This is a genomic window from Planctomycetota bacterium (assembly GCA_035384565.1).
GTDB lineage: Bacteria > Planctomycetota > PUPC01 > DSUN01 > DSUN01 > DAOOIT01.
In genome coordinates, this window is the sequence record DAOOIT010000044.1 from 1 (window position 1) to 55672 (window position 55672).

At 69.3% G+C, this 55672-nt stretch carries 41 protein-coding genes and 2 rRNA genes; 16 read left to right on the forward strand and 27 right to left on the reverse strand.

What is annotated here, in order from left to right; genetic code table 11:
- Positions 1-375 precede the first annotated feature (375 nt).
- Positions 376-945, forward strand: coding sequence for a hypothetical protein (locus tag PLE19_15985; protein ID HPD16454.1), 570 nt, complete (start codon positions 376-378; stop codon positions 943-945).
- Positions 946-959: 14 nt separating this feature from the next.
- Positions 960-1448 (forward strand): ferritin family protein, encoded by a 489-nt coding sequence (locus PLE19_15990; protein HPD16455.1) that lies wholly within the window; start codon positions 960-962, stop codon positions 1446-1448.
- Positions 1449-1457: 9 nt separating this feature from the next.
- Here PLE19_15990 and PLE19_15995 read toward each other — a convergent pair whose 3' ends face one another.
- From PLE19_15995 to PLE19_16020, 6 genes are all read right to left on the reverse strand, one after another.
- Positions 1458-2102: an ABC-type transport auxiliary lipoprotein family protein gene (locus PLE19_15995; protein ID HPD16456.1), complete on the reverse strand. Its 645-nt coding sequence runs from the start codon at positions 2100-2102 to the stop codon at positions 1458-1460.
- 29 nt (positions 2103-2131) lie between these two features.
- Complete coding sequence (locus tag PLE19_16000; protein ID HPD16457.1) at positions 2132-3223, reverse strand: MlaD family protein; 1092 nt, start codon at positions 3221-3223, stop codon at positions 2132-2134.
- A gap of 12 nt (positions 3224-3235) precedes the next feature.
- Positions 3236-3997, reverse strand: a complete 762-nt coding sequence (locus PLE19_16005) for an ATP-binding cassette domain-containing protein (protein ID HPD16458.1) — start codon at positions 3995-3997, stop codon at positions 3236-3238.
- A 6-nt stretch (positions 3998-4003) separates the two neighbouring features.
- Complete coding sequence (locus tag PLE19_16010; protein HPD16459.1) at positions 4004-5116, reverse strand: ABC transporter permease; 1113 nt, start codon at positions 5114-5116, stop codon at positions 4004-4006.
- Between the two features lie 63 nt (positions 5117-5179).
- Entirely contained in the window at positions 5180-5989 is an 810-nt protein-coding gene (locus PLE19_16015) for a ThuA domain-containing protein (GenBank protein HPD16460.1), read from the reverse strand.
- Between the two features lie 14 nt (positions 5990-6003).
- A complete protein-coding gene (locus PLE19_16020; GenBank protein HPD16461.1) occupies positions 6004-8412 on the reverse strand; it encodes a glycoside hydrolase family 38 C-terminal domain-containing protein in 2409 nt (802 codons plus the stop codon).
- A gap of 216 nt (positions 8413-8628) precedes the next feature.
- On the opposite strand from PLE19_16020, the gene PLE19_16025 reads away from it, so the two are divergent.
- Both PLE19_16025 and PLE19_16030 read left to right on the forward strand, forming a co-directional pair.
- Positions 8629-9744 (forward strand): patatin-like phospholipase family protein, encoded by a 1116-nt coding sequence (locus PLE19_16025; protein ID HPD16462.1) that lies wholly within the window; start codon positions 8629-8631, stop codon positions 9742-9744.
- A 16-nt stretch (positions 9745-9760) separates the two neighbouring features.
- A complete protein-coding gene (locus PLE19_16030) occupies positions 9761-10360 on the forward strand; it encodes a thermonuclease family protein (GenBank protein ID HPD16463.1) in 600 nt (199 codons plus the stop codon).
- 232 nt (positions 10361-10592) lie between these two features.
- Here PLE19_16030 and PLE19_16035 read toward each other — a convergent pair whose 3' ends face one another.
- The 7 genes from PLE19_16035 to PLE19_16065 all read right to left on the reverse strand — a co-directional run bounded on the left by PLE19_16035 (position 10593) and on the right by PLE19_16065 (position 20168).
- Positions 10593-11750, reverse strand: a complete 1158-nt coding sequence (locus PLE19_16035) for a UxaA family hydrolase (protein ID HPD16464.1) — start codon at positions 11748-11750, stop codon at positions 10593-10595.
- A gap of 160 nt (positions 11751-11910) precedes the next feature.
- Positions 11911-12195 (reverse strand): UxaA family hydrolase, encoded by a 285-nt coding sequence (locus PLE19_16040; protein HPD16465.1) that lies wholly within the window; start codon positions 12193-12195, stop codon positions 11911-11913.
- A gap of 79 nt (positions 12196-12274) precedes the next feature.
- Positions 12275-13444 carry a cysteine desulfurase NifS gene (gene nifS / locus PLE19_16045; protein ID HPD16466.1) on the reverse strand — a complete coding sequence of 390 codons (1170 nt, stop codon included), beginning with the start codon at positions 13442-13444 and terminating at the stop codon, positions 12275-12277.
- A complete protein-coding gene (gene nifU / locus PLE19_16050) occupies positions 13441-14289 on the reverse strand; it encodes a Fe-S cluster assembly protein NifU (protein HPD16467.1) in 849 nt (282 codons plus the stop codon). The genes nifS and nifU overlap by 4 nt, the downstream gene beginning before the upstream one ends.
- Before the next feature lie 85 nt (positions 14290-14374).
- Positions 14375-17635: a hypothetical protein gene (locus PLE19_16055; GenBank protein ID HPD16468.1), complete on the reverse strand. Its 3261-nt coding sequence runs from the start codon at positions 17633-17635 to the stop codon at positions 14375-14377.
- A 30-nt stretch (positions 17636-17665) separates the two neighbouring features.
- Positions 17666-18859 (reverse strand): serine hydrolase domain-containing protein, encoded by a 1194-nt coding sequence (locus PLE19_16060; protein ID HPD16469.1) that lies wholly within the window; start codon positions 18857-18859, stop codon positions 17666-17668.
- 238 nt (positions 18860-19097) lie between these two features.
- Entirely contained in the window at positions 19098-20168 is a 1071-nt protein-coding gene (locus tag PLE19_16065) for a uroporphyrinogen decarboxylase family protein (protein ID HPD16470.1), read from the reverse strand.
- A 1359-nt stretch (positions 20169-21527) separates the two neighbouring features.
- Between PLE19_16065 and PLE19_16070 the strand changes: the two genes are divergently transcribed.
- The gene (locus tag PLE19_16070; GenBank protein ID HPD16471.1) at positions 21528-22652 is read left to right on the forward strand and encodes a uroporphyrinogen decarboxylase family protein; all 1125 of its coding nucleotides are present in this window, start codon (positions 21528-21530) and stop codon (positions 22650-22652) included.
- Here the strand turns inward: PLE19_16070 and PLE19_16075 are convergent.
- On the reverse strand, positions 22582-24309 hold the full coding sequence (locus tag PLE19_16075) for an FAD-dependent oxidoreductase (GenBank protein HPD16472.1): 1728 nt from the start codon (positions 24307-24309) through the stop codon (positions 22582-22584). The two genes, PLE19_16070 and PLE19_16075, sit on opposite strands and share 71 nt — an antisense overlap.
- 885 nt (positions 24310-25194) lie before the next feature.
- Between PLE19_16075 and PLE19_16080 the strand changes: the two genes are divergently transcribed.
- From PLE19_16080 to PLE19_16095, 4 genes are all read left to right on the forward strand, one after another.
- Positions 25195-26670 carry an ATP-binding protein gene (locus PLE19_16080; protein ID HPD16473.1) on the forward strand — a complete coding sequence of 492 codons (1476 nt, stop codon included), beginning with the start codon at positions 25195-25197 and terminating at the stop codon, positions 26668-26670.
- Positions 26671-26733: 63 nt separating this feature from the next.
- Positions 26734-28167 carry a sigma-54 dependent transcriptional regulator gene (locus tag PLE19_16085; protein HPD16474.1) on the forward strand — a complete coding sequence of 478 codons (1434 nt, stop codon included), beginning with the start codon at positions 26734-26736 and terminating at the stop codon, positions 28165-28167.
- Positions 28168-28268: 101 nt separating this feature from the next.
- Complete coding sequence (locus tag PLE19_16090) at positions 28269-29474, forward strand: MltA domain-containing protein (GenBank protein ID HPD16475.1); 1206 nt, start codon at positions 28269-28271, stop codon at positions 29472-29474.
- A 1-nt stretch (position 29475) separates the two neighbouring features.
- A complete protein-coding gene (locus PLE19_16095) occupies positions 29476-29946 on the forward strand; it encodes a hypothetical protein (GenBank protein ID HPD16476.1) in 471 nt (156 codons plus the stop codon).
- A 111-nt stretch (positions 29947-30057) separates the two neighbouring features.
- On the opposite strand, the gene ppk1 is transcribed toward PLE19_16095, so the two are convergent.
- The 5 genes from ppk1 to PLE19_16120 form a co-directional block, all read right to left on the reverse strand.
- Entirely contained in the window at positions 30058-32178 is a 2121-nt protein-coding gene (gene ppk1, locus PLE19_16100; GenBank protein ID HPD16477.1) for a polyphosphate kinase 1, read from the reverse strand.
- 3 nt (positions 32179-32181) lie between these two features.
- Entirely contained in the window at positions 32182-33807 is a 1626-nt protein-coding gene (locus PLE19_16105) for a Ppx/GppA phosphatase family protein (GenBank protein HPD16478.1), read from the reverse strand.
- A gap of 90 nt (positions 33808-33897) precedes the next feature.
- Positions 33898-34395 carry a hypothetical protein gene (locus PLE19_16110; protein ID HPD16479.1) on the reverse strand — a complete coding sequence of 166 codons (498 nt, stop codon included), beginning with the start codon at positions 34393-34395 and terminating at the stop codon, positions 33898-33900.
- A gap of 271 nt (positions 34396-34666) precedes the next feature.
- Complete coding sequence (locus PLE19_16115; GenBank protein HPD16480.1) at positions 34667-36436, reverse strand: aldehyde ferredoxin oxidoreductase N-terminal domain-containing protein; 1770 nt, start codon at positions 36434-36436, stop codon at positions 34667-34669.
- Entirely contained in the window at positions 36426-36848 is a 423-nt protein-coding gene (locus PLE19_16120) for a 4Fe-4S dicluster domain-containing protein (GenBank protein HPD16481.1), read from the reverse strand. The genes PLE19_16115 and PLE19_16120 overlap by 11 nt, the downstream gene beginning before the upstream one ends.
- Positions 36849-37398: 550 nt before the next feature.
- Here PLE19_16120 and PLE19_16125 point away from each other — a divergent pair.
- The 3 genes from PLE19_16125 (at position 37399) to PLE19_16135 (ending at position 41830) form a co-directional block, all read left to right on the forward strand.
- Positions 37399-40489 (forward strand): 23S ribosomal RNA (locus PLE19_16125).
- A gap of 104 nt (positions 40490-40593) precedes the next feature.
- Positions 40594-40705 (forward strand): 5S ribosomal RNA (gene rrf / locus PLE19_16130).
- A 204-nt stretch (positions 40706-40909) separates the two neighbouring features.
- Complete coding sequence (locus tag PLE19_16135) at positions 40910-41830, forward strand: hypothetical protein (GenBank protein ID HPD16482.1); 921 nt, start codon at positions 40910-40912, stop codon at positions 41828-41830.
- Positions 41831-41922: 92 nt separating this feature from the next.
- Here the strand turns inward: PLE19_16135 and PLE19_16140 are convergent, their stop codons facing one another.
- The 8 genes from PLE19_16140 to PLE19_16175 form a co-directional block, all read right to left on the reverse strand.
- Positions 41923-42810: a hypothetical protein gene (locus PLE19_16140; GenBank protein ID HPD16483.1), complete on the reverse strand. Its 888-nt coding sequence runs from the start codon at positions 42808-42810 to the stop codon at positions 41923-41925.
- Complete coding sequence (locus tag PLE19_16145; GenBank protein HPD16484.1) at positions 42807-43112, reverse strand: DUF2089 family protein; 306 nt, start codon at positions 43110-43112, stop codon at positions 42807-42809. The genes PLE19_16140 and PLE19_16145 overlap by 4 nt, the downstream gene beginning before the upstream one ends.
- Positions 43113-43342: 230 nt before the next feature.
- Positions 43343-44200, reverse strand: coding sequence for a YdjY domain-containing protein (locus tag PLE19_16150; protein ID HPD16485.1), 858 nt, complete (start codon positions 44198-44200; stop codon positions 43343-43345).
- A gap of 16 nt (positions 44201-44216) precedes the next feature.
- Positions 44217-44441, reverse strand: a complete 225-nt coding sequence (locus PLE19_16155; protein HPD16486.1) for a DUF3343 domain-containing protein — start codon at positions 44439-44441, stop codon at positions 44217-44219.
- 3 nt (positions 44442-44444) lie between these two features.
- Positions 44445-44663, reverse strand: coding sequence for a sulfurtransferase TusA family protein (locus PLE19_16160; GenBank protein HPD16487.1), 219 nt, complete (start codon positions 44661-44663; stop codon positions 44445-44447).
- A 12-nt stretch (positions 44664-44675) separates the two neighbouring features.
- Positions 44676-45809 (reverse strand): YedE family putative selenium transporter, encoded by a 1134-nt coding sequence (gene yedE, locus PLE19_16165; GenBank protein HPD16488.1) that lies wholly within the window; start codon positions 45807-45809, stop codon positions 44676-44678.
- A gap of 10 nt (positions 45810-45819) precedes the next feature.
- Positions 45820-47250, reverse strand: a complete 1431-nt coding sequence (locus PLE19_16170) for an alginate export family protein (GenBank protein ID HPD16489.1) — start codon at positions 47248-47250, stop codon at positions 45820-45822.
- Between the two features lie 728 nt (positions 47251-47978).
- Complete coding sequence (locus PLE19_16175; GenBank protein ID HPD16490.1) at positions 47979-49052, reverse strand: uroporphyrinogen decarboxylase family protein; 1074 nt, start codon at positions 49050-49052, stop codon at positions 47979-47981.
- 106 nt (positions 49053-49158) lie between these two features.
- Here PLE19_16175 and PLE19_16180 point away from each other — a divergent pair, with 106 nt between their 5' ends.
- The 4 genes from PLE19_16180 (at position 49159) to PLE19_16195 (ending at position 55625) form a co-directional block, all read left to right on the forward strand.
- On the forward strand, positions 49159-51693 hold the full coding sequence (locus PLE19_16180; GenBank protein HPD16491.1) for a glycoside hydrolase family 127 protein: 2535 nt from the start codon (positions 49159-49161) through the stop codon (positions 51691-51693).
- A 12-nt stretch (positions 51694-51705) separates the two neighbouring features.
- Positions 51706-54633: a glycoside hydrolase family 127 protein gene (locus tag PLE19_16185; GenBank protein HPD16492.1), complete on the forward strand. Its 2928-nt coding sequence runs from the start codon at positions 51706-51708 to the stop codon at positions 54631-54633.
- A 348-nt stretch (positions 54634-54981) separates the two neighbouring features.
- Complete coding sequence (locus PLE19_16190) at positions 54982-55218, forward strand: hypothetical protein (GenBank protein HPD16493.1); 237 nt, start codon at positions 54982-54984, stop codon at positions 55216-55218.
- Entirely contained in the window at positions 55215-55625 is a 411-nt protein-coding gene (locus PLE19_16195; GenBank protein ID HPD16494.1) for a PIN domain-containing protein, read from the forward strand. Before PLE19_16190 ends, PLE19_16195 begins: the two co-directional genes overlap by 4 nt.
- The last annotated feature ends 47 nt before the right edge of the window (positions 55626-55672 follow it).

The following is a 55672-nucleotide window of genomic DNA, read 5'->3' on the forward strand; positions in this document are numbered from 1 at the left end:
GAGCCCTTCAGGCTCCAGAGACAATCACCCTGCCTACGATTCCGGCCCGCACCCGTGCGGTCGAGCCGGAGGCCGCCGCGGCGCCGAAGCCGGGCGACTAGAGGGCAGAATCTTGCTTGATTACCTGTGACTGAGACCCGCCGTCTTGGGCTGGTGCGCGGTGTCCAGGGTCCTGCGTGCAGGTACGCACGCCCTATCACTGGACGGCAAGGGTTATCACGACGAGATCCGCGGCCTCCGGGGATCGGCGTCGGGCCGTCCTTGCATTCCGCCGCGCCTGGCCGTAGAATGAACTTGGGGGGCGAGAAGGGGGGGCCAATACCCTGTCCCTGAGATCGAGCAGCGGGCGATGGGGCAGGCCGCAGGGGGCGCGCGATGCCGTTTGTGCTCTACGAACGCCGCGAGCAGCCGGGCGGGGCGGCGGCTTTCGTGCAACTGCGCGAGCTGTCGCTGGCGGGGACGAGCGGCGGGCTCGTCCACGCGTTCGTGGCGCGGTTCGCGCCCCAGGCCAGGACCTTCGCGTGGCACGCGACGGCAACTGATCTGATCGCCGAGGCGGGCGCCAGCCCCAAAGGCCACGCGATCATCGCCGACCTGAAGTCCGCGCGCGGCAACCTGTCGCTCTTCGAGTTGACGGACCTCTGGGGCTTCAGCTACGCGGAGTGGACGCCGCTGGCGCTGCGCCTGGAGGTGCTGGCGGCCGACCGCACGGTGCCCGACCCGAGCCGCACGAAGCAGCGCTTCACCGACGAGGGGTGCAGCCGCCAGGCCGTGCACCAGTTCCTGTATCTCCAGGGCGGGCTGCGCGGCGGGGCGTGGACGTGGGGACCCGTGGGCTCGGTGAACGGCGTGCTGCTGTGGCCCGACGCCTTCGAGTACTTTCTGGCCAGGATCGGCGAACGCGGCCGGCCGGCCCCCGGCGGGCCTGCGCCCGCGGAGCCCTGAGAGAGGAGCCTGTGGTGAGCCAGTCGTGGAAGTCGGTGGACGAGGCGCTGGACTACGCGATGGCGGCGGAGCTGAAGGCGGCGGCGCTCTACCGCGCGCTGGAGCAGCAGGCGCCGTCGGCGAAGCTCAAGGCGCTGTTCGCCAGGTTCGCGAGCGAGGAGGACGGCCACTACAGGAAGCTCGCGCGGCTGCGCCAGGGGGCGGCGGCCGCGCTGGGGCCGGGCGGCCCCCTCGCCGTGCCGCGGCCGGCCTCGGCGACGCTGGAGGCCCGCGGCATCACCGACATCGCCTCGGCCTATCGCTACGCCATCCGCGCCGAAAAGGGCGCCGCGCGCCTCTACGCCACCCTGGCCGACCTGGCGACGTCCCCCCGCGTGCGCCAGACCTTCGAGCTGCTGATGCAGGAGGAACTCAAGCACAGGGCCTGGCTGGAGGCCGACCTGGCGAAGCGCGAGGGCGGCGGGTTCCTCAGGAGACTCTTCCGACGTGCGACGGGTGGCTGACCCGCACGGTCACTTGGACGCTTTGTGCGCGGCCAGGGCGCGGCCCACGGCCTCGGCGGCCTGGGCCGCCACGTCGGCGGCGGCCGCATTCATGGCCTCGACGAACGCCTCGGTGGTGCGGGCCCTGGCCTCGTGACGGGCCACGAGGCGGGTGGCGAGCAACAGGCTGCCGTCCTCGGCGTGCTTGAGCACGAGTTCCACCTCGCACACCGCGGCCCAGGCGCCCTCGCCGCGCACCTCGTCGCAGCGGAGCAGGCGGCCGTCGAGCACGAAGTCGCTCCGGCGCACCAGGCGGTCGTCCACCACGGCGGCGGCGAGGCCGGCCGCCTCCAGCGCGCGGCGGAGCACGGCGGTGAGCATCTCGGCGGGCGGCTCGGCCCAGCGGTGGTACTCGTGGTATTCGACGTCGGCGGCGCCGCGGCGCGACACGATGCGCTCGCGGTAGCGCGAGGCGGCGCCCAGCGCGCGCACGGCGAGCACGCCGCGGGCCGCGCCGCCGGCGCCGGGCGCGGGCGCGAGGGGAGGCGGGTCAAGGCTGTAGTAGTGGATGGGCGCGAGCGGCCGCGGCCACAAGGCGCAGCCGGCCGGCAGCACCGCACAAAGGCTCGCGAGCAACGACAGGGCGGCGACCCGCCCCCGGGCAGTTCTCCTCATCGGTTCTTCCCCTCTGCTGCGTGTCATGGTCACGGCTCGCCTCGCCTGCCCCGCAGGATGGCCGACGGGTCGCGCTCGAGGGTCTCGAGCAGTTCGCGGGCCGCGCGGAGCACGCCGTCGAGCTCCTCGAGGGAGCGCGAGAGGTCGCGCTCGACGTTGGCGAGCGAGCGGCGGACGTCGTCGCGGCCGGCCGCGACGAGTCTAGCGGCGGCGCCCACGTCGGCGGCGCCCTTGCCCACATTCTCGGCGGCCTCGCGGAGGCTCTTGTTCGTGCCCGCCAGGTCGAGGCCCTCGAGCTGGCCCTCGACCTTGGCCAGCGCGTCGCCGAGGCGGCGGACCGCGTCGGCCAGGGGCTTGCGGTTCTCGTCGAGGGCCGCCTGCGCCGTGTCGAGGAGTTTCTGGGCGCGGGTGCCCGTGGCGTCGGCGGCCTTCTGGAGCTCCTTGGCGGCATCGGCCACAGCGCCGGCGGTCTTCTCGAACTCGGCCTGGGCCGAGCGGATGGCCTTGTCGAGCGAGGCGGCGAGGGTGGAGGTCTGCGCCCGCAGTTCCTCAATGGCCTTGTGGGCCGAGGCGAGGGCCTCCTCGGCGCGGCGGAAGAGGGTGGGGATGTCATCGGGCTTGACCTTCGAGAGGGCCTCGTCGAGGCGCTCGATGAGCTTCGTGGCGCGCTGGAGCGTGAGCGGCACCGTGTCGGCGAAGGTCTCCTCCAGGCCGGCCATGAGCGAGGGCTGGACGGGGATGAACGAGCCCGGCTCGAGCGCCGGGGCCTCGCGGTCGGTGCCGCCTGAGAGGTCCACCACGTAGGGGCCGAAGATCGAGAGCAGGCTGTAGCGGGCCCGGATACCCTGGCGCACGGTGACCTTGGTGGGGTCAATGCCGAGGGTGACGCCGACCTTGTTCTCCGGGGTCACGCGCAGGTCGATCACCTTGCCCACGGTGACGCCGCGGTAGCTGACGCGCGAGCCCTCGGTGAGGCCGGGGATGCTCTCCTCGAACTCCACGTGGTAGCGGTCGAGCCGCTGGCGCTGGAGGCCGGTGAGGGTCACGGTCACGATGGCGAAGAGCGCCAGCGCGCCGAGGAGGAAGATGCCGACTTCGGTCTTCTGTCGCTTGGTAGCCACGGGACGGGTTCCTCAACGGGGAGCGGCGTGCGGCGGGGCCGCATCGGCCCCTGGGTGGAAGAAGCGGGCGACCTCGGGGTCGGGCGATTCGTCCACGGCGGCGAGCGGCCCGAGGAAACGTTGCGTGCCGCCCGCGAGCATGAGCACGCGGTCGGCGATGGTGCGGATGGACTCGAGGCTGTGCGTCACGGCCACCACCGTGATGCCCAGCACGCGGCGCAGGCGCAGGATGAGCTGGTCGAGGCCGGCGGCCGTCACGGGGTCGAGGCCGGCCGACGGCTCGTCGAAGAAGACCAATTCGGGGTCGAGCGCCAGGGCGCGGGCCAGGGCCACGCGCTTGCGCATGCCGCCCGAGAGGTCGGCCGGCATCTTGCCCCCCGCGTGGGTCAGGCCCACCAGGCTCAGCTTCATCGCCACGAGCGCCGGGATCAGGTCGCGGCTCAGGCCCCGCTCGCGCATCGGCAGCGCCACGTTCTCCGCCGCCGAGATGGAGGCGAACAGGGCGTCCGACTGGAACGACACGCCGAAGCGGGCGCGGAAGCGGTCCAGCTCGTCCTCCTCCATCCGCGCGATGTCCTGGCCCCACAGGCGCACGGTGCCGCTGGCGGGCCGGAGCAGGCCGATGAGGTGGCGGAGCAGCGTGGTCTTGCCGCAGCCGCTCACGCCCACGATGGCCAGGATCTCGCCGGGCGGCACAGTGAAGCTCACGCCGTCGAGCACGCGCGTCGAGCCGTACTCGGCCACGAGGTTCTCGACTTCGATCACCGGGTCCATGCCGCCTCACACGAAGAAGAAGAACGTGGCGAAGGCCATGTCGGCCACGATGATCAGAAAGATGTCAATCACCACCGACCGCGTGGTGGCGAGGCCGATGCCGCGCGCGCCGCCCTCGACGCGCAGCCCGTTGTGGCAGGCCACCAGGGCGATGATGACGGCGAAGATGCCGCTCTTGAAGAGGCCCTGGAGGATGTCGCCCAGCGCCGCCGCGGCCACGAGCTCGTTCCACCAGGCCACGGGGCTCTCGCCCAGGATGCTGATGCCCACGAACGAGCCGCCCGCGTTGCCCGCGGCCATCGCCAGCACGGTGAGCGCCGGCACGGCGAGCAGCAGTGCCCACAGCTTCGGCACGAGGAGGAAGCGCGCGACGTTCAGCCCCATCGAGCGCAAGGCGTCAATCTCCTCGCGCACCCGCATCGTGGCCAGCTCGGCCGTGATGGCGGCGCCGGAGCGCGCCGACACGATGATGGCGGTGAGGAACGCCCCCAGCTCGCGCGCGAAGGCCACCACCACCAGATCGGCCACGTAGATCGTCGCCCCGAACTGCTTGAGCTGCGCGGCCGAGAGCAGCGCGATGATCACGCCGAGCAGGAAGTTCAGCAGCGCCACGATGCCGAGGGCCCGCACGCCCATCTCGTGCAGTTCGTCGAGCAGCGCGCCCCAGCGCAGGCCCTTGCCGCGAAGCGGGGCCAGCACGGCCCAGTAGAGCAGGTCCACCGCCAGCGCGACCGCGGCGCGCAACTCGTCCCGCGCAGCGAAGGCTCGCCCCCCGAGCCGTTCCAGGAGGCCCTCCGACGGCGGCGGGCTCGGGGGCGTTTCCTCGAGCGCCGGCCTGACCAGCTCCAGCAGCTCGGCGGCGCGGCCCCGCGCGCCTTCGAGCTTCAGCTCGGCCCCGCGCTCGCGGGCCGTGCGCGCCGCGAGCTGAAGGAAGGCAGCACCCTGCGTGTCCATCCGCTCCACGCCGCGGAGGTCCACCCGCACGCTCGAGGCGCCCGCGGCCAGGCGCGCTCGGGCGGCCTCGAGCAGGGCACGGCCCGCCTCCTGCGACAGCCGGGCCGGCGCGACGAGAGGCCCTTCGTCCCGCTCAGGGGTGGGCGTGGCACTTCGGGGTTGCATGTCGCCCTCGCGATCCGGGCGCCCCGGCGCCGCAGTCCGCAATCCCAAATCCCCAATCCGCCATCACTTCTTCGGCCTGCCGTCGGTGCCCAAAGGCGCGTCGCCCGGCAGATCGCCCATGGCCCACAGCAGCCCGTTGACCAGGTGCTTCTGGAAGCGTTCGTCGGCCCACACGTTCTTGCCGTGCCCCAATGCCGTGTAGAAGACCTTGCCTTTGCCATACGGGTGGCACCAGGCGATGCCGAAGTCCTTGTCCTCGCGCAGGCCCGGCTTCGTCACGTCCACCGAGGCGTTGTCGAGGCTCATCAGCACGTGGGTCTTCTCGCGCGACCACGGGTTGAACATGTAGATTTCGTCCTGCACCTCGAAGGCCTCGCCCAGATTGGCCGAGGCGGGGTGCTTGGGGTCCTCGACGATCACCCGCACCTTCTGGCTCCAGGGGTGGCTCACGAAGACGCCGTTGACCATCTCGTTGTACTCGGGCCACTTGGTGGCCGGGCACATGTAGCTGGCCGAGTGGATGCCCACGAAGCCTTTGCCGCCCTTGACGAACTCGATCAGCGCCTTCTTGTTCTCGTCGGTCAGCGGCGGCGTCACCTTGGTCAGCTCGCCGCCGCCGTAGCTCACCATCGCGTCGAACCTGCCGAGGTACTCGGGCGTCCACTTCGAGCAGTCGGTGCACTCCTCGACGTCGAACGCGTCGTTCTTGGCCCCCCAGTCCTTGAGCACCTGGAGCACGGCGGCGATGCCTTCGCCGTGTCGGAAGCCCTCGGTCTGGGAGAAGTAGACGATGTGGCGCTTGGCTCCGGCCTCCGCCACGACACCAGCCGCCACCACGAACACCGCCAGCCAACCCATGCATCTTGCCCGCATGCCGCACCTCCTTGTCACACGTCGCGCTCCAACATGTTGACTTCGACGGCGCTCCGGTCGTCGAGGTCGAAACGCAGGGTCTTGATCTCGAATGGTCTCAGGCGGCCCGTCCAGGCGGCCTGGGCGAAATGCACGTCCACGCGGGCCGGGGTTTCGCGGCCGGCGGTCTCAACGAAGCGCACGATCAGGCCGTCGCCCTCCTCGGCCTTCTTGAGCACGGTGAGCAGCAGGTTGTCGGGCTTCACCTCGACGGCCGAGCCGTAGCTCGACACCATGCCGTCCTGCACGTCCTCGAAGCGGTAGAAGACCGGCACGTTGAGGGCCTGGGCCTCGCGGGCCACGCCGGCGTCCTGCCACGAGCCGGCGTGCGGCACGAGGCGGTAGCGGAAGATGTGCTCGCCCTGGTCGGTGTACTGGTATTCCACGCCCGGCTCGGGCTTGCGCGGGTCGTGGAAGGCATAGATGGGGCTGCGCAGCAGGCTCAAGCGTATCTCGGCGCCCAGCACGTCGGCACCGTAGATGCCGTCGTTGAGGACGGCCAGCCCCGCCGGCTGGCTGCCGACGGTGCCCGACAGGTCGAGCCAGCGCTGGATCGGCTCCTCTTCGCCGTTTGCCGTGCGCGCGATGCTGCCATAGGGCACCTCGGCCGTGACGGCCGGCCGCTCGATGGCCGTGGGGAACGCGAGCTTGAGCATCTTGTGGCGCTCGTGCCAGTCCACGACCAGGCACACGTCCACCTTCGCCGCCCCATCGTAGAGGTAGAAGGTCTGCTCGGCGGTGGAGCGGCCCCAGCGATAGCGCACGCGGAGCGCGCCGCGCACCGGGCCGGCCTCGAGGAGCTCGGGCGGCCCAGCGGGCTCGAAGCGCCCGACCTCGTCGCGGAAGCTCGCCACGTCGTGGCTCCACGTGTCGCTCAGATCGCGCAGCACCACGAGCGCGCCGCCGGGGCCAGCGAGCAGGTTGGCGCCCTCAGGCTTTCGGTGCAGCACGCTGAGCGCGCCGGTCTCAGGGCTGATCTCGAGGCGCAGGTGTTGGTTTTCCATGGAGACCGGCGTCACCACCAGGCCCGAACCGTCGGTCTTCGGGGCGTGCTCGGTGCTCAGGTGGTAGCAGGCGAAGCCGAGCGAGCGCAGGCGCGTGCGGAACACCAGATGGCCCTCCACCCGCTGCACGGGCACCTCGTTGAACTGCTCGTCGAAGACGGCGATCTGCGGCGCGTCGTCCTGCGGGTGAAGCTCGATCACGTCGTCGCGGTCAAAGCCCAGGGGGTTGAAAAACACGACGGGCGAGGCCCCGCGCGTGGTGTCCACGTTCCGGCCCCAGAGGGCGAGCGAGTCGGTGATCACCTTCAGCGCGGTCTCGCGCACGGCGTCGAGCAGGGGCCAGGCGTCGTCGTAGGCTTCGGGGATGCTCGTGCCGGCCAGCACGTCGTGAAACTGGTGGAAGAGCACGGTCTCCCAGGCCTTGCGCAGGGCGGCCTGCTGCGGCTCGGCGCCGAAGGCCGCCGCGGCGATGGCTGCGAAGCGCTCGGCGGCCAGAAGCAGTTCCTCGCATTCGTGGTTGGCCCGCTTGATCGCGGCCACCACGCTGTAGCAGCCGCGTGCGTGGTGCTGGAGCTCGTCGGCCACGACGGGCAGGCGGTCCCGCTCGCCCGCCACGGCGTCGAAGAAGCGCTGCGGCGTGCTGAAGACGGCGTTGGGCGCGGCCGGGTCGGCCTGGGCGGCCAGGATGCTCGCGATATTGGCCTTGGTCGGCCCGCCGCCGTGGTCGCCCACGCCGTAGAAGCACATCACGTGACGGAGGCCCAGCGGCGCCTGCTCGGCCGCGGTGCGGATGCGCGCGGCAATCTCGTCGGGGCCGCAGCAGTAGTGGTGCGGCGGGCGGCACGTGACGACCTGCGAGCCGTCGGGCGCCTGCCACAGGAACAGGCCGGCCGGCAGCGTCTTCTCGTGCGGCCCGGGGCGGAAGAAGACGTAGCTGTCGAGGCCGCACTTCCTGAGGATCTGCGGCAGCGTGCCCGCGTGGCCGAACGAATCCACGTTGTAGCCCACCCGCACGTCCACCCCGAACTTCGCCTGGAAGTAGCGTTTGGCGTAGAGGGCCTGGCGCACGAACGACTCGCCGCAGGGGAGGTTGCAGTCGGGCTGCTCCCACCAGCCGCCCACGACGCACCAGCGCCCCTCGGCCACGCGCTGGCGGATGCGCTCGAAGAGCGCCGGCTCGTGCTCCTCGAGCCACTGATACGTCGCCGCCGACGAGCGGCAGAAGACGAAGCCGGGCGTCTCCTCCATCCGGTCGAGCGCCGCGGCGCACGTGCGGCGCACCTCGTCGAAACCTTCCGCGGCGCGCCACAGCCACACGGGGTCAATGTGCGCGTTCCCAATCATGTGAACGGTGATGCTCTTCAGCGACCCTTCGGCCATGTGCAGGCGACCTCTCCGGCGGGCCTGGGGTGTGGTCCGATGTTGAACGGCAGTATAGCACGAAGCCGGCCGAGGCGCAATCGCCCGGGAGTCCGGCCAGCCTCCCGCGCCGATTGACTCCCCCGCCTTGCGCGGCTATGGTGGACGGCGTTGCCGCAAGGGCACAGCGGCCCGGCGCGGCTCTCGACCCTCTCCGCGGTTGCGGAGCGCGTGCTCATGACCACCCACTCCTCGCGCGAGCCGGGCACGGGCCTGGCGCTCTCGGGCGGAGGGTTCCGCGCCACGCTGTTCCACCTGGGCAGCCTCTGGCGCCTCAACGAGTTCGGCCTCCTGCGCCGCCTGAGCGTCGTCACCAGCGTCTCGGGCGGCTCGATCACCGCGGGCGTCCTCGCCCACCGATGGAGCCGGCTGGCGTTCGACGCCGACGGCGTGGCCACGAACTTCCGCGAGGAGATCGCGGCGCCCTTGCGCGCGTTCTGCACGCGCCACGTGGACCTGGCGGCGGGCCTCGCCGGCATGCTGCCGGGGGTGAGCGGCGCCGACGTCGCGGCCAGCCGCTATCGCCAACACCTCTTCGGCAAGGCCACGCTCCAGGACCTCCCCGACGCCGGCCCCCGCGCGCCGCGCTTCATCTTCTACGCCACGAGCCTCCAGACCGGCGCCAGCGTGCGGATGGGCAAGGAGTATCTGGCCGACTACAAGGTCGGAATGCTTCCAGCCCCCGACATCGGGCTGGCCGACGCCGTGGCCGCCTCGAGCGCCTTCCCGCCCGTGCTCTCGCCCATGATCATCAAGACGAGTCCCGAACAGTGGGTGGACCTGGAGGGAACGCGGGCCTTCGGCGACGCGGCCTTTCGTTCGCGCCTCGTGCTCACCGACGGCGGCGTCTACGACAACCTGGGCCTGGAGGCGATCTGGGACCGCTACGAGACCGTGCTGGTGAGCGACGCCGGCGCCCCGCTGACCCTCGAGGCCCGGCCCTCCGCCGTGTGGGCCTGGCTCACGGCGCGCGTGCAGAATCTCCTCTCGGAGCAGGCCCGGGCGATTCGCAAGCGCCACCTCATCACCGCCTTCCGCCGCCAGGTGTGCCGCGGCACCTACTGGGGCATCAGCACACACATCAACGACTATCAGTTGCCCACGGCGATGACGCGCGACACCGCCTTCACGGCGTCGCTGAAGTCGCTCCGCACACGCCTCAACCCCTTCAGCCCGCTCGAGCAGGGCTGCCTGATCAACTGGGGCTACGCGCTCACCGACGCCGCAATGCGCCGCCACGTGCTCCCCGGCGGCGACCCCGGCCAGTGGCCCGACCCCAACTACCCGCTCTAGCCCGCGGAGGTGGAGTATGGCGCGACGACGCAGCCGCAGAATCCCGGCCCGCGGTCCGGTGGCGCTCCTCGCGGCGCTCGTCGCCGCCGCCGCGGCCTACTGGACCACGCGCCAGCCCCCCACGGGCGTGCCCGCCCAGGGCATGGTGAGCAAGGTCTCCGATGGCGACACCTTGCACGTGCGCGCCGACGGCGCCGACCACACCCTGCGCCTCATCGGCGTGGACACGCCAGAGCTCCACGAGTCCGACAAGCTCGACCGCGACGCGCGACGCACGGGGCAGGACCGGCGCACCATCCAGGCCCTCGGCCAGCGCGCGCAAGCCTTCACCCGCCGCCTGTGCGAGGGCAAGATGTGCCGGCTGGAGTTCGACCCCGCCAACGCCGCGAGCGGCCACCGCGACAAGTACGGCCGCCTCCTCGCCTACCTCTTCGTGCCCGGCGAGGACGGCCGCGAGGTGTTCGTCAACGCCGAGATCATCCGCCAGGGCTATGGCGCGGCCATGACCGGCTATGCGTTCGACGCGGCGCGCAAGGCGGAGTTCCTGCGCCTCCAGCGCGACGCGCGCTCCGCCAAACGCGGCCTCTGGGGCGAATGGAAAGAACGCGGGCAGTGAAAATGTAGGGGAGGAAGCCCTGCTTCGCAAGAAGGCTTCCTCCCCCATGCCTCCTCCTTCCCAGGAACTCTTGACTCAGGCGGCGGCATTCGAGCCGTGCCGCGGCCAGCGTCGCACCCTGACACGGGCCAGCGGCCTTGTCGTCAGGCAGGCTCGAATGCCGCCGCCCAGTTTGAGAGTTCTTGAGGGGGTATGGGGGAACTTCTTGCCAAGAGGTTCCCCCAGATGCTTGTCACAGCGTGGGGGCGGTGCGGCGGATGCCGAACTCGCGGTGGCCGAGAACCTCGGAGCGGGTGAGGCGGCCGTTCACCACGTCGAGCATCAACGCCCAGAGGCGGTTGGCGGCTTCGGCGATGGTCTCGCGCCCCTCGGCGATGGGGCCGGCATCGAAGTCCATGTTGTCGCTCATCCACTGGGCCAGGGGCGTGTTGGTGGCAATTTTGAGGACGGGCGCCACGGCGCAGCCGAGCGGCGTGCCGCGGCCCGTGGTGAAGAGCACCAGCGTCGCGCCGCCGGCCACCATGCCCGCCACCGACTCGATGTCGTTCCCCGGCGTGTCCATAAGCACCAGGCCGCGGCTGGTGGGGGCGACGGCGTAGTCGAGCACCTCCTCGATGGGGCTGTGGCCACCCTTGTGCACGCAGCCGAGGGATTTCTCCTCAATGGTGGTGATGCCGCCCTCGATGTTGCCGGGCGAGGGGTTCGAGCCGGTGAGGTCGGCGCCGTAGAAGCGGCAGACCTTTTCGCAGTCGAGCACCATCTTGCGGGCGTCTTCGCCAATCTCGGGGATGGCTCCGCGTTGGGCCAGCAGGTGCTCGGCGCCGATGAACTCGGTGGTTTCGGAAACCATCACTGTGGCGCCGGCCGCCACCGCGCGGTCGGCGATCTCGCCCACCAGCGGGTTGGCCGTGAGGCCCGAGAAGGCGTCGGACGCGCCGCACTCCATGGCGAGCACCAGGCGGTCGAGCGGGCAGGGCTGGCGCACCTGCCGCAGCACCTCGGCGGCGAGAGCGCGGAGCCGTTCGCGTCCGCGGGCGATGGCGGCTGTGGTGCCGCCCTCCTTCTGGATGCCCACGACTTCGGCCGGTTTGCCCGCCTTGCGGATCTCGTCGGCGAAGGCCTCGGCCGCCCATTGCTCGCAGCCGAGCGCCACCACGAGCACCCCGCCCACGTTGGGGTTGGCCCCCGTGCCGGCCAGGGTGCGGAACGTGGCGGCCGCGTCGTCGCCGATCTGCGCGCAGCCGTGCTGATGGCTGATCGCCACGGCCTCGGGCACGGCCTCGGCGATCCTGGCCGCCACGTGGCACGAGCAGCCCACCGTGGGCAACACGAGCAGATGGTTTCTCACGCCCACGGCGCCATTGGGGCGCGGGTAAGCCTGAATGGTGATTCCGGATTTCGGATTGCGGATTGCGGAACTCCGTTTCTGAGCAGCACCCTCTGATTCCTGGCCGCTGCGGGTGGGGCCTCCGTGCCCCGCGGGGCAGAGACGCCCCGCCCACAAGCCGGCCGCCACACGCTGCTGGCGCCCCGACCCGGGAGCCGTGCTCTCAGCCCTCGCCCCTCACCGCTCTCTGGCTCTCGACGTTGTGCACGTGCACGTGTTCGCCGGGGGCGATGGGCCTGGTGGCCCGGCCGATCGGCTGGCCGTACTTGAGCACCGGCTCGTCCTTCGCGATGGCGCGGACGGCGAACTTGTGGCCGCGGGGGATGTCGGCGGCCAGCGTCACGCTCGCCACCTCGAGGGCCACGGTCGTGCCGGCCGCCAGCGGCACGAGCGCCGTGGCCACGCTGTCGCGCAGGTCGAGCTGGATGGCCGTGCGAGGAGCTGGCATAGCGTCCTTTCTTCCCGCCCACAGGGCGCCCGATATGCGCATTGCGGCCCGCCGTTGCCGAGTTCGTGAACCGGGCAGGTCAGGCCTTGTCGCGAGGCACGAAGGGCGACAGCGCGCGGAGCCGGTGCACGATGCGCGGCGTGTGCTCGACGACGAAGTCGATCTCTTCCTGGGTGTTGTAGCGGCTGAGGCTGAAGCGGATGGAGCCGTGGGCGGCGGTGAACGGCACGCCCATGGCGCGCAGCACGTGGCTGGGCTCCAGCGAGCCCGAGGTGCAGGCCGAGCCCGACGACGCGCACACGCCCAGGGCATCGAGGTCCATCAGGATCGACTCGCCCTCGATGAACTCGAAGCTGATGTTGGCGGTGTTGGGCAGGCGGCGGTCGCGGCGGCCGTTCACGTGGGCGTCGGGACAGGTGGCCAGGATGCCCTCTTCGAGGCGGTCGCGGAGCGCGCGCACGCGGGTGACCTCTTCCTTCATGTGCTTCGCGGCGAGTTCGGCGGCGGCGCCGAGGCCGACGATGTAGGGCACGTTCTCGGTGCCGGCCCGGCGGCCGCCTTCCTGGTGCCCGCCGAGCATGAAGGGCGCGAGCCGCGTGCCCTTGCGCACGTAGAGCACGCCCACGCCCTTGGGCGCGTGCAGCTTGTGCCCGCTGAGGGCCAACAGGTCCACCGGCGCCTGCGACAGGTCAATCGGCAGCTTGCCGACGACCTGCACGGCGTCGGTGTGGAAGGTGACCCCTTTGCGGCGGCAGATCTCGCCGATGGCGCCGATGGGAAAGATCACACCCGTCTCGTTGTTCGCCCACATCACCGACACGAGGGCCGTGTCGTCGGTGATGCAGTCGTCGAGCATCTGGAGGTCGAGCAGCCCCTCGCGGTCCACGGGCAGCTCGGTGACGCGATAGCCGTTGGTGCCCAGGTAGCGGCAGGTGGAGAGCACGGCGGGGTGCTCGACGCGGGTGGTGACGACGTGCCGCTTGCGGCCGGCCAGAGCCTCGAGGGTGCCGCGGAGCGCCGCATTATCGCTCTCGGTGCCGCAACTCGTGAAGACGATCTCGGACGGGTCGGCGCCCAGCAGCGCGGCCATCTGCTCGCGCGCGCGCTCCACGTGCTTGCGCACCTGCCCGCCGAAGCTATGCATCGAGGAGGCATTGCCGTACAGCTCGCCGAAGAAAGGCTGCATCGCCTCCACCACCTCGGGCGCGACGCGGGTCGTGGCGTTGTTGTCCAGATAGATGGTCTTCACGGCTTGTCCTCCACCACGACGAGGTCGGGCGAGACGAACTCGCGGAGCTTGGCCCCCACGAAGCCGTCGAGGGTGAACTCGGCGGCGCGGCACATGGCGCAGTGGCCGCGCAGCGCCACGATCACGCGGTTGCCGTCCACGTCAATCAGCTCGATGTCGCCGCCATCTTCCTGGAGCCTCGGGCGCACTTCGCGCTCGAGCACCTCCTGCACGAGCTGAATCTTGCGCATCATCGTGAGGCGCGGGCGGGGTGGCTCGGGGGCCTCGAGCTTCACGGGCTCGCCATGCACACGGGCGAGGATCGCCTTGATCTCGTCCTGGCAGCCGCCGCAACCGCCGCCGGCCTTGCAGTAGTTCGTCACCTCCTCGACCGAGTGGAGGTTGTTCTCGCGGATGACCCGCTCGATCTCGGTCTCGGTGACGCCGAAGCAGGTGCACACCACGCGCCCTTCGAGCACGTGAGCCGTCTTCTTGCCGCCGCTGCGGTAGTACTCGATGGCCGCCTCGAGCGCCTCGCGGCCCATCACCGAGCAGTGCATCTTCTGCTCGGGCAGGCCGCCCAGCACGTCGGCGATATCCTGGTTCGTCACCTTGGCCGCCTCGTCGAGCGTCATGCCCTTGATCATCTCGGTGAGCACCGACGAGGAGGCGATGGCGCTGGCGCAGCCGAAGGTCTGGAACTTCGCGTCGGCGATCCGCCCGTCGGGGCCGAGCTTGAAGGTCAGCTTCAGCGCATCGCCGCAGGCCAGCGAGCCCACCTCGCCGATGCCGTCCGCGTCCTCGATGACGCCCACGTTCCGCGGGTTGCGGAAGTGGTCCATTACTTTGGACGTGTAGTCCCACATGGCATGGTCCCCTTTCTGACCTACACGTATTGTCCCGCGGGCTGCGTGCCGTGTCAAGCCCGCGCCCGGGGCAGAGAGGGGGGCCTCAGTACTGCACTTCGACGTGGACGGTTCCCCCGACGCCATGCAGGCGGATGAGTTCCTTCCCGGCGTCGAAGTCGTTCCACGCCTGCGTGTTGACCGTGGCGCCCCTGATCGGAGCGGCGGCGGGGTGGCGGAGCCGCAGCAACAGGGCCTTCGGCGCCCTCCGCGCGGGGCACTCGATGGTGGCCGTGATCCGGCCGTGGTCGGCGTCCGAGATGATCTCGCAGGCGACGGCGCCGAAGTGGGTGGGCATGTTTCGCAGGGCAATGCGCTTGCCCTGGGCCAGCCAGGCCCGCGGCGTCGCGCGAGCCAGCCACAGCGCGTCGCCTTCCTCCATCACGAGCATGTTCCGCAGCCGGTCCAGGAACGCCGCTTCCTCGAACGACTTGTCTTCGGGCCCTCGCGTGGTGTGTTCGTTGAAGGTGTAGGGGCCAACCACGATGTCCACGGCGTACTGGTTGTAGAACGAGCGGAGGAAGTTGGGCGCGTCGTCCCACTGGAGGTGCACGTTGGCGGTGCGCTCGATACCGCATTGGTAGTACCAGCCGGCGTGGCTGAACCAGTGCTTCTCGGGGTCGTAGCCGGGCGTGCGCATGGGCAAGCGGTGGTGTTCGAGCAGCAGGCGATCCTCGAGCACGTCCACAAGCCCCTGGGCACGCGGGTCGGAGGCGGGCAGCAGGCCCGAGAGATTGATGAGATGCACGCCGCCGCGGATGGCATCGGGGTAGAGCCCGGGCGTGTGTTCGGCGGGGCCGAAGGAGGTGGGGATGCAGCGGCTCGCGGGCCCGCGCATGTACGGCGTGGGCGGCAGGAACGAGCGATAGGTGCCGTCGCGCACCCGCACCACGGGCGAGAGCGTGAACGACTTGTCCACCGCGGCCAGGATGTCTCTGGCATAGGCATCGGCCTCGGCGGCGTACTTGCTGCCCAGCTCGGGGTCCAGGTCGGCGATGGCCTCGGCGTAGCGGCGAAGGCCGAACCAGTAGTTGGCGTTGGATTCGTACCACGGCCGCCAGTTTGTGCTGTCCCAGATGTTGTGAGGGGGCAGCAGGCCGTGGATCCAGAGCCGGTCGCGCCCGGGCACGTCCTTCAGGTAGGCGTGACGCTGGCGGATCATCCAGTCGGCGTTGGCCTGGAGCTTCGGGGCCGCGCGGGCGAACCAGTCCCTGTCGCCCGTGAGCCGGTAGTGCTCGACCATTTGCCACTGCATCACGCCGGGGCCGCCGCCATGCTGCCAGTCCCACTCCACGCCGCTCATCGCCCCGACGGTGTCGGCGAAGAGGCCGTCCATCTTCGTGGGCTGCTTCTCGTCGCGCTCGAGCCATCGGGCCAGGCCGTCGCGGGCCGCCTGGTGCATGCCCTGAAGGTCGAGAGCCCGGAGGATCAGGAACGTTTCGTGGGCGAGGGCGTCGTAGGGGAAGTCGCGATGGATGTAGCGCCCATGAGCGTCCTTCTTCAGCACGCGCAGCAGGTGCCAGGCGCCGCAGCGCCAGGCGTCGGTCAGGCGTGTGTCCGGCACGTCAATCTGCGCGGGCGGCTCGAAGTCGGGCTTGGGGTACGGTGGCCAGTTTCCCCCAGGGTGCAGGGCTTGCATGGCGCCTTCCCATGTTTGCTCGGCGTGTTCGCGCACGCGCTGGCGGATGGTCTGGGGGCCCCGCGCGGCCAGCTCCTTCTCGAATTCGCGCGCGCTCGCGGCCTTCGATGCGAAGACCGCGGCGGCAGCCTCCGTCTGAGGAACCTGTTCCGGGGAGTAGAAGTGCCACACGGCCGCGTGGCCGAGCGAGTCGGGGTGCGGATTGGCGGCTTGGACGCTGTCTACGAGGTCCTTCGTCAGATCCCACACTCGAGCCTTGCCGCCGGCCTCGGCGATAGCCAGCTCGACGACCGTGGTGTCGAACGAGTGGTCGCCCTTGGGGCCGATGACCAGCGAGACCAGGTCGCCCGGCTCGACAGAAAGGCCGGGGGCCTCCCCTGCGGCGACCGCCTGGGTGCCGCCGCGCTCGGTGGCCCCTGTGGCCAGGGTTCGCGCCCCGGCCCTCGCCTCGAGCGTGAGCCACCATTCGATCCCGTTGCCGCCCTTCGTATCGGCCCCCGCCACCTTGCCTTTCACGCTCACGCTGCCCTTGATCGGACTTCGCCACGCCACAGCGACCGGCCGCGTGGGGCCGGGGTGCATCGCCACGCAACGGGCGGGCAGGGTGAACGTGCCCGCCGTCACGGGCGTCTCCCCCGGGTTGCCGCCGAACCAGGGGGTGGCGTTGCTGCCCCAGCCTCGGATGGCCGGACTGCCCGCGATGGCATCCACCTTCTCTGTCAGCAGGCCGGCGGGCGCAGCGGCCCCCGTCGTCGGTGTGGCGGCAACTGCCTTGTGCCGGGCCGTGGCGCGTACGAAGAAGCCGTGCTCAGGCGCCAGAATAGGGCCCGACTCCAGGTCGGCGGGCAAGAACGAGAAGCCGCCCGCGCCGGCGCGCACGGTGACAATGGTGCGATTGGCATCCTCCAGCCGCGCGTGCTGCCGCCACACCGGGGTATTCAGCGTCGAGCCCAGGTAGAGCACAGAGACGGCGAAGCCGTGCCGCGGGCCGCCGGCCGGCAGCCCGCCGTCGGCAAGCGGCCGCGTTCTGCCCAGGATGCCGTTGTAGACCTCCACCGTCCCTTCGGATGGCGGCTTCTCTCGACCGGCCTGGAAGCCCCACTCGATCTCCAGGTCAACGAGCTTCCACGTCTGGGGCGTGAGGACACGAACCGCCGGGGTCGCGTAGCCCTCCGGCGGCGCTTCGGCGCCGTCGCGCAGCGCGACGACGAGGTTGTCCATCGCGCCGTCCTGCCGCGCGGCATCCACTGTGTAGACCCACGTTCGGCCGTCGGCGGATGCCTCAGGGTTCGCGACCGTGCGCATCTCGCCGCCGCGGCGCGACCACCAACTGGAGCTGTCGCCGTGCGGCAGCCAGCGCAGGGCGACAGCGCCGGGCGAGGGAATCCGCTTGGCGTCGGCCGGCCAGAGCAGTTCGACCCGGCTCACGGGGCGCGGCTCTTCCCACAACAGGCCGCACAGGACGCCCGCCTTCTTGTGCGGGAGGGCCGAGAAGAGAATCTCCGTCTCCGGCGGGTTCTCCGCGGGAGCGCGATCCTGGCGGTACAGGTACGCGCTCGGGGCAATATCCGCGGGCTGTCCCACCATCGGGGCCAGGTCGCTCGCTCCGCCGCGTGCCGTTTGTGCCATGGCGATCCCCCACAGGATGCACAGGAGCCGTGAGGCCACGGTCGTCTTCCTCGGAATGCTGGGCGCGGGTCAGGGCTTTCTGCCAGCGGGCCTGCTGGCGGCGAACGCCTCAAGTGCCGCCTTCTTGAAGGCGTCCTGGGCTTTCGCACCCTCGCCGGGGAAAGCGGCGTGTTGCACGAGCCACACGAAGACCTGGCCGCGCGCCGTGTCGGCCCATGAGTTGGTCGAGAACGCCCCGCCGTGGCCGAAGAAGTGGTCGCCGACGGCGATGCCGAACCCGTAGCTCTCCTGAAGCCCGGGCGGCGTCTGGCGGCTGGTCATCTGTCTCACGGCGGCCTCCGAGAGAACGCGCCGCCCGTCGAGCTGGCCGCCGTTGAGGAGCATCTGGTAGAAACGCGCCAGGTCGTGCGCAGTCGCGAACAGGCCGCCGGCTGGCATCGGGAAACGCTCGACGCGGTCGGTGAGCGGGTAGTGGAGTTGCCCGATGGTCGTCTCCTCCAGGCCCTGGTTGTTGGGGCCCGGCTTGTAGGGTCTGGCGATGCGCGCCGCCTGCTCGGCGGTGGGCCAGAAGGTGGCATCGGCCATGCCCAGCGGCTTGAAGAGGCGCTCGTCGAGGAATCGCTCGTAGGGCACTCCCGCCACGACCTCGAGGAGGCGGGCCGCCGTGTTGATGCCGGCGTTGCTGTACTGGTACCTGGTGCCGGGCTCGAACTCCAGCGGCGTCATCGCGTAGCTGCGCGCGCGGGCCCGCAGGGGGAACAGATCGAGCGTGGGCTCCTCCAGGGCGGACTTGAAGGGCAGGCCGCTGGTGTGGGTGAGCAGGTTCCTCACCGTGATGGGGTGCTTCGGCCTCTTGAGGAGAACGTGGTCGTCGTCCCTCTCGGCGATGAGCATCTGCCCTCGGAACTCGGGAAGGTACTTCTCGACGGCATCGTCCACGTTCACCTTCCCCTCGTCCACCAGGATCATCAGCGCGGCGCCCGTGATCGGCTTGGTCTGCGAGGCGACCCAGAACAGGGAGTCCGTTCGCATCGGCTTCTTTGCCGCGATATCCGCCCAACCCACCGCCTCGACGGCGACAACCTTGCGCCCGTCGGCGACGAGCATCACGGCGCCCGCGAGCTCCTGGCGGTCCACGAACGGCTGGACCTGCCCGGCAAGCCCCGTGGGCGTGCCGGCAGACCCGGCCTCTCCCCAGGCCGGACTCGTCAGGCCCAAGACCAGAACGAACCCGAGGATCGCCAAGAACACCAGGACATGCATCGCCACGTGGTCACTCCAACACCCGGGCAGGAGAAGAACAGGAGCTCTGGACGCCTCGGACGGAGGCGTCGCTGCATTCGAGAGCCCTTTGCACAGGCGGCGGCATGATAGGCGCCCGCGACTCGCGTGTCAAGGCCACCCCGTGGGGCCTTGCGGCGCGGACGGGGCCATCGGCACGTGGTTCCGCCCACCTGCGGCCCGGTTCTCCCGGACCGTCGCCTGCCTGGAAGCGAGGCCCTCAGGAGAAGGAGCCGAACTCGCGGCAGGCGGCGAAGAGTGCGTCTATATTGGCGAGGGGCACTTCAGGCTCGAGAACGTGGGTGGGGCTGATGATGAGGCCGCCGCGGCGGCCGTACTTGCGAATGACCTCGCGCACCCGCGCCCGCACCTGCTCGGGCGTGCCCCAGGGCATGGTGCTTTGGGTGCCGATGGTGCCGTCGAAGGTGAGGCGGTCGCCGAAGCGCTTGTGGAGGGCATCCACGTCGAGGCACTCGGGCTGGAGCGGGTTGAGGATGTCGAGCCCGGCCTCGACCAGCTCGGGCACGATGGCCGCGATGTTGCCGTCGCTGTGGTACCAGATTCTCGTGGTCGGGCGGATCTCCTTGATGGTGCGCCAGACCTCGGCCCAGCGGGAGTGGATGAGGCGGCGCCAGGTGTCGGGTGCGAAGATGAGGGCCTTCTGGCTCGCCACGTCGTCGCCGGTCGTGATCAGGTCGGCGCCTGCGCGGGCGAACGCAATGGCGCGGAGCATGTTCTGCTGGTAGAGGCGTTGAAGGAGGCACTCGGCCCAGGCGGGGCGCTCGATGGTGTCGAGGAGGAACTGCTCGTAGCCGCGGATCTGCCACGCGGTCTCGTACATGTGGCCGACCCAGCCGACGGCCACCTTGCCTGCTGCGTGGGCGGCGGCCACCGCGGCGGCCAGATGATCGGTGCCCCACCCGCTCACGTCCTCAAGGGGATAGTCTTCGATGTCCTTGAGGCTCTTGGCGTGGCGGAGGGGGGAGATGTAGCCCCAGAAGTGGTAGAAGCCGGAGGGCACCATGGCCACGCCGTGGCCGTCGAAGGTCGTGCCCGCGGGCAGGGTCTCGCCGTGCCAGTAGCGCGAGAAGTCGAGCGGGGGCAGCCCTTCGGGCCGCTTGAGGCTCAGGCCGGCCGAGCGGTAGAAGCCGTAGTGGCCGGCGATGTCGTTGGTGCCGATGTGCTCGACGAGGCGCTTGCGCAGATCGTCCGTGAAGCCGGCGTGGTAGAGGATGCGGCTTGGCCGCCGGTGCTCGGTCGTCGCCAGGAAGTCGGCCCAGTCACTTGACATCTTAGGTCCTCAGTGGTTCTCGATCGCCGCGTTCTAGCTGTCTGCGGGGCTTGGACTGCTATGATCATACGTTTCCGACCAGAGGGTGCAAGAGGGGGTGAAGCCGACACATCCCCGGTTTCGATCTTCGAGCTATCCTGAGCCCCAACGGGGCGGGATGAGATAGCCCAGGGCGAAGCCCTGGGAATCCGTGGCCTCCAAGGTAGCCTGTAAGGGCGAGATAAGGGGCACGCGCAAGGCTCTCTCGCCCCTTCAGGGCTGGCCCCGGAGCGGTTCAGCTCCCAGGGCTTCGCCCTGGGCTATCCCATCCCGCCCTTGCAGGGCTACAGACCGCCAATCGCGGAAGCCGTGGGCGTGTCAGGGGGTGAAGAGACCGACGGCGCCTGGGATGCCTTCTGGAAACGCTGCCCACTCACTTCGTTGTCGCAGGAGATTCCACGCACTCCAGAGGAATTGCATAGTTGAACAAGTATGCAATCCTCTAGCCTGCGTCTGCCCCCTTTGCGCCGCTGGGACTCAACCAAGCTATCATCACCTCATGCTGAGCCTCTCGAGACACCTTTCTTGGCGATGAGTTCCCGCAACACGGCACTCTCCATCACGTTGGCGCCTTCGAACGGCTCCTTAGCTTCGCTCCCCGCGCGCCGCAGACGCGGCGCAGACGGGCCGCTCCGCTCTGGAAAGCAAGGAGACTCTCGGAAGCGGGGCCGGCGGGTAGGAGAGGCCGCTTGGCGGCGCCCAAGACCTGCCGCGGTGTGGGAGAATGCTTGCATACTTGAACAACTATGAAAGTCTCTCCCGCCACTAGGTATCGCCCCCCAGTCTCCTCGTGCGCTGAACCGCTCGGGCGCGGGCGAGGCGGCTGCGAGATGAACTCTGGCCTTCGCCAGCGGCACAGACTCCGTCTGGAACCGATCCGCGAGCCCTCTCCCGAACGTGCCAACACGTTCGGGAGGGCAAGACCCCCAGCACGGGAACCTCCCGCGGGTTGCGAACCCGCGGGAGGTTGGCAAGACCCCCAGCGCTCGCTTTTCCTGTTACCCTCCCGAAGGGATTGGAACCTTCGGGAGGGAGGCCCCTGGAGCACACAGAGGCCGGAAGGAGGCATGGCAACGACTCGGCGCAACCCTTTGTGGGCGGTCTAAGAATCGCACCAGAGAGGATGCCACATTCAAGAAAGGCCATGAATTGCCATACGGCGGGGCTGGGTTGGGGGGCAGTTTTCGGAAGCCGCGCGCAAGTGACTTACTCTCAGCAACTTCAGACATCGCAACCGCCCCGGCGCGGGCCCTCCCCACTTGCGGCCCTGGCCCTTTGGAGCTATCCTGTGCCCTCACGCAGCAAGGAGTTGGTCTGCCCATGCCCAGCTACCAGGATCTCGCGACCCTCGCGCGCGACCCGCAACCGCGCGTCCTGCCCGCCGTCTGGGACTTCTTTCCCTGCCACGCGGGCGCCGTGGGCGGTGTGCCCGACTTCCTGCGCTACTACTTCGATGCCGACGAGAAGCTGCGGCTCCAGCTCCGCCTCAAGGAGCTGCTGCCCGAGGCGCTGATTCTGCCAGGCGTGTTCGCCGACTTCGGCGTCATCGTGGAGGTCTCCGCCTTCGGCGGGCGCATCCAGTGGTTCGAACAGGGCGCGCCATTCCTGAGCGAGGTGATTCGCGACGCCCGGGAGATTGACACGCTGAGGCCCCCGCGGCCCGGCCTCGACGGCCTGATGCCGCTCGTGCTCGCGCAGCGCGAGGCCATGCGCCGCAAGCTCAAGGCCCAGGGCGTCGAGATGGAACGCTGGGCGATGACGATGGGCCCGGCCGAGGTGGCCGGCCTGCTGATGGGCTACGAGCGTTTCTACCTGACGATGTACGATGACCCGCGCCGCCTCCACGCCCTGCTGCGCCTCGTCACCGACTTCCTCATCGCCTGGCTGCGGAAGCAGCACGAGGCCTTCGGCGGCATCGAGGCGCTGTGCGTGGCCGACCACGTGCCCAACCAGGTGCCGCCCGACGCGCTCCGCGAGTTCATCCTGCCCTGCGAGCAGGCCCTCTTCGCCGAGTTCCCGCGCGCCGTGCGTATCTACCACAACGAGGGCCGCCACGCCGATGCGCACATCGGCATGGTGCTGGACTTCGGCGCCGACGTGTGGCACTTCGGCAGCGATGTGCACGCCCTGCCCGACCTGCTGGCCAAGGTGGGCGACCGAATGGTGCTCTTCGGCGGCCTGAACCCCCACGGAGCGCTCCGCAAGGGAACGCCCGATGCCGTGCGCGCCGAGACTCGCGCCGCGCTCGCCGCCGCGTCGGGGCGCCGCCTGCTGCTGTCGTCGGGCACAGGCACCACGCCCGACACCCCGCTCGAGAACCTGAGGGCGATGGCGGAGGCGGCCTCGCCGCGCCCCTCGCGCGGAGCGCCGCGGCTCAGGCCTTCTGGGCGATCTTCTCGTAGGGCCACGCCGCCACGCCGCCCTCCATCACCGCGACCTTCGTGAAGCCGGCCGCGCGCAGCATCCGCTCGGCCGAGTAGGCCCGCAGCGACACGGCGCAGAAGGCCACGATCTCCCGGCCGCGGGGCAACTCGCCCAGCTTGTCGCGCAGGGCCCCAAGCGGAATGTGCATGGCGCCCGGAAGGCGCACCTTGTCGAACTCCGGCGGCGTGCGCACGTCCAGGAACAGGAAGTCTTCGCCCGCGTCGAGTTTCGCTTTCACGGCCATCGGCGACAGGCCGTGCATCAGCCCGTCGAGCTTGTTCCGCAGGGCGTTTGCGGCGGCGATGATATTGTCGAGCGGGGCCGAGTAGGGCGGCGCGTAACAGAGGTCCAGGTTCGCCACCTGGTCCACGGTCATTCCGGCGACGAGGGCCGTGGCCGCCACGTCAATGCGTTTGGCGGCTTCGCCGGCGCCCACGGCCTGGGCGCCGAGGAGCTTGCGGGTGCGCCGGTCGGCGATGAGCTTGAGCACGACGAGCTTCGCTCCCGGGTAGTGGTGCACCCGGTCGGGGGCGGGCACGAGGCAGGTCTCGGCGTCGAAGCCGAGCTCGCGGGCCTGCCGCTCGCCGAGGCCGGTGCGCGCGGCGGTGAAGTCGAACGCCTTGCAGACGGCCGAGCCGACGATGCCGGGAAACTGGTCGGGCCGCCCCGCGATGGCGTTGGCCGCCACGCGGCCCTTCTTGTTCGCGCTCGCGCCGTTCGAGAGGAACATGGGCCGGCCCGAGATCAGGTGGCGGTCCTCCGTGCAGTCGCCGACGGCGTAGATGCTGGGGTCGGCCGTCCGCATCGCGGCGTCCACGACGATGCCGCCGGTGGGGCCGGTCTGGAGGCCGGCCTCGCGTGCGAGGTCGCTGTTCGGCCGCACGCCCACGGCCGCAATCACGGCGTCGGCGAGGATTCGCTCGTCGCCGACGACCACCGCCTCGGCCCGCTCGCGCCCCTCGATGGCCTTCGCCGTGGCGCCGGTGAGCACGCGCACGCCCTTGGCCGCCAGGTGCTGCTCGACCAGGCGCGCCAGCTCCCAGTCGAGCATGGGCAGAATCTGCGGCAGCATCTCGATGATGGTGGCGCGGCAGCCGCACTGCGCCGCGGCCTCGGCCGCCTCGACCCCGATCAGCCCGCCGCCGATGATCACCGCGTGGCGATGCGGAGCGGGGTGCTCGAAGTAGTGCGGTTCGCCCTCGCGGGCCTCGCCTCGGCCGCCGGCCAGGGCCGTCTTGATCCCCTCGGCGTCCTCGATGCGGTGCAGTGTGAACACGTTCGGCAGCTCCACGCCCGGCAGCTTCGGCAGCAGCGGCTTCGCGCCCGTGGCCAGCACCAGCACATCGTAGTCCAGCCAGCGCGTGCCCTCGGCGTCGCGAATCTCCACGCGCTTCGCCGCGCGGTCCACCCGCGTGGCCTCGGTGTGGGTGAGGACGCGCACGTTGAGGAGCTTGTGGAAGTAGGCCGGGTCGCGGGCTGCGCCGGCCGGCGTGGCGGTGAGTTCCTTCTGCTCTCGTACCACGCCGCCGACGTAGTAGGGCAGGCTGCATCCCGCGTAGGAGATGAAATGGCCCTTCTCGACGATCGTGATGTCCGCCTCGGGGTCGAGCCTTCGCAGGCGTGCAGCGGTCTTCGGCCCCGCCGCCACGCCGCCGATGATGACGACCTTGCGCTTCATCCCGGCACCTCCTGAGAGCGCTCATGCCCATGCCCCGCGTGGGGGCCGCGTCGCCTGCCTCCCTTATACTGCAACCGCCGCCGCGCATCAAGCCGCCGGCGTCCCTTGTCAAGCCACTCATGGCTCTTGCCCTGGGGGCTCTCGCCGAGCCATTCGTCTCCTTACCCTGCGACACAGGGTCATTCCTCTCTTGCAGGGCCTCTCGGGGAGAGAGAAGGCCCTTCGGGGTTTGGCGATCCTGCCTCGACTGGCCTGGGGCAGGGCGTGGGCGCGCCTGCTCCTGGCGGACCTGGCGGTTCCTGGGGAGGGCTGTGCCGAGTGGCTGGCGGGCGCAGCCTGCCCATGCTGTATCAACCCTGTGAGGGGGGGAAGTGATACAGCATGGGTAGATGGGCGAGAATGGGCGATTCTCGCGGCTCCGGCCATACTCGCTCATCTGCGGGATGAGCAGGTATGGGGGCAGGAGCGGCCGGAGTGCGTAAGGCGTTGCGGCATATAGGGTTATGGCGAGGCATCCACGGCGCCGCAGCCCCCATCCCACGCTCCCCAACGGCCGCCACGTCAGGATCGCCAGACCCTGATGGGCTAGAGAGACGCCGTGCCGGCGGCAGCCGGCTCACCAAGTCCAGAAACACCTCAGCAGGTGCGAGAGCGTATCTTCTCCATTTCCCATGGTTTGCTCCCGATGACCGCACCGAATTCGAAGGGGGCGGGTCTTTCCGCAGGGCCTGGGGCTCCGGCGCCCGCTTCGGCAGGATTCCAGATGGCTTGATTCGAGTGCTTGACAGCGCTCCGGGGCCGGGATAAACTCACGAGAACTTGTGCCCCGAGGGAACCCCGCCCCGCGAGTGGGACGAGCGTATGCCTGAAGCCGAGGAATGCACCGTGCGAGCGGCGAGCGCCGCGGCCGAAGGCGCACGGCTCCCGAGCCGGCTGCGCTCGCGCCTGACGATCGCCCTGCCGCTGGCGGCGGGCTTCGTGGTGCTGCTGAGCAGCTTTGTGCTCCTCTGGGTCTGCTACCCCCTGCTCTTCGAGAGCGCGCGCCCCACCACGGTGCGCGGCCTGGAGCGGCGCGTGACCTGGGTGTTCACCGTGGGCGGTGCCTTTGCGCTGCTGGGGCTCGCGGTGGCGATCGTGTTGGCCGAATGGCTCGCCCGGCCCCTGCGCAGCCTGGTGTCGCGAATGGAGTCGGTGCGCCGCGTGGCAGGGGCGCTGACTCCCGAGACGCAGGCCCCACCAGGCCACGATCTGCTCCGGAGCACGCTGAAGGACGTGGTGAGCTCGATGGCGACGCTGGTGCGCGACAGCTACACCCTGCGCAGCCTCGAGGGCGCAGTGATGACGCTGGACCAGGAGGGCGTGGTGACGAGCTTCAGCCCCGTGGCCGAGCGGGTGCTGGGCTGCCCGGCGGCCGACGCCATCGGGCGCCGGCTCGGCCAGGTGCTGCCCCAGGAGCCCACGAACGCGGCGTTCATCGGCTCGGTGAGCGGGGCCCTGGCGGGCGCCGCCAGCGTCTCGTCGGCGGAGGCGACGGTGCGCACGCGCGACGGCCGCCTCGCGCGCCTGGGCTACACCCTGTCGCCCCTGCGCAATGAGGCCGGCGCGCTGCTCGGCACCGTGGTGACCTTCAAGGACCTGGCCGAGCGCAAGATGGCCGAGCAGGTGATGCGTCAGGCCGAGAACCTGGCCCTGCTGGGAACGATGGCCTTCCGCCTCGCCCACGAGATCGGCAATCCGCTCGCCGCCATGTCGGGCCTCGTCGAGCTCATCCGCGACCAGTCGCCGCCCGACTCGCCCCACCGCGAGCACTGCCGCATGATGCTCGAGTCGATCGAGCGCCTCAAGCGCATCTGCAAGGAACTGCTCACGATCGGCCAACCCGAGCCCCGCAAGGTGGAGCCTGTGGACGTGAACGGCCTGGTGCGCCGCACGGTGGAACTGTGCCGGCACGACCCCGAGACGAAAGGGGTCGAGGTGCGAGCCGACTACGCCCCCGGCTTGCCCCTCGTGCAGGGGGACCGCGAGCGGCTGGCCGAAGTGGTGCTGAACATCCTGCGCAACGCCTACCAGGCGACCCGCTCCGGCGGCGACATCGCCGTGGCCACCTCGGCCGCCGGCGCCCGGGTGTCGGTGGCCATTTCGAACGCCGGCACGCCCATTCCGCCCGAGGTGCAGGAGAAGCTCTTCACCCCGTTCTTCACCACGCGCAGCCGGGGCACGGGGCTGGGCCTGGCCCTGTCGCAACAGGTGGTCAAGGCGCACGGCGGGCAGATCCGGGTGGACAGCGGCCCCGGACGGCGGACGACGTTCACCATCGAGCTCCCGGCCGCCGGCCCGGCGCCGGAAGCCGTAGAACCCTAGCGGCCCGCTCCCGTGCGGGAGCGCGTCTCGAAACCCGGCGGGGGCCTTAGCGAGTGTGAGCCGATGCCTGGAAAGATCCTGGTCGTAGACGACGATCCGCACGTCCAGTACACCCTGCGCGAGGCGCTCAAGGCGCGCGGCCTCGAGTGCGCCGTGGCCGACAAGGCCGAGGCGGCCATCGAGCGGCTCCAGGCCGAAGCCTTCGACGCCGTGCTCCTCGACATCATGCTCGAGGGCCTGAGCGGCATGGAGGCGCTGCCGCGCATCCTGCGGAACGACCCGCAGATGCCGGTCATCATGATGACGGCCTACGGCACGCGCGAGATGGCCGTCAAGGCCATCGAGGCCGGCGCCTACGACTTCTTCGAGAAGCCGTTCCAGATCGACGAACTGGCCATCGTGGTGCGCCGCGCGCTCGAGCGGCGCCGGCTCTTCGGCGAGGTGGCCGCGCTCACCCGCCGCCTCGGCACCGAGCTGCGCGTCGAGAACCTCGTGGCCGAGAGCCGCGCCATGCAGGCCGTGCTGCGCGACCTCAAAGACATCTTCGATAACGACGCCACCGTGCTGCTGCTGGGCGAGACCGGCACCGGCAAGACCCTGATCGCCCAGATCATCCACGAGAACAGCCTGCGCCGCTCCGGGCCGTTCGAAACGGTGCTGTGCGCCAATCTGCCCGAGACGCTGCTCGAGAGCGAGCTGTTCGGCCACGAGCAGGGCGCCTTCACCGGCCCGGTCAAGCGCAAGCCCGGCTGGTTCGAGCTGGCCAACGGCGGCACGATCTTCCTCGACGAGATCGGCGAGCTGCCCCTCTCCACCCAGGCCAAGCTGCTCCGCGTGCTCGAGCGCCACGAGTGCGTGAGCCTGGGCGGCACCGAGACCCTCAAGCTCGATGTGCGCGTCATTGCCGCCACCAACCGGAACCTCGAGAAGGCCGTCGAGGAGGGCGCCTTCCGCCAGGACCTCTTCTACCGCCTGAACGTTTTCCCCATCGTGATCCCCCCCCTGCGCGAGCGGCGGGAGGACATTCGGCCCCTCGCCGAGCACTTCGTGCGCCAGCACGCGCGCGAGAACCGCAAGAGCGTCCGCGGCTTCACCAGCGGCGCCATGGAGGCCCTCCTGAGCTACGACTGGCCGGGCAACATCCGCGAACTGGAGAACATTGTCCGACGGGCCGTGCTCCGGGCCCGCAGCGACACGCTGGACGTCGAGTGCCTGCCGCCCGACATCGCGAGCTTCACGCCCCGCCTGCCGGGCAAGCCCGACATCCCGCCCGGGCGCTCGCTCGACGAGGTGCTCGACGCGATCGAGCGCCAGCTGCTTCTCGACGCGCTGCGCCGCACGGGGGGCGTGCAGAGCCGGGCCGCGGCGTTGCTGCGCATCACCTCGGCCAGCCTGTGGCACCGCGTGCGCAAGCTCGGCATCAACCCCGACGACTTCAAGGCGGGGCTCGAGCCTGCCGGGGGCCCGCCCCCAAACAATTCCACGCCCCGGCCTTGACATTGCCCGAGCCGCCCGGTAGTATAGGCGTCGGTCGCAAGTTCCCCGCGCGCGGCCGATCCCCGTCATAACGAGGGTGCCCCTGTTAGGAGCGTCGCTTCATGTGGTCCACCCTGCGCGCCGTGCTCATCGGGTCCCTGTGCCTGGCCATGACCTCGTGCGGCTGGCTCGGCTGCCGCAAGAAGGCCAAGGACTATGCCAAGCCGCTTCCGCCTGGCGAAAACGCCCTCGTGAAGATTGACCCCAAGGACTACCCGGACTTCGGCGTGGGGTTCAAGGACCGCGCCGGCCTCATCGAGGCCATTGACCACAGCCTCGAGTACTACAAGAAGCCGTCGTCGAAAGAGTTCTTCCCCTACAAGGTGCCCAACGACCAGGGGATCAGCCACGACCGCTGCATCGCCACGCTCGAGGCCTTCAAGAAACTGCTCGGCGAGGCCAAGGACGCGGTGGACCTCCAACGCCTCATCACCGAGCGCTACGACGTCTACATGTCCCGCGGCTGCGACGAGCTGGGCACGGTGCTCTTCACGGGCTACTGCACGCCGATCTTCAAGGGCAGTCTGGTGCGCACGCCCGACTATAACTATCCTCTATATAAGCGGCCCGACGACCTGGTGACGAAGCCTGACGGCACGCCCGTGGGCCGCCGCACCGAGAGCGGCGAGATCGTGCCCTACTACACCCGCCGCGAGATCGAGACCCAGCAGATCCTGGCCGGCAAGGGCCTCGAACTCGTGTGGCTCAAGAGCCCCCTCGAGGTCCACATCTGCCACGTGCAGGGCTCGGCCAAGATCGAGCTGCCCGACGGCACCACCATGAACATCGGCTACGCGGGCAAGACCGACCGCCCCTACGGCAGCGTGGGCCTGGCCATGGTGGCCGACAAGAAGATCGCGCCCGAGGAGCTCTCGCTGGCTAAGATGATCGAGTACTTCGACAAACGCCCCCATGAGATGAAGACCTACGTCTATAAGAACGACTCCTACGTCTTCTTCCAGAAGCAGGAGGGCGAGGCGCGCGGCTCGCTCAACGCGCCGGTGACGCCATACCGCAGCATTGCCACCGACAAGGCGGTGTTCCCCCGCGGCCTGCTCTCGTACGTGGTCACCAAGGCCCCCAGGATGGCCTCGTCGGGCCAGGTCACGCTCGAGCCGTTCTATGCCTTCACGCTCGACCAGGACACGGGCGGCGCCATCCGCTCGGCGGGGCGCTGCGACATCTACATGGGCGTGGGTCCCGACGCGATGAACCTGGCCGGCCGCACCCGGGCCGAGGGCAAGCTGTACTATCTGGCTGTGAAGTAGCATGGGCGACGGCACGCCATCCCGCCGCGCCATCGTCGCTGGCGACTTCCTCATGGTCTGCGGCGGCGTGGGGCTGGTGACCGGGCTAGTGCCGTTCGCCGTAAGCCTCTTGCGCCTGGCAGGGTGCGATCTGGGCCTCGGGCCGCGCGACTGGGCGGCGCACGGCGTCGAGGCGATGGGCTTGGACGTGCCGTGGGCGGCCCTCTCGTCGGCCTGTGGGGCCTTTCTCGGCGGGCTGCTCGTCGCGGCCGGCCTGGGTTGGCGACGCGGCCGGCCCTGGGCGCCGCTCGTCACGCTCACCTACGCTCTTCTGGGCATCACCGTCACAGGCGTGGACCTGGCCATCTTCCTCCTGGCGGCGCGGCCGGGCGTGATGCGCACCTCCATGCTCATCGCGGACAGCCTGGCGTTCGTTCTCGCCTGCGGGGTGCTGGTCGTCCTGGCATTCTGGTGGCGTCGCCGGCCTCCTTGAGCCATTGACCCGTGCACACGGGAGGATGCTGCTGGTGGAGCGATTGTCGCGCTTTCGCGCGAAAGCGCGACAATCGCGGTCAGCCACGCAACCCCCCTGCCGCCGCGGTTTCTATGGCCTCTCTTCGGGTCGGGTCATGGGGCGGAATTGGAGGGGGGCCTGGTCGGCTGCGCGAGCCGCCTCGACGGCTTCCTCGTAGAGCCTCTGCTGCGCGCGCACGGGCTTGCCGCGCCGGCGCACCGGCGCCCAGGAGCCATCCGGCTGAAGGCGCCGGGCCTTCACGTTGTCGGCGAAGTAGGTCTCCAGCGCCCCCACAAGCCGCGCACGCAAGGGCGCGGCAGTGATGGGGAAGACCGTTTCCAGCCGTTTATCCAGGTTCCGCCCCATCCAGTCGGCACTCGACAGGTACACCTCGTCGTGCCCGCCGTTGCGGAAGTAGAAGAGGCGGGCGTGCTCGAGGTAGCGGTCCACGATGGAGACGACCTCGATGTTCTCGGAGACGCCGGGCACGCCGGGCCGCAGGCAGCAGATGCCGCGCACGTTGAGCAGCACGCGCACGCCGGCGCGGCTGGCGCGGTAGAGGGCCTGGATCAGGGCCTTGTCCTCCAGCGAGTTCATCTTGGCCATGATCAGGCCTGGTTGATCAGGGGTCGAGGCGGCGGCCTCGCGCTCGATGAGCTCGATGAAGCGCGCGCGGCTCTCGGTGGGGCTGATGGCGAACTTGTGCCAGCCGACGGCCTGCGAGTAGCCGGTGAGCAGGTTGAAGAAGGCCGTGGCGTCGGCCGCGAAGTCGCGGTCAGCCGTCAAGAGGCCCACGTCGGAGTAGAGGCGCGCCGTGCGGTCGTTGTAGTTTCCCGTGCCAGCGTGCACGTAGCGGCGGATGCCGTGCTCCTCGCGGCGGATGATGAGCAGCAGCTTGGCGTGGGTCTTCAGCCCGGCGACGCCGTAGAGGACGTGGCAGCCGGCGTCCTCGAGGCGGCGCGCCCAGTTGACGTTGCGCGCCTCGTCGAAGCGGGCCTTGAGCTCGACCAGCGCGGTCACCTGCTTGCCCTGTTCGGCGGCGCGGGCCAGGGCGGCGACGATGGGCGAGTCGGCGCTCACGCGGTAGAGCGTTTGCCGGATGGCGATCACCTTCGGGTCGTCGGCCGCCAGCTCGAGCAGGCGCACGACGGGTTGGAACGACTCGTAGGGGTGGAAGAGCAGCACGTCGCGGTCGGCGATGGCCTGCCAGAGGTCGTCGGCGCCCAGCAGATCGCGCGGCGTCTGCGGCGGCCAGTCGGGCTCGCGCAGGGCGTCGAACCCGGGGCGGTTGACGATCTCGAAGAGGGCCGCCGCGTCGAGCAGCCCGTCCACCTCGTAGACGTCGTCGTCGCCCACCTCGCACCACTGCTTGAGCCAGTCGCGCAGGCGCGGGTCGGCGTGAGCCGAGAGGCTCAGCCGCACGACGCCCTGGCGGCGGCGCGAGCGGACGGCCTCCTCGATGAGCTGGAGCAGGTCGGCGGCATCGTCGTCGGTTACGGGCACATCGGCGTCGCGCGTGAGGCGGAAGACCGTGGCCGCCTTCACCTCGAGGCCCGAGAAGAGTTGGCCGATGAACTCGACCATCACGTCCTCGAGCACGGCCTGGTTGAGGCCCTCGGCGGCGGGGACGGGGATGAAGCGTGGCAGCGATGCGGGAATGGGCACGACGGCCAGTTTCCACGCGCCGTCGGCGCTGTCGGCGGGCGCGAGGCCGAGCAGCAGGTTGAGGCCGAGGCCGGGCAGAATGGGAAAAGGCTGGAGTTCCTCCACGGCCAGCGGCGTGAGCACGGGCAGCACGGCCGAGGCGAAGTAGGAGCGCAGGTAGCTGCGCTGCTCGGCGGTCCACTCGGTGGGGGCCAGCACGCGCAGGCCGCGGGCGGCGAGCTGGGCAAGGGCCTCGCGGATGCCGGCCGCCTGCTCGGCCACCATCGCGTGGGCGCGGCGGCTGATCCGCTCGAGCTGCTCGGCGGGGGTGAGGCCGCTCGGGTCGCGCGCCGTCCGCCCCGCGGCCACCTGCTGTTTGAGGCCGGCCACGCGTACCATGAAAAACTCGTCGAGGTTCGAGCTGACGATGGCCAGGAACTTCAGGCGCTCGAGCAGCGGCACGTCGGGCGACAGCCCTTCGCGCAGCACGCGGTCGTTGAACTCCAGCCAGCTCAACTCGCGGTTGAAGAACAGCTCCGGGGCATCGAGATCGGGCTCTTTGGCCACGGCTCACTCCATGGGGCTGGCCCGTCGGGCGTCGGGCGCGGGGGCGGCGTCCTCCTCGAGGCGCAGGCGCAGGCCGTACGTGTCCTCGAACAGGTCGCCCTTCTCCTCGAGGGCGCGGCGCTCGACCGTGAGGTCGGCCACGCCGCGCACGTAGAGCACCAGCTCGCCGGGCGCGCGTTCGATATGGAAGTCGCGCACCTGGCGGGCATGGCCGCGGTCCAACGCGTCGGCCACCCGCAGCAGGGCGGCCAGCTTGTTCACGGCGATGCGGTCCTCGCGCGGCAGCGCCAGGTACTCCAGGTGGCTGGGCTTGGGCGCGGCCCGGCGATGGTAGCGCGCCACGTGGGCGGCCACGAGCACCTCCTCGCGACGCAGGCCGAAGACCTCGGAGTTGGCGATCAGGTAGTAGCTGTGCTTGTGGTGCGAGCGGTTGCTCACGAAGCCGCCGATCTCGTGCAGCGTGGCCGCCACGCGCAGCAGCAGGCGGTGGCGCGGCGAGAGGCCGTGCTCGCCCTGAAGCTCGTCGAAGAGCCGCACGGCCAGAGCCGCCACGTGCTCGGCGTGCGGCGCGTCGTAGCGGTACTTCTCGCCGATGGTGCGGGCCGACTGCACCACGCTTTCGGCCAGCTCGGGGTCGTCGGCGCCCCGGACGCGGCGGGCCAGGTCCAGCAGCAGGCCGTCGCGCATGGACACGCCGCACACGAGCATGCGCTCGACCGGCGTGGCGTGCAGCAGCGCGTGGTAGATGAGAAAAGCGGGCACAAGCCGCTCGGTGCTCTGGAGCGGCAGGCCGTGCTTCTTCGACAGGCGCTCGGGCGACAGCCGCGCGCAGTCGGCCACCAGGCGGTCGAAGGGCTTGGCCTCGACCGCCCACACGCGGCCCGCGGGCGCGGCCGCCTGGCCGATGTGTTGCGCGGCGAAGCGCGCCTCCTCGCCCACGGCCACGAAGGTGTTCACCTGGCCCAGCGGCAGCGCCCGCTTGATCGCCTCGACGACGTTCGACACCTGCTGCCGCAGCAGCGCCACAGCGCGGGCCTGCGGCTCCTGCGTGGTGGCCAGGTGCTCCTGGAGCCGGATCGAGCCGAGGGCGTAGCTGGCCGACGCCGTGATGGCGCCGCGGTCGAGCACCGTGAGCAGCGTGCTGCCGCCGCCCACCTCGGCGATGAGGGCGTGCGCCTGGCCGAGGTCCAGAGCGCCCTGCACCGCCTGCCGCACCGCCGACACGGTCAGACGGCTCTCCTCGGCGGGGTCGAGCACCTCGAGGTCCAGGTCCACCGCCATCGCCACGCGGTCCACGAACGCGTCGGCGTTGGACGCCTCGCGCACGGCGCTGGTGGCCACGGCGCGCACGGCTTCGGCCTGGTAGGTGTCGAGCAGCTTCTTGCAGTCGCGCAGCACGGCCAGCGCGGCGTTCATCGCGCGCTGGCTCAGGCGACCGTGGGTGAAGGTGTCGTGGCCCAGCCGCACGGCGCGCTGCGTGCGCTCGAGTTCCTCGATGGCGCCGTCGGGCCGCACCTGCGCGATCACCATGCGCACGGCGTTCGCGCCGATGTCAATCACGCCGACGACCCTGGCCGGGCCCCTCTCGACCCCTGCGGCCGGCCGCACGACATCCTCGGGAGCGCTCATCGCGGCCCTCCGTTCCCACGTGGCACTCGCCCAGCATGGCGCGGAATTGTTAGAATCAGGTTATGTTTTCGCGCCAATCCGTCCGGAGCCTCAGCCGCCCGGTTCGACCACCACGTGCACGGTCGTTTTCCCGCCCTCGCCCACCACGCTCACGGTCGCCGTCCGGCGGTTCTTGCGGAACGTTGTGACTGCGCCACGCGGCATGGCCACGCTGCCGCCGTCGGCCCAGCCGCGGGTCTTCATCTTCTCGGCCAGGGCCGCCGCCACCGCCTCCACCTCGCCCGCCACCTCGACGTGCACCGTGGCCGCCCCCGCCTGGCGGCTCGAGGCCACCACGGCGCCGCCCTTGGGCAGCGGCACGTCTGTGGGAAACCCCTCGGGGGCCGGCGGGCCGTCGTCCGCTGGAGGCGTGGCCTCGACCAGGCCGCCCGGCGTCGCCGCCTTCCCCGACGGATTCGGCGCCTTCTCTCCCTTCGCCGACGCGTTCACCACGGCTCCCGACCGCTTTGCTGCGCTGTTCTTTTCGCCGCAGGCGCTGAGCGCGCACGCGCACAGGGCCGCCGCGACGGCCCACAGGGCATTCCGCATGTGGCTCTCCTCTCCTCCCGACCCTACCATTCTGCGGCATTTGGCGGCCGGCTGCAAGCCTGCCCCCCGTTCAGGGGTGCGAACCAGGAAAGTAGGTGACCGTGTGGGCCAGCCGCCCTCGGCTCTGTCTTCACTTGTAGATCGTGGGCGGCGTGTCCACACGCCGCGGACCGCGGGACGGGGACGTCCCGCCCACAAGCACAGCCGAGGGCGGCTGTGCCACACAAAGCTCGGTGCACGGCGGCCCATTATCCTGGGTCGCGCCCCCCGTTCACGCCTCAGGCGCTTCGGCCGCGGCGGCGAAGGCGGCGAGGGCCTCCTCGAGGAACTGCGGGCTGAGCGGCCCGAGGGGCGATGGCGTGTCGAGGATGCGGCGCGGAATGCGCAGCCCGCTCCACGAGAAGCCCTCGCGCCGCTTGAAGGCGTGTTTCGCCCTCAGGACGTCGGCCCCCAGGCGCGTGAGGTCGCCCTCCCCCCGCGCGATGCCCGCGCTGGCGAGGGCCTTCGCCACCACGGGCGCCGCGTAGATGTTGCGGGCGAAGAAGCAGACGACGAGGCTGGAGAGCACCTGCCGCCACCGTTCCTCCTTGAGCAGGCTCTGGGCCACCTGCGGCGGCGAGGGCAGGTCGCCCGCCTTCACGGCCTTCTGGTCGAGGCTGTAGCCGGCGCTGTCGAGGTGGCTGTGCCGCGCGCCCGTGAGGAAGCCCAGGTGCGCGCCCGGCCCCGTGTGGTAGCCGGGCATCTCGAGGCCGCCGAAAGCCAGCGCGAAGTCGGCCCCGCCGTACACGGCCGAGGCGTGCTCCACGCCGCGCGCCAGCGCCCGGAAGAAGTCGGTCGGCGGCTCGACGAGCCACTGCACGGCCTGGGCATAGGCCGCATAGTCGCCCCAGCGCAGGGCCAGGCCGCCGGCGTCGTCGGGCTTCACGAGGCCGCGCTCCATCGCCTCGGTGGCCCACGCCAGGGCCACCCCCGTGCTCATCGCGTCCAGGCCCACCACCTCGATGGCGTCCATCAGCCGCAGCAGCCCCGCGGGCTCGGCACCGCCGAGCAGGGACCCGAGCGCGTAGATCGGCTCGTAGTCGTAGCCGATCATCGAGGTCTTGTAGAAGTACGGCTCGTGCGCCGAAGGCTCGCGCAGCGCCGCCAGGTGGATGCAGCCGACGGGGCAATGGGCGCAGGCCAGCCGGCGGCCGAGAAACTCCTCCGCCAGATGCTCGCCCGAGATTCTCTCGGCCCCCTCGAAGCACGCCTGCTGGAGGTTGCGCGTGGGCAGGCCCTTCAGCAGGTTCAGCGGCACGACGTTTTCCGGCGTGCCTACATCATGGTATTTCTTCATCAGCGGCGAGGCCACGGCCGCCTCGTGGATCTCGCGGTACGTCTGCCGGTACGCCCTGGCGTCGGCCACGGGCAGCGAGCGGCGGCCCGAGACGACCAGGGCCTTGAGCCGCTTGGCCCCGAACACAGCGCCCAGGCCCATGCGCCCGAAGTGGCGGTACGTCTCGGTCGTCACGCACGCATAGGGCAGGCGCTCCTCGCCGGCCCGCCCGATCCGCAGAATCGAGCGGAACCCCGCCTCGGGCTCGCGTTGCCGGATCACACGGGCCACCGTGGCGCTGCTGCGCACGCCCCAGAGGCTCGAGGCGTCGCGGAAGAACACCCTGTCGCCGTGAACCGCCACGTAGACAGGCGACTCGCTCGCGCCGCGCAGCACCAGCGCCCCGTAGCCGGCCAGGCGCAGCGCCACGGCGCTGCGCCCGCCCGCGTGGCTCTCGCCCAGGTTGCCGGTGAGCGGCGACTTGAACATGGCGACCGTCTTCGACGCCAGCGGGAAGAGCCCCGTGAGCGGCCCCACGGCCAGCACGATCGGGTTGTGCGGCCCCAGCGGGTCGGCCCCCCGCGGGCACTCTTCGTCGAGCAGCCCGATCGCGGCCCCCGCCCCGCCGAGCGAGCGTTCGAAGAGTTCCGGGCGCTTCTCCACGCGCGCCTCGCGCCGCGAGAGGTCCACCACGAGCACCCTCGAGAGCGGGTCGTCAGGAAGCATGGGCGGCCTCCTTCGTCTTCTCAAGGGCCAACACCCCGTGAGGGCACCACTGGGCGCAGTAGCCGCAGTAGAGGCAGATCGCGGGCTTGTGCGTCTCATCGTCCCAGAACGCCGCGCCGAAGGGGCACGCGGCCACGCAGTTGCGGCAGCCCAGGCAGCGCTCGGCCACGAGCCTGACTCCCCCGCCATCGCGACGTTCCAGGGCGCTGGCGGGGCACACCTTCGCGCACTGGGGCTCGGGGCAGGCTCGGCACACGACCACCACGAAGCCGCGCTCGATCCCGCCGTCGGACCGCACGTGGATGCGGGCGTGCGCCAGGCCGCCCTCGCCCGCGCGGCGCACGCAGGCGAACATACACACCTCGCAGCCCACGCAGCGGTCGCCGTCTACCACGGCCAGTCGTGTTCTCACGGATGGCCTCCTGCGTGCGGCGCGGGCCCAGACTCTCCTGGGCGGGCGCCTCCACACGGCCACGAGCATACCGCCTGGGGCGATCCATTTCAAGGGCGAGGCGGGACGCGAAACGCGCGCGCGACGCTCTCGAGCGCGCGCACAGGGGAGGACAAGAGAGGAGGCGGCTGCGGCGCACCCTCGGGCAGGCCGCGCGACCCTGGAGCCGCGGAGCGCCAGGCACCGCGGCGGCACGCGGCGGACGCCGAAAGCACAACGCGTGGGGCGAGGATGTCCTGCCCACCTCAATGGGTAGCGAGAGGTGCGATGGCGGTTCGGGCGAGTGGCGCGCGGTGTTGCCGTGGCGGTCGTGGCGGAGAAAATTTGGCCTTGACTTCCCCGCCAGATGCGCTATAATACGCCATGCCCTGGAGGTGACTGTCGTCACGTTCGGGCATCGCTCTTTGACAAGATGGGTGGCGGTGTAGCGCCGAGTGAGCATCTGGTCCGCTGGCGTGAGAAAACGTAGCGGTCTGCGACGACTGCTGCCCGAGAGGGCAGGAATTGTCGCGGTCAAGTTACGAAGGGTGTGCGGTGGATGCCTTGGCGCCCAGAGGCGATGAAGGACGTGGCTAGCTGCGATAAGCCCCGGGGAGCTGCTGCTTGCTGTGATCCGGGGATTTCCGAATGGGGCAACCCAGCCGAGGCAATGCTCGGCTATCCGCATCTGAATCCATAGGGTGCGGAGGCGAACGCAGGGAACTGACACATCTCAGTACCTGCAGGAGAAGAAAGAAAACCTCGACTCCCTCAGTAGCGGCGAGCGAAAGGGGACGAGCCTAAACCGGCCGCGTGCCAAGCCCTGTGCGTTGCGCGGCCGGGGTTGCGGGGGTCGTCTTCGCAGGGGAACAGGACCCTGCGGCAGAGTTACAAAAGCTCCTCCTAGTCGAAGCACCTGGAAAGGTGCCCCACAGAAGGTGATAGGCCTGTAGGCGAAAGGAGAGGGCCCTCTGCTGACGATTTCCCAAGTAGGGTCGGACACGTGGAACCCGGCCTGAACCCGGGAGGCCCACCTCCCAAGGCTAAGTACTTCTGGGCGACCGATAGCGCAAAAGTAGCGCGAGCGAAAGGTGAAAAGCAAGCCTGTTAGGCGAAGGTGAAATAGAACCTGAAACCGCACATCTACAAGCGGTCGAAGCACCATTCGTCCCCGTCTGCGGTGGCTCGTCTTGCCCTTCGGGGCGAGGCGTTCTGTCGCGGCCGCCCTTCGGGGCGGAGGGTTGATGAGGTGCGACGGCGTGCCTTTTGGTTAATGAGCCGGCGAGTTGCTTCGTGTTGCTTGGTTAAGCCCCTCAGGGGCGGAGCCACAGCGAAAGCGAGTGTCAAAAGCGCGATACGGTAGCACGGAGCAGACCCGAAAGCGTGTGAGCTATCCATGGCCAGGATGAAGCGGGCGTAAAAGTCCGTGGAGGTCCGAACCCGTCCGGGTTGCAAACCAGTGGGATGAGCTGTGGATAGGAGTAAAAGGCTTATCAAACACGCAAATATCTGGTTCTCCCCGAAACATATTTTGGTATGGGCTCGGGCAACTACGTCGCGGGGGTAGAGCACTGAATGAGTCTGCGGGGCCGCAAGCCTACGCGACTCAACCAAACTCCGAATACCGCGGCGACTATCCCGGGGCTCGGACTACGGGGGATAAACTTCGTGGTCAAGAGGGAAACAGCCCAGACCGCCAGCTAAGGTCCTCGAATCCGCGCTAAGTGCAAAAGGAAGTGAGAGTGCTCAGACAGCTGGGATGTTGGCTTAGAAGCAGCCATCATTTAAAAAGTGCGTAATAGCTTACCAGTCGACGCACTCTTGCGCCGATAATTCTCGGGACTCAAGCGCGGTACCGAAGCTGCGGGCCTGCCGCAAGGTGGGCGGTAGGGGAGCTTTCCACTCAGGGTTGAAGCGGTACTGAAAAGAGCCGTGGACCGAGTGGAAGTGAGTATGCCGGCACGAGTAGCGCCAAAGCGGGCTAGAATCCCGCTCGCCGTAAGCCTAAGGTTTCCTGTCCCATGTAAGTCAGGGCAGGGTTAGCCGGTCCCTAAGCCGAGGCCGAAAGGCGTAGGTGATGGACAGAAGGTGAATATTCCTTCGCCACCTGCACGTACCGATGGGGGACGCGACCAGCTAGGCCGCGGTCTCGTCTAGCACACGGCCGTTAAGCCTCAATAGGGGGTCCGCAGGCAAATCCGCGGGCCACATACCCGAAGGAGGTGCGAAGGCTTTTGCATGATAAGAGGCCAACGCGGGTCGCCGAGAAAATCCTCTAGGTGCCCGAAAGGGCGAACGTGCGGAGTGACCGTACCGCAAACCAACACAGGTAGGTGAGGAGAGAATCCTCAGGCGCGCGAGAGAACCCCCTTTAAGGAACTCGGCAAAATAGCCCCGTAACTTCGGGAGAAGGGGCGCCTCTACGGGTGAACCGGACCACGGGGAGCCTGCGGAGGCCGCAGCAAACCGGGCCACGCGACTGTTTACTAAAAACACAGCTCTCTGCCAAGTCAAACGACGACGTATAGAGAGTGACACGTGCTCGATGCCGGTAAGTCAAGGGAAAGGGTTAGCCCCTTCGGGGGCGACGCTCTGAACCGAAGCTCCGGTGAATGGCGGCTCTAACTATGAGAGTCCTAAGGTAGCGAAATTCCTTGGCGGGTAAGTTCCGTCCTGCACGAATCGTGTAACGACGTGGCCGCTGTCTCAAAGGGGGGCTCGGCGAAACTGTAGCAGCGGTGAAGATGCCGCTTTCCCGCATCAAGACGGAAAGACCCCGTGAACCTTTACTGTAGCCTAGCATTGGGTCTTGTTCTAACATGTGTAGTCTAGGTGGGAGGCGTTGAAGCCGGGACGCTAGTCCTGGTGGAGCCGCAATATGAAAAACCACCCTTGTTATCACAGGACTCTAACCCTACGCCGTGAGCCGGCGACGGGACAGTGTTAGGTGGGCAGTTTAGCTGGGGCGGTTTCCTCCCAAAGCGTAACGGAGGAGCACAAAGGTTCCCTCAGCACGGTTGGCAATCGTGCGGCGAGTGTAAGGGCACAAGGGAGCTTGACTGCGAGACACACAAGTCGAGCAGATGCGAAAGCAGGTCCTAGTGATCCGGCGGTCCCGTGTGGAAGGGCCGTCGCTCAACGGATAAAAGGTACTCCGGGGATAACAGGCTGATCGCGCCCGAGCGTCCATAGCGGCGGCGCGGTTTGGCACCTCGATGTCGGCTCATCGCATCCTGGGGCTGTAGGAGGTCCCAAGGGTTCGGCTGTTCGCCGATTAAAGCGGTACGTGAGCTGGGTTTAGACCGTCGTGAGACAGGTCGGTCCCTATCTGATGTGGGCGTAGGATACTTGAGGGGTACGGCCGATAGTACGAGAGGACTTCGGTCGCTCGACCTCTGGTGTACCGGTTGTCCTGCTAAGGGCAGCGCCGGGTAGCTACGTCGAGAGGGGATAACTGCTGAAAGCATCTAAGCGGGAAGCCCTCCCCAAGACGCGAGGTATCCCTGAGCTGTCGAAAGGCAGCTCTGAAGGCACCAGGCAGACCACCTGGTCGATAGGCCGGTTGTGTACGGGCAGCAATGCCTTCAGCTAACCGGTACTAATCTGCCAACCGACTTGACCGCGACATTTCCTACTCTCTCCCCCCAGCGGACCAGAAGCTTACTCCAGCGCCCTGCCACCCATCTTCGCGTCCTCCCCCACCCGGGGGGGACGCGGCCAAGTGTGTTCCGGTGACCATAGCAGAGGGGCCACACCCGTTCCCATTCCGAACACGGCAGTTAAGCCCTCTGCGCCGATGATACTGGCGCCTTAACCGGGAAAGTAGGTCGTTGCCGGATCACTCCCCGAGAAGGGCCGCTGCCTCTGGCACGCGGCCCTTCTCTTTGGCCCGGGTTTGACTCGCAACCCCCGTTCCACTATCATGCGCGCCATGAAACCGAACTCCCCGACGACGCTCCCTTGGGCGTCCCCTCGCATCCCCGACCCATCAACCGCCCCGCCGGCCAGGCCTCTCCCCGCTGCGCCGGCGCCAAGGACTTGCCATGACCTCCTACGACCTGTGCTTCGCCTGGGACTGCGACGGCGACGTGGCCTTCGTGGATTTCCTCGTCGAGGCCTGCCGTGAGGAGGGCCTCACCCTCCTCCAGGCCACCCCCGCCAACCTCGATGCCGTGATGGCCGCGCTGACAGCGGGCGATATCGCCTTTCGCGCCTTCTTCGACCGCGCCAGCGACGAGGAGCCGGCCTTCCTGCCCCTCGTCCAGTGGGCCCAGACCCGCTGCACCTGCCGCGTCAACCCCTACGAACACGCCCATCGCGCCTGGGACAAGGCCGAGATGCACGCGGCCCTCTCCAGCGTGCTCCACACCCCGCCCACCCTCATCCTGCCGCCCTACCAGCAGCAGCCAGACCTGGCCGGGCTCGACCTCGCCCCCCTCGGCCCCAGCTTCACCATCAAGCCCGCCTATGGCGGCGGAGGGGCAGGCGTCATCACCTGCATCTCGCCGGACCGCATCCCTGCTGCACGCCAGATGTTCCCTGATACCAAATACATGCTGCAATCCCACATCGTCCCAGCCCGCCTCGACGGGCGCCCAGCCTGGTTCCGCGTGCTCTATGCGGCGGGCAAGTACTACCCGTGCTGGTGGGACGACCGGACCCACGTCTACACCACCGTCACCTGCGCGGCCGAGGAGCACTACGGCCTGCGCCCGCTCCGCGGCATCGTCGAGACCATCGTCCACATCAGCGGCCTGCATCTCTTCTCCACCGAGGTCGCCCTCACCCCCGAAGGCAAGTTCCTCGTGATTGACTACGTCAATAACCCGGTGGACCTGCGTCCCCAGTCGAAGACGCCCGACGGCGTGCCCAACCTGCTTCTGAAGTTCATCGCCCGCGACATCGCCCGCTTCGTCGCCCGCGAGCTGGCCGCAGCGAACCAAGCCGCAACGCCCGCGCCCTGAGAGCGCCCGCTGGGCCGCCCGCGCTGAGCACCGTGAGCAGCGTAGACGAGGGGACGGGTCGGCCGTGCCCCGTTCCCGGCTTGCCTTCGCGGTCAGGGGCGGGCGTCGGCAGCCTGGATTCGCCGCAACTCGAGTTCCTCATACCGCCTGCGCAGCTGAGGCCGCGTGACGAGCGGGATCGCGGCGCTCAGAATGCCGAGCAGAAGCGGGGGATACCAGACCACGTGCGGCTGGCCGACGGCGAGTGCGACCAGCCCGAGGGCAAGCATCAGGAGTCCAAAGGGGAGAAGGAGCCCCACCGCTCCGAGCACGAAGCCGCGAGCCCTGCCTCGGCCCGCGAGCAGGCCGACGAGACCGCCGAGGCCGCCCAGCGCTCCACCCAAGATGCCCCCCATCAGACCCGCAGCACGCCCGCTCCACCAGGCATCGCGCTCCGCCGTAACCGCGATGGGGTCCTCGCCGTGGCGATACTGAGCGAGACGCACCGTGCCGAGGTGAACGACGCCCCTGGCGGGCAGGACGATATTGAGGACCAGCCGCTCGGGGGCAGGCGCGTCCTCCTTCGCGTAGAACGGCAACACAAAGGGCCGCCAGTCGCATGAGCCTTCGAGGTGCCGCATCGGCCCGGCGTCGGCCAGGGTGCGGGAGAAGAGGGCGTCTCCGCCGAGGAAGTGGCTCCATAACTCCAAGTAGCCCTTACCCTTGACTTCTTCGCAGCAGACCATGCCGATGAGGGCGTAAGTGGCGCGCGTGATGGGCGGGTGCTCGATGGTGAGGAGGGTGACGGTGAGGGGCTGGTCCGCGGGGTTCGTGATGCGGATACGGTTGTACGTCTTTCCGGGGGCCTTGGTTGCGACCTCGACGCCTGGCGGCGCGCCGTTGGCCATCACCGTCTCCCACGTGAACTCGCGCAGGACATGTTCGGCATGTGTTGTGACAGCAAGGACTTGGACACAGAGGGCGAGTGCGAAGGCCTTCATCGTCTATCTCCCAAGGCTTGTTGGTGGGCGACCAGAAGGGTCTTGAGGGTGGCCATGTCGAGTTTGCCTTCGGCGTAGAGTACGCGGAGGAGGCGCTCGAATTCCGACGTAAGCTCCTGGCTGTCGAGGATCTTCACCTTCTCGATCAGCCGATCGAGGCGCAATCTCACTGTGGGGTAGGAGATGCCATAGCTGGCAGCCAAGTCTTTGAGGGAGCCGGAGGCGAGGAGGAAGCGCTTCAGGAAGGCAAGATCCTCTTCGTTCAGGGCATCCGTCCACGTACGGTCAGCATCGGGACTCATGGGGGCGTCTCTACATTTAAGTCAATTCTAACTAAATTATATCATCAATAAAATCAAAGTCAAGGTTGCTTTTAGTTATCTCAGCCCCGGGAGCCCCCGGAGGAGGATGCTGTGGCAGGTCGTTCTGGGGCCCGCATCAGGCCATTGTGGGGCGGCTCGGGACGTGCCTCACGCGGGCGTGGCGCGACTGCGGCTTCGGCGTTCTCGTCTTTTCTGGTTCTCGGTAGGCGCTACCTGGCACTCTGGCCCTTGGGGGGCGACGAGGTCTTGGGCAGCGCACCCTGGGTCCTTGGCTCGGCCGAGGGCACGGGGCGCAGCACCACGGTCACTCGCGTGCCCGGCGGGGGCAGAAGGTCCCAGTTGGCCTTGAGCGTAGGGATGGGGGTCTTCAGGGGCAGCGCATTGTTGGCGATCAGGCCGCCGGGACAGTCGTGCGTGCACATCAGGCAACCGGTCCTCGCGTCGTTGAGCACGCCGCTGCCGTGGAGCACGAAGTGCGGCGTCCAGGGCTTGAGCACCTCCTTGCCGTCCATGACGATCTTCTCGATGAAGAAGTCCTCGTAGGCGCGGCGACGCTTGCCCGCCGGCGTATCCCATTCGATGTAGGTCTGTACGGGGTCGCCATTCATGTAGCCCTGCTCGATGCGCTCGAGGCTGCCGCCGGCGTGGTTCAGGGGGCCGCCGGTGCCGAAGGTCGCGCGAGGCCGCGCGCCCAGCTCGAGGAGAGCCGCGTAGATGTCCGGAATCCAGGCGTCGAGCAGGAACACAAAGGCGTCGTCGAACCTGCCGCCGCGCGAGCCCATGAGAGCTGGGACGGCGGAGCCGAAGTCGTTCATGCGCGGCGCGTCGGTCTTCTGCACCACGGCGCTCGCGCGCACCTCCTGCTTCGCGTGGTCAATCACCAGGGGAACATCCCGCTGGTTGGAGACCTGCGGGAGGGTGATGGCCGTGGGAACGATCGGGCACACGCCGCCGGGGCAGCAGGCGGTGCCGCTTGAACTGCGGCGCGGGCCGGGCAGGCAGCCGGCGAGGGACAGCGCCAGGGCAGCAAGGGCCAGGGAGAACAGCTTCGATTTCGCGTGCCGCATCGGCCGCTCCTATGGGTCAGTGGCCAACCTGGGCGATGCCTTCGGTTTCGAGCTTCAGCGCGGTCACCGCGTCGCGCACGGCATCCAGGTGCGCGGGGTCGAAGGCCAAGGCGCTGCCGCAGTCGGAGCTCAGCTCGCGCGGCGTCGGGATCGCCTTCGTGGCGATGCCCCGCCTGTTCAGTTCGGCCTCGAGGCGGAAGAGGTCGTGAATGGTGTGGAAAAGCACGACGCCGCGAGCCATGGGTCATCCCTTGGTGATCATCAGGCGGAACTCGTTGCCCACCTCTTCGGCGGAGACCGAACAGCCCAGGTGTTTGGCCATTCGGGTCACGTTGTCGCGCGAGGCCGTCGTTTCGACCAGCACCTCCACTGTGCCGCGGGGGATGGACTCGATGGCCTGCTTGACGAGCAGCACGGGCTCGGGACACGACAGGCCGCGGGCGTCTACCACGTTGTCAGCCATGAGCTGATTCTCCTATCCTTTTCGCCGGGCCGTGAGGCCCAGCAGCGTGCAGAAGGCCAAGCCGGCCACGACGGCGACCTTGCCATAGTGGCCCGGCCCGCCCACTTTGAGCGCGCCGTCGGCGAAGACGTCGGGGGCGCCGGCGAGGAAGAAGTTGTGGGCGAAGGCGGCGCCCACGATCATCCCGCACACGAAGACGGCGGCATCGCCGTCGCCCTCGCCGGAGAGGAAGAGCTGGCGCCCCGGGCAGCCGCCGGCCAGGGCGAAGGCCAGGCCCGAGAGCGCCATGCCCAGGAAGTTCCAGGCGTGGTTCGAGTGGGCGATGGGCATGGCGGCGAAGCCCGTTTTGAACTGGCCGAGGGCCAGGTTGGTGGCGAAGGCGGCCGCGACCAGCGCGGCCGCTCCGCTGAGGAGGTGGAAATCGCGGATGAGCACGGCGTCGCGGATGGCGCCCATCGTGCAGAAGCGGCTGCGCTGGGCGAGGACGCCGATGCCCAGGCCGGCGCAGAGAGAGACGGCGAGCGAGGCGTGCATTGCGCCCGGCCCTTTCTCGCTGAAGAAGAGCGCGCCGCCCGGGCCGAACGACACCTTGAATGCCACGAGGCCGAGGAGGAGCAGCATGATGGCCGGCAGGATGAGGCCGCTGAGCGGCGTGGCCGGGCTCGAGCGCCCCAGGGTGTAGCCGCGCTTGAGGAAGGCGGCGCCCAGGCTCACACCCGCGACCAGCCCCGCCAGGCCGAGGAGCGCATTGCCGTCGCCTCCGGCGAGACGCAGGAGCGCCCGCCACGGGCAGCCCAGGAAGGCGAGCGCGCCAATGGCCGCGAACACGCCGAGCAGGAAGCGGACGATGGGTGCCGAGCCGCCGCGCGGCTTGAATTCGCGGAAGGCCAGCGCCGAGGCCAGCGCGCCCAGCACGAACCCGATGATCTCGGGCCGCACGTACTGCACCGCCGCCGCGCGGTGGAGGCCCAGCCCGCCTGCCGTGTCGCGCTCGAAGCAGGCCACGCAGATGCCCATGTTCGGCGGATTGCCGGCGCGCTGGAGCAGCGACGCCACCACGCCGATGAACAGCCCCACCCCGATGATGCCCGCGCGCGACGCCAGGAACCGGCTGATCGCCTGCCGCGCGCCGCCTTCGCTTGCCATGAATCTCTCCTCAAAAGGTGAAGAGCCAGATCAGGTACGCAAAGTCTATGTCCTTGGCGCTGCCCGACTGGTCTACGAACGTGCCCGGGAAGAAGTGGCTGTAGCCGCCGATGATGGCCTGGTGGCGGTCGAGGTTGTAGCGCGCCAACAGGTCAATCTCGCTGCCCACGCGGTTCGAGGTGCCGGTGCCGCCAGCCCGCACCACCTGGCCCCCGGCGTTGTAGAGGGCATCGTCGTTGTCGGCCAGGCGGAAGCAGTGGCCGTGCAGCGCCACGAAGAGCTTCTTGTGCGGCTTCAGCTCCAGGCCCGCGTTGCAGTCCACGATGTTCTGCCGCCCGATGATGTCTATGTAGCCGAGGTAGGCGTGGCCGAGTGGGAAGAGTTGGTTGAAGGTCTTGACGTCGCCGCCCTTCCGGTCGTCGCCGCTGGCGTAGTCGAAGCCGACGAAGACGCGGGGCGTGGCCGGCGCCTGGGCCCACGTGTAGCCGAGCTGGGAGGCGAACATGAGGGCGTGGATGTCCCGCCCGCCGATTGTGCCGCGCTGGCAGGCGGTCTCGACGTCGAAGTCGAGGCCCGTGTTGCCGATCTTGCCGCCGAGGCGCGCGCCGACGGTCTGGCGGCGCTCGGTGCCCGACGTGCCGTTGAACGTCACGCCCTCCTGCTTCAGGCCGAGCCAGTAGGCGTCGAGGGCCAGGTTCCCGCCCGCGAGCGCGCGGGTGAGGTAGACGCCGTAGAGGTCCATGTCGTCGTTGTCATCGTTCGCGTGGTACTTGTCCACGACCACGAGGCGGCCCCAGAAGGCGGTCGCGGTCCACGGCCCGTGCTTGAGGATGGCGCTGGCCGCGTCGAAGGTGCGCCGCGTGTTGGCCCAGTCGAGCGTGCTTACGAGGCGTTCCTTGCCGAAGGCCAGTTCCTGCCGCCCGAGGCGCAGGGCCACGCTCGTCGCCGTGTCGCGGTACGGCGTAAACTCGAAGAAGGCGTTCTGGATGTCGCACTCGTCGGTGTCGAGCGTGCGGCGGCCCTGGGGCAGATCGCGGTCGGTGGTGTGCGCGCTCTTCAGCTCGATGAACACGCGGGCCCTGTCGCCCAAGTGGAAGTCGCCGTGGAGGCGGAAGCGCGACTGGAGGTAATCGTCGTCGCGCGGTGCGGCCTTGCGGAAGGCGAAGTTGTTCCAGTGCTCATAGCGCTCGCGCACCTGGCCGCCGAAGCTGGCCCATATGAAGCCATCGGGGCTTAGCGGCACGTACTTGATCGGGTCGAACACGTCGGTCGGGTCGTCTGGCTTCCGCTTCGCCAGCACCGACCAGTCTTCCTCGAAGCGACGGTCCTTGAACGCGGGCCACTGGAAGCCCTTGGCCTGCTCGCCCCCGAACAGGCCGCTTGAGAGCATGACGAGGCAGGCAGCGGAGCCCACTGCCCGCCGAGACCTGCGCGCCTGCATGGCAGTCCCCCTGTGCCGCGCCGTCAGGGGCGACCGTGCGGAGAGCGAGTCACGTCAGGCGTGGCCGAGGCAGGCCCTGCGCGGGAGGGTCGGGGCGCCGAGGAGGAGGGAGAGCGGACTCAGCGCCTGTTCGCTCGCGCGATGCGGGGTGCCGGGGCCGCGGCTGAGCGGTCGCGCCGTGGTGCCCTGCCGGTGCCGGCGATGGTTGCGGGACGCAGCACGTGCGTCCCTTGCGCCGCCATTCAGCGGCGGACGCCTCACGTCGCGACCAGAGCGAACAGGAACTCACGAGCTGCTGCGACTACAGCCACGGCCATCACCCCCTTTCCGCGCGAAACGGGCGTTGCGGTGGGACAGCTTCACACTTGCTTCAATCCTACACACTTGCCGCCCGCGAATCAAGCGCGAGGCGGGCCTGGGGTGTGGGCCGGAATTGTAGGTGGCTGCGGGAGCTCCGAAGGAGCAAGATGGGATAGCCCAGGGCAACGCCCTGGGAACAAGACCGCCCCGCGGCAGCCCTGACAGGGCGGAATCGAGAGCTTCTATCTCGCCCCTTCAGGGCTGGACCCGTGGAGCCCGCTGAACCCAGGGCGTTGCCCTGGGCTATCCCATGCGAGCCCTTCAGGCTCCAGAGGCAATCACCCTGCCTGCAATTCCGGCCCACACCCGCGGGGCTGCGCGATCGCGCGATATGGCGTGCTGCTCCGATGCCCGGTCCATTGCGCGCCTCATGCGATTGAGGCCAGGCGCTCGCGGTAGTAGAGGAAATTCACCCACGAAATGTCGGGCGGGAGGGCATGGTCGCAGCCGGGCACGTAGCCGCCTTCGAGGAGGAGGTCGCGCTTGGCGTCAATCATCGCGTCAATGGCCGCGCGGTCGCCCCAGGCGAGGACCCGTTTGTCCATCCCACCGCCGATGATGAGGTCGCGGCCGAACTTCTTCCGCAACGCCACCACGTCCATCCCCGCCGCGACTTCCATCGGGTAGATGTAGTTGATGCCGGCCTCAAGCCAGAGGGGGATCAGTTCTTCGACGTTGCCGTCGCTGTCGAGCATCACGACATCAATGCCGGCGCGGTGCAACAGGTCGGTGATGCGGCGGTAGTTGGGCAGCATCATCTGGCGGACGTGGCGCGGCGAGATGAGCGAGGCCGTCTTGTAGGCCATGTCTTCCCACATGATCGCGAAGTCGAACTGGACGTCGCCCACGACGCGCTCGAGCACGGCCACGGTGAGGTCGGCGAGGTGGTCCATCATCTCCTGCACGAAGGCGGGGTCGTCATAGAGGGCGACGGCGATGTTCTCGACGCCCATCCAGTCGCGGATCCAGCCGAAGAGGCTGCCGGCGGAGACGCCGAGCGGGAAGTCGCGCACGGCGTACTGCTTGACGAGCGACGCCCAGTGCATCGAGATGCGGTTCGGGCTGTCGGGGTTCAGGCGCGGCAGGAAGTCGCGGCGCCACGTCTCGCGGTCCTTGAGGGGGAACTCGATGTACTGGGGCATGTTGGGCTCGGCGGCGCGGCGGAACTTCTTCTTGATCGCCCCCTCGCGGCTGTCGCGGTAGACCTCGTAGTCGTCGGTCAGCTCGAGGGTCTCGTAGTTCCAGTGGTAGGCGAGGCCGACGTTGACGGGCGCGGTCTCGAAGCGGTCGTAGCCCACAATGCGGGCGTAGTCGTCGTCGGGGGGCAGGCCCTCGCGTTGCCAGCGTTTCACCGTTTCGGGGAAGGCCCGCATCTCGTGGCGGAACAGGCGGTCGGACGGCTGGTAGTGCGTCACGGCGCGGTAGCGTTCGCGGCTGGTCATGGCGGCGGCCTCCTGGCGAGGGGACTCGGTTGACACGCGCGGCCAATGATGATAGCAAATGGGGACGTGTGAGTCACCCGCTGCATGCACAACAGGACTCCGCTCGATGCTTCAGTGTTCGCCGCGCGTTCTTCTCTGTGTCCTCTGCGCCTCTGTGGTCGGTTCGGCCTTCGCTGCCGAGGTGCCGCTGGCCCAGGCGCCGCTGCCGCCCGGGGCAGTGAGCGGCATCGGGGGCTTCCTCGGCCAGCGCCTCCAGGGCAACGCCGACTACCTGCTGAAGTTCGACGTCGGCCGCTTCGTGAAGATGGTCGAGGAGAAGACGTATCGCGACTGGTTCTGGATCGGCGAGCAGCCGGGCAAGTGGCTCGAGGCGGCCATCCTGGCCGCCGAGCAGCAGGGCCACGCCGAGCTCCGCCAGAAGGCCGAGGAGGCGCTCAAGCGCCTCGTCGCCGCCCAGGAGCCCGGCGGCTATCTCGGCATCACCGACCCCAAGGTGCGCAACGACCTGCGGCCCCTGCGCGGCATGGACGCCTATGAGCTGTACTTCACCCTTCACGCGCTGGTGACGGCGGGCGAGCGCTGGGGCAGCGACGCGGCGCTCGCTGCCGCAAAGCGCTTGGGCGATTTCCTCATCGCGACGGTCGGCCCGGGCAAGGCCGAGTTCTTCCCCGTGCCGAAGGAGGTGACCATCGCGGGGCACCCCGAGCATTTCGGCCTCGAGGGCGCGCTGCTCGCCCACCCGATGGCGCGCCTGGCCCGTGTGGCAGGCGACGCGAAGTATCTCGGCTGGAGCCAGTGGGTGGTGAGTCGCATAGACCGCTGGTCGGGCTGCGGCACGCTGTCGAACCTCGACAAGGTGGCCGACGGCACGCTGCGGCTGAACGAAATCCAGCCCAACGTCCACGCCCACACCCTGCACATGAACCTGCTCGGCCTGCTGGAGCAGGCCCGTGCCACGGGCGACAAGGCCCTCGTCCGCAAGGCGATGGCCGCCTGGAGCGAGATCGCCGCCAGCCGCACCTACGTCACCGGCGGCGTCAGCGTGGGCGAGACCTACCGCGCCGAGCACGACCTGCCCAACACCGGCAGCGTGTGCGAAACCTGCGCCACCATGTCGTGGCTCGAACTCAACGCGCGCCTGCTCGAGCTCACGGGCGACCCCGCCCATGCCGACGTGATCGAACGGGCCCTCTGGAACCATCTGCCCGCGGCGCAGACCGCCGACGCCGACGGCTGGCGCTACCACACGCCGCTCAACGGCTGGAAGCCCGAGGGTTGTTTCACCGGGCCGGATTGCTGCTCGTCCAGCGGCCCGCGTATTCTGGCCATGGTGCCGGGCCTCCTCTACGGCCGCACGCGCGACGGCGTGGCCATCAACCAGTACGTGCCCTCCACCCTCCGCACGAAGCTCGCCTCGGGCACCGAACTCACGATCCGCCAGGCCACCGACTACCCGACGGGCGAGAAGGTGGAGATCGAGGTCTCGCCCGCGAAGCCCGAGCGGTTCGCCCTGCGGCTGCGCCTGCCCGCCTGGTGCGAGAAGCCCACCGTGACGGTGAACGACCAGCCCGTGGCCGAGCGGCCGCGGCGCGAGCCCACCTTCGCCGCCGTGGCCCGCGAGTGGAGAGCAGGCGACCGCGTGACCGTCACGCTGCCGATGGAGCCGCGCTGGTTCGCCGGCCGGCGCGGCAACGACGGGCGCTTCTGCCTCCTGCGCGGCCCGCTCGTCTACGCCCTCGACACCGTCTGGTGCGACCCCGCGACTCGCCGGGCCCTCGTGGGCGACGCCGCGGGCGACCCCTTCCCCGGTCTGGCGGGCCTGCTCCTGGATGCCGAGGCGTCGGGCGCGGCGATCACGCCTGTCGAAACGCCCGCGCGAGCCTTCGGCCCCGCCTATCGCGTGCGCGTCGCCCTCACCGATGGCCAGCGGGCGCTGGCCACAATGCTCCCCTTCGGCAACATCGGCGTGTGGTACCGCGACGAGGCCGAGAGACGGGAGCGGACAGGCCGCCGCGACGGCTACGCCGTCTGGCTGCCCGAGGCGTCGAGCGGCAGGTTCCGCCCGGTGGACCTCCGCGGCGCCGTCAACGTCCACTCCAACAATGGGCGCGGCCTCTTCGTCAGCCCGGCGTTCACGGCCGACTGCTTCCCGTTTCCCCGCTACGGCGCGCACACCCTGCGCGGCGTGCCGTTCGAGGTGATTGACCCCGCGACGAACGGCGGGCGCAACCTGCTCATCCTCCGCGGCGGGCCGGCCGAGGCCCTGGCGGCGAAGTACCCGGCGAGTGTCAAGGTGCCCGTCGGCTTCCGTTGCCGCGCGTTCCACTTCCTCGGCGGCGTGGCTGGCTGGGCGTTCCCCTGGGCGCAGGACCGCAGGGTCGGGGCCGTCGTCCGCATCCGCTACGAGGATGCCCCGTCGCAGGAGGTCCAGTGGATCAGCGGCGAGCACCTGGCCGACTACAACAGCAAGGCCGACGTGCCGGGGTCGGTCCGCGTCCTCGACCTGGGCCGCACGCACCTTCGGCTGCTCAGCCTCCGTGTGAGCGCCAGGAGCAAGGTGACCGAGCTCGAGCTCGCCTCGGGCGGCACCATCGTCGCGCCCGTCTTCGCCGCCATCACGGCCGAGCTGCCGGAGGACTGAGCCGTGTCGCCGATGTGTTTCGCCGCGTGCGCGCTGGGGCTGTGCGTGGCGTTCGCGGGCGCGGCGGCCGCGCCCGAGCCGCGCGGGGCGCTGGCGATGGAGCGACTCGCCGGCGCCGCCTGGCGCTTCGGCGGCGTGCTGGGCGATCGGATCAAGGCAAACGTCGAGCACTGGCTCCTTGTGGCCCCTAGGAACAACCCCGGCCTGCTCGACATGTTCGCCAACCGGGACAAGGGGCCCAAGCCCAACCTCGTGCCCTGGGCCGGCGAGTTCGTCGGCAAGTTCCTCATCTCGGGCGTCCAGGCGATGCGCATGTCGGACGACCCGCGCCTCCGCGACACGCTCGCGGCCATCGTTCGCCGCCTGGCCGAGCTTCAGGCCGAGGACGGCTACCTCGGCCCCTGGCCCAAGGCCGAACGCCTCCTCGGCCACTGGGACCTCTGGGGCCACTACCACATCATTCAAGCGCTTCTGCTCTGGCACGAGCAGGCGGGCGACGAGAAGGCCCTCGGCGTCGCCCGCCGCATGGCCGACCTCATCTGCCATACCTACCTCGACACCCAGCGCCGCGTCTTCGACGCCGGCTCGCACGAGATGAACATGTCGGTCATCCACGGCCTCGCGCTCCTCTACGAGAAGACGAAGGAGCCGCGCTACCTGCGCATGGCCGAGGAAATCCTCAAGGACTTCGAGCGCGCGGGCGACTACTTCCGCACCGGCCTCGCGGGCGTGGAGTTCTTCCGCACGCCCCGGCCCCGCTGGGAAAGCCTCCACGCCGTCCAGGGCCTGGCCGAGCTCTATCGCATCACGGGCGACGAACGCCTCAGACGGGCGTTTCTCCACCACTGGGCGAGCATTCGCCGCTTCGATGTGCGCAACACGGGCGGCTTCTCCTCCGGCGAGCAGGCCACGGGCAACCCCTTCGCCGATACGCCCATCGAAACCTGCTGCGTCATCGCCTGGCAGGCCGTGATGATGGACGCTCTGCGCCTCACGGGAGACCCGACGATCGCCGACGACCTCGAGCGGACAACGTTCAACGCCGTCGCCGGCGCCCAGCATCCCTCGGGCGCGTGGTGCACCTACGACGCGCCGATGAACGGCCGGCGGGTGCCGTCCCACGTCGCCATCAACTTCCAGGCCCGGCCCGACACGCCGCACCTCAACTGCTGCTCGGTCAACGGCCCCCGCGGCTTCGGCGCCCTCAGTGAGTGGGCAGTGATGAGTCGGGGCGATGGCCTGGCCGTCAACTTCTACGGCCCGATGGAGCTCCAAGCCAAGCTGGCCGATGGCACAGCGGTGACGCTCACGCAAGACGGCAACTACCCCATTGGCGATGGCACAAGGCTCATCGTCGAGCTGCCGAAGGCGCAAGCGTTTCCCCTCGCCCTTCGCATCCCCGCCTGGTCCGCGAAGACCGAGGTCCTTCTCAACGGCAAGGCCGTCCCGGAGGTCCAGCCCGGCAGCTACCTCGAACTGGCGCGGGAATGGAGGAGCGGCGACACGGTCACGCTGCGCTTCGACATGGGCATCCGCGCCGAGCCGGGCGACCTGGAGCAATTCGGCAAGGCATCATTCTACCGCGGCCCCATTCTCCTGGCGCATGATGAGGCGATGGCCAAGGGCGAGGGCAAGCTCCGCCCCTGGCTTCTCACGGACGTGGCAACGACTGAGAACGGCGCCATCCCCCCCACCTGTCATTCCGAGCTTATCGAGGAACCTTTCAAGGGCTTGCCGCCCAAGAGCATCGAGCAGCCTGCTGGCGGCAAAGGCCCCGCCGCCAAGACGCTGCGCCTCTGCGACTTCGCCAGCGCGGGGGCTGACGGCGGCGCCTATCGCTCCTGGTTCCCCGCCACGGGCCTTCGCCCCCCAGCGCCCGTGCCGTGGCTCCCCGCCGACGGCGCCCGCGTGCCGCCCGGCGCCATCCGCTTCACCTTCCGCAAGCCAGCCCCTGCCGCAACTGTGGGCGGGGCGTCCCTGCCCCGCGAATCTGTGGGCGGTATGTCCACATCCCGCGATCCGCGGCGTGGGGACACGCCGCCCACAACTGACACGCCGCCCACTATTGCCGGCCGCCGGCACACCGTCGCCGTCTCCGATTCGCCCGACTTCGCCCGCACCATCCTCACCTTCGGTGACGCCCCCAAACCGCCCATTATTCTCCCCGCATCGGAAGCGAAGAAGCTCAAGCCCAACACGCCTTACTACTGGAAGCTCATCGCCCGCAACGCCCACGGCGTCACAGAGAGCATCGCCCCCCACAAACACTTCGTCATTGACCCCACCCTGCCGCCGGCGCCCGACACCCCCGACACCCAGTATGGCGAGAGGCCGAAGGATTCCGCCCTCGTCATCGCTCCGCTGCGCGGCGACCCCAAACCCGAGTGGGGGCAACTGAAGGACGCGAAGGGCTGGAGACCCGCCCCCGGCCCCGATGGCAAGCCGGACGGCGCCATCGAACTTGATGGCGCGGCCGGCCGGATCACCTACGCCATCACCGAGTTCCCCGACCACGACTTCACCGTCGCCGTCTGGCTCTGGGTCACTGCCCTCCCGAAGACCCAGTATGGCCAGGTCTTCAGCGCCTGGTGCAAGGGGATGGACGACCCGCTGCGACTCGTCGTGCACCAGGGCAAGTTGCACGCCCGCATCGAGGCGGGGCAGTTCTTCGGCACCGAGGGCTGGCCCGTCGAGGTCGGCAAGTGGACCCGCGTCGCCGCCGTCAAGGAGGGCGCCAAGCTCACCCTCTACATCAACGGCGCGGCTCACTCCACGGCCAAGGTCCCCGAGAACGTCGCCTCGTCCGCGGAAGATTTCGCCCTCGGCGGCAACCCCCACTTCGGCGGCCCTGAATTCCTCGCCTGCCGCCTCGCCGACCTGCGTTTCTTCGCCCGCGCGCTCGCGGAAGGCGAGGTGCGTGCGACGAAGCAGGTGCGGTAGGGGGTGTGGGCCGGAATTGTAGGCAGGGTGATGGTCTCTGGAGCCTGAAGGGCTCGCATGGGATAGCCCAGGGCAACGCCCTGGGTTCAGCGGGCTCCACGGGTCCAGCCCTGAAGGGGCGAGATAGAAGCTCTCGATTCCGCCCTGTCAGGGCTGCCGCGGGGCGGTCTTGTTCCCAGGGCGTTGCCCTGGGCTATCCCATTTCGGTCCTTCGGAGCTCCCGCAGCCACCTACAATTCCGGCCCGCACCCTGCGGTAGGGCGGCGGTTGCTTTCCCCTCCGCGGGGCGGTATAATCGAGCCGGCTGGCAGGTGACCCCATTTGCTCCGATGGTGCGAGGTGACCGCCATGGTGACCCTGAACGCCCGCTTCGACGGGACGGCCTTCGTCCCGGACGACCCTGTAGACTTGCCGCGGGGCTCGAAGTGCCGCCTCATCGTTCAGCCCGTGGGTGATCCAGAGGCTAAGGGTCTTCCGCTCGTGGACTTCGCCCTTGAGTGCGCCGCCAAGATGAAGGGCAACTACCCCGCCGACCTGGCGCGCAACCACGACCACTACCTGCACGGCAGGCCCAAGCGCTCATGAGCCAGGCCATCTTCGCCGATGCCTACTATCTGCTTGCGCTCCTCAATCCACGCGATCAAGATCACAAGGTGGCCGTCGAACTGGGCAGGTCCTTGGCCGGCGTGCTGGTGACCACGGAGGCCGTGCTCCTCGAGGTCGGGGACGGCCTCGCGGCGCCGCAAGACCGGCGCACGACGGCTGCCTACATCAAGAGACTGTGGGCGGACCCGCGGGTGGTCGTTGTGCCAACCGACCATGAGCTCCTCCAGCGCGCCGTAGCCCTCTACGAAACCCGACAGGACAAGGACTGGGGGCTCACCGATTGCGTCTCCTTCGTCGTGATGCAGGACACGGGCATCCGGGAGGCCCTGACAGGTGATGCGCACTTCGAGCAGGCCGGCTTCAGGATTCTCTTTCCTCGCCGCTAGGAGCCTGTCCAAGAATCCGCGTGAGGCTGCGACGCCGCCGATTCGGG

Bases quoted from the DNA above. Each gene is read 5' to 3' on its own strand.
- PLE19_16170 (HPD16489.1), bottom strand. From the start codon at position 47,250: ATGCAGGCGCGCAGGTCTCGGCGGGCAGTGGGCTCCGCTGCCTGCCTC.
- PLE19_16175 (HPD16490.1), bottom strand. From the start codon at position 49,052: ATGACCAGCCGCGAACGCTACCGCGCCGTGACGCACTACCAGCCGTCC.
- PLE19_16015 (HPD16460.1), bottom strand. From the start codon at position 5,989: ATGCGGGCAAGATGCATGGGTTGGCTGGCGGTGTTCGTGGTGGCGGCT.
- PLE19_16020 (HPD16461.1), bottom strand. From the start codon at position 8,412: ATGGCCGAAGGGTCGCTGAAGAGCATCACCGTTCACATGATTGGGAAC.
- PLE19_16115 (HPD16480.1), bottom strand. From the start codon at position 36,436: ATGCTTCCTGACGACCCGCTCTCGAGGGTGCTCGTGGTGGACCTCTCG.
- PLE19_16030 (HPD16463.1), top strand. From the start codon at position 9,761: ATGGCGCGACGACGCAGCCGCAGAATCCCGGCCCGCGGTCCGGTGGCG.
- PLE19_16150 (HPD16485.1), bottom strand. From the start codon at position 44,200: ATGCGGCACGCGAAATCGAAGCTGTTCTCCCTGGCCCTTGCTGCCCTG.
- PLE19_15985 (HPD16454.1), top strand. From the start codon at position 376: ATGCCGTTTGTGCTCTACGAACGCCGCGAGCAGCCGGGCGGGGCGGCG.
- PLE19_16155 (HPD16486.1), bottom strand. From the start codon at position 44,441: ATGGCTCGCGGCGTCGTGCTTTTCCACACCATTCACGACCTCTTCCGC.
- PLE19_16160 (HPD16487.1), bottom strand. From the start codon at position 44,663: ATGGCTGACAACGTGGTAGACGCCCGCGGCCTGTCGTGTCCCGAGCCC.
- PLE19_16065 (HPD16470.1), bottom strand. From the start codon at position 20,168: ATGTCAAGTGACTGGGCCGACTTCCTGGCGACGACCGAGCACCGGCGG.
- PLE19_16085 (HPD16474.1), top strand. From the start codon at position 26,734: ATGCCTGGAAAGATCCTGGTCGTAGACGACGATCCGCACGTCCAGTAC.
- PLE19_16105 (HPD16478.1), bottom strand. From the start codon at position 33,807: ATGAGCGCTCCCGAGGATGTCGTGCGGCCGGCCGCAGGGGTCGAGAGG.
- PLE19_16180 (HPD16491.1), top strand. From the start codon at position 49,159: ATGCTTCAGTGTTCGCCGCGCGTTCTTCTCTGTGTCCTCTGCGCCTCT.
- PLE19_16145 (HPD16484.1), bottom strand. From the start codon at position 43,112: ATGAGTCCCGATGCTGACCGTACGTGGACGGATGCCCTGAACGAAGAG.
- yedE (HPD16488.1), bottom strand. From the start codon at position 45,809: ATGGCAAGCGAAGGCGGCGCGCGGCAGGCGATCAGCCGGTTCCTGGCG.
- nifU (HPD16467.1), bottom strand. From the start codon at position 14,289: ATGTGGGACTACACGTCCAAAGTAATGGACCACTTCCGCAACCCGCGG.
- PLE19_16190 (HPD16493.1), top strand. From the start codon at position 54,982: ATGGTGACCCTGAACGCCCGCTTCGACGGGACGGCCTTCGTCCCGGAC.
- PLE19_15995 (HPD16456.1), bottom strand. From the start codon at position 2,102: ATGAGGAGAACTGCCCGGGGGCGGGTCGCCGCCCTGTCGTTGCTCGCG.
- PLE19_16040 (HPD16465.1), bottom strand. From the start codon at position 12,195: ATGCCAGCTCCTCGCACGGCCATCCAGCTCGACCTGCGCGACAGCGTG.
- PLE19_16025 (HPD16462.1), top strand. From the start codon at position 8,629: ATGACCACCCACTCCTCGCGCGAGCCGGGCACGGGCCTGGCGCTCTCG.
- PLE19_16135 (HPD16482.1), top strand. From the start codon at position 40,910: ATGACCTCCTACGACCTGTGCTTCGCCTGGGACTGCGACGGCGACGTG.
- PLE19_16185 (HPD16492.1), top strand. From the start codon at position 51,706: ATGTGTTTCGCCGCGTGCGCGCTGGGGCTGTGCGTGGCGTTCGCGGGC.
- PLE19_16095 (HPD16476.1), top strand. From the start codon at position 29,476: ATGGGCGACGGCACGCCATCCCGCCGCGCCATCGTCGCTGGCGACTTC.
- PLE19_16075 (HPD16472.1), bottom strand. From the start codon at position 24,309: ATGAAGCGCAAGGTCGTCATCATCGGCGGCGTGGCGGCGGGGCCGAAG.
- PLE19_16010 (HPD16459.1), bottom strand. From the start codon at position 5,116: ATGCAACCCCGAAGTGCCACGCCCACCCCTGAGCGGGACGAAGGGCCT.
- PLE19_16140 (HPD16483.1), bottom strand. From the start codon at position 42,810: ATGAAGGCCTTCGCACTCGCCCTCTGTGTCCAAGTCCTTGCTGTCACA.
- PLE19_16005 (HPD16458.1), bottom strand. From the start codon at position 3,997: ATGGACCCGGTGATCGAAGTCGAGAACCTCGTGGCCGAGTACGGCTCG.
- PLE19_16070 (HPD16471.1), top strand. From the start codon at position 21,528: ATGCCCAGCTACCAGGATCTCGCGACCCTCGCGCGCGACCCGCAACCG.
- PLE19_16090 (HPD16475.1), top strand. From the start codon at position 28,269: ATGTGGTCCACCCTGCGCGCCGTGCTCATCGGGTCCCTGTGCCTGGCC.
- PLE19_16060 (HPD16469.1), bottom strand. From the start codon at position 18,859: ATGCATGTCCTGGTGTTCTTGGCGATCCTCGGGTTCGTTCTGGTCTTG.
- PLE19_16195 (HPD16494.1), top strand. From the start codon at position 55,215: ATGAGCCAGGCCATCTTCGCCGATGCCTACTATCTGCTTGCGCTCCTC.
- PLE19_16110 (HPD16479.1), bottom strand. From the start codon at position 34,395: ATGCGGAATGCCCTGTGGGCCGTCGCGGCGGCCCTGTGCGCGTGCGCG.